The following is a 57,240-nucleotide window of genomic DNA, read 5'->3' on the forward strand; positions in this document are numbered from 1 at the left end:
TTCAGGCCGCCTGGCTGGCGGGCATCATCCGCAACCCGCACCGTGCCTGGAAACAACAGTTTATTGCCAGAAACCCCGTATTGTCGCGTGCTGAAAGTATTTTGCACTATATGCCGGAAAGTGCCCGCAAACAGCCTGGCACCCTGAATTTTCGTCCGCTGCCAGTCAAATAAATTACAATAGCGTCTTATTCATTTTCTATGGTGAGACGACTACTTTGTCTACGCTCAAACTCAATAAATCTCCCGCGGCCACAGAACAAAAACGAGAAAAGCCGGTGCGGCCACTTTCACCCGAGCTGCGTGACCGCAGCAAAGCGCCCCCTGTCAAAAAAGAACGTGCTGCAGCCGAGCCGCAAGCGCGCGACGCACAAGCGCAACCCGCACGCAAAGAAAAAGCCGTGCGTGATAAAAAGCCACGTGCATTTGATGGCAAACCCGAACAAAAAGAGAGACGCTCACCCACCGCCAACGATGGCCGTCGACAATACAACCGCGACCAGCCGCGTCCACGCATGGCAAAAACCGATGACCGCCACCCTCGCCCGTCAGCCCCTGCGCCCGCTGCCATTGACCAGCAGCCTCGCTTGTCCAAAGTCATGGCCGACCGCGGCTTGTGCTCACGTCGCGAAGCCGACGACTGGATCGTGAACGGTTGGGTCAAGGTCAATGGTGAAATCATTGAAACCTTGGGCACCCGCATTGACCCAGCGGCCGAGATTATTATCAGTGCCTATGCCAAAGAGCATCAGGCCGAAACCGTCACCATTCTGCTACACAAACCCGTGGGTTACGTTAGCGGCCAGGCTGAAGATGGCTATGAACCAGCAGTAGTACTGGTCAATCCAGACAATCAATGGCCCGAAGATAGCAGCGGTATCCACTTCAAGCGAGGCCATTTGCGTGGCTTGGCCCCCGCCGGGCGGCTGGATATTGATTCAACCGGACTGCTCGTACTCACACAAGATGGCCGCGTTGCGCGCAAGCTGATCGGGGATGACTCCAGCGTTGAAAAAGAATACTTGGTGCGGGTTGAAGGTCAGCTCAGTGCCAATGGCCTGGCTTTGTTGAATCATGGCCTGAGTCTGGATGGGGTACAGTTAAAACCTGCCAAAGTTTCCTGGCAAAATGAAGATCAACTGCGATTTGTGTTACGTGAGGGGCGTAAGCGCCAGATTCGACGCATGTGTGAACTGGTGGGATTGCACGTCGTCGGCTTAAAACGGATTCGCATAGGCAGTATCAACTTGGGTAAGTTACCGCCGGGACAATGGCGTTATTTGGGCGAGCATGAGCGTTTTTGATTGGTCTTTTCTGAATCGGTAAACAATCTACTTCTAAGATAGTTATTAAAGTAGATTGATTGGCTCTTGGGATCTGTCGTTCCGGCGTAGGGCGGATCCAGGCCGGGGTAATCGTTGCCTGGGTGCAATAAAAGAAGAACTATTTGGACAATTAACTAGGAGCAGCCCAGAATGGGATTATTCGATAGCATGGCTGGGGCCATGATGAACAAGGTCATGGGTGATAAAGGTCCATTGGCAAAACTGGCGATGGAGCTATTTCAACAATACGGTGGCTTATCTGGCATTTTGCAAACGCTGAAAAACGGCGGCTTGAGCGAGCAGGTTGATTCGTGGGTAGGCACAGGGGCGAATTTGAATGTGAGTGCTCAGCAAGTCGGGGCTGCCTTGGGTACTGCAGTATTGAGCGGGATCGCCGGTAAATTGAATATGACGACCGATGAGCTGAGTAGCAAAATTGCCGAACATTTACCCGAGGTGGTGAATCAATTAACGCCGAATGGTGTGGTGGAGAATAATCCGGCACTTATCATGTCGCGCTTGATGGGCATGCTGAAATAAAAAAAGCGAGCCGATGCTCGCTTTTTAGTGGGATCGGCCGGCTTAGCGTACGCAATATTGTGCGCGGTACGCTTCAATGGCCGGGAAATACTGCGCCAGCTTTTCGTTGCCTTGCAAATAGGCAAACAGGTCAGCCAGTTTGGCAATACTGACCACCGGCATCTGGTTGGTTTGTTCAACCTCCTGCACGGCAGACAACTCCCCTAGCCCCTTTTCCTGGCGATCCAGGGCGATGCTGACCGCGCAAGGCGTGGCTCCTGCTTTGCGGATGAGTTCAACAGACTCCCGGATAGAAGTGCCCGCAGAAATCACGTCATCAATAATCAGCACACGGCCGTTCAATGCAGCCCCGACCAACGTCCCGCCTTCGCCATGGTCCTTGGCTTCTTTGCGGTTATACGCATACGGATAATTATGGCCCAGACGTGCAAATGCAATACTGATCGCGGTCACCAGCGGAATGCCTTTATAAGCTGGCCCAAACAGCATGTCGAATTGCAAGCCAGACTGTAGAATGCTGTTTGCATAAAACTCACCCAGTTTGAGCATGCTCTCGCCGTCATCAAACAGGCCAGCATTAAAAAAATATGGGCTCAAGCGGCCGGCTTTGGTTTTAAATTCACCAAAGCGCAATACCTGTTTGTGGATGGAAAAAGCAATAAAATCGGCACTGAGTGTGTTGGCAGTCATTTTAAAAAAGCAGAAAGTATTTAAACAATGCGTATTATAACCTTGAACCTCAATGGCATACGGTCAGCCTGCAACAAAGGCTTTTTGCCCTGGCTGGCGAATAGTGGCGGCGAGATTGTGTGTTTACAGGAGCTCAAAGCCCAAGCCGGTGACATGCAGCCTGACATGCTGCAGCCGCCTGGTTACCACGGCTATTTTCACTATGCTGAGAAAAAGGGCTATAGCGGTGTGGGGATTTACAGCAAGCAGCCTGCAGACAAGGTGATTATTGGCTTGGGCCATGCCGAAATAGACGCTGAAGGGCGCTATCTGGAATGTCAGTACGGCAATCTAAGCGTGGTGTCTTTATACCTGCCGAGCGGCTCTAGCGGCGAAGAGCGGCAGCAATTCAAATTTGCCGTGATGGCAAAATTTTTGCCGCATCTGGAGCAGTTGATTGCCTGTGGCCGCGAGGTCGTAATTTGCGGCGACTGGAATATTGCCCATCAGGAAATCGACCTCAAAAACTGGAAAGGCAATAAAAAGAACTCCGGCTTTTTGCCAGAAGAGCGCGCCTGGATGGGGGATGTGTTGCAACGTGTCGGCTGGGTCGACACTTATCGGACGCTGTATCCGGACACCACCGATGCGTGCTACACCTGGTGGAGTAACCGTGGGCAGGCTTGGGCCAAGAATGTGGGTTGGCGCATTGATTACCAGCTGGCAACGCCAGCATTGGGTGCAAAAGTGACTGCGGCGAGTGTGTATAAGGCAGAGCGGTTTAGCGACCATGCGCCGTTGATTGTGGATTATGCGGATTGAGTAAGTAAGGTTGTTCTTTTTAGCTTGCTGGGATAGTGCGTTCTGTCATTCTGACGTAGGTCGGAATCCAAGTGCTCTAGTGAGTACTTTGTTAATATGATGCCGAATACATGAAGAGTTTGTTTCGCCTCTAGGCGAGTTACTTTCTGTTGCTTGCCCCACAGAAAGTAACCACAACTAACGCAGTGTTGCGGCGAAGGCTAACCTTTAGGTTAAGCCACGCAGTGGCGGCCGAAGCCAAAGAAGAGGGCACCCAGCCATCACGGCCTTTGGCTTCCTTGCGTTGTTGGCTACGGCCGCTACGCTTAACATTGCTGCGCAAGTTAGCCTACGCCGTAACAGACTGCTTCGCAGTCTTAGTTATCAACAAAGTAAGCGGTCACGAAACTCGCCCTGACAAGCCACACACTTCGTGGCTTGTTGCGGAACTCAAACAGCCGATGGCCGACATCCCCCACTTCGTCTCCGCTACTCAGCGTGATGGAATGGGATTCATCTCGCCAAACTCACACTATTGAAATTTGGACCGTTCAAAAACTCAAATTCTTTTCTTTTTAGCCCACAAACGGTGGCGCTCATGGGTTTTCGGGCCCCTATCTGCCGCGCCGAGTAGCGCAGCCAAAACAAGGAAGAAGGGAGCGACTGTTCGAGTCCCGCACCAGCTCACGTATTTTGTGAGCTGCCAGGTCGAGTTTCGTGACCGCTTGTTTTGGCGAGCAACGCAGGAATGAAGCGGAAGCTAGGGTGTCTTGTTCTTTGCCTTCTTTCTTATGGAAAAGCATAAGAAAGAATGGTCGCCTAAAGGCGAAATAGACCCTTCCAAAATCCCAAAGCGCACTCAAAAGTAAATCACAGCCTGTGCAAGCAAAGAAAAGTAACTCGTCAAGAGTCGAAAAGAAACATATTTGTCTGCGAGAAACCTATTTTTCCCGCCAAGGTGCTACCTTAAACAACAGCAACATCCCCGGGATTGCCAGCAAAGTGCACACATAAAAAAACTGCTGCCATCCCAGTGCCTCCACCATGCCACCAGTCAGAGCATTAAAAACCGAGCGCGGTACGGCGGAGAGGCTGGTAAACAAGGCGAGCTGGGTTGCGGTATAGGCTGGGTTGGTTTCGCGTGCCATGTAGGCCACATAAGCCGCTGTGCCCAAGCCAACGCCAAAGGCTTCAACGCCGATCACAATCGCAAGCATGCTGCGTTCTGGGGCACCGATCTCGGTAAAGGGGCCGCTGCCCGCGAGCCAGGCGAACCCCAGGATGGAGAGCGCCTGTACGACACCAAAGGTCCATAAACCGCGGTTAATGCCCAATTTCAGCATCCAGATGCCGCCAACGAAGGCACCGGCGATTTGCATGACCAGGCCGCTGCCTTTGGCAATGGCGCCGATATCGGTTTTGCTGAAGCCCATGTCAATATAAAACGGCGTCGCGAGTGCGGTGGCCATGCTGTCGCCCAGCTTATAAAGCAAGATAAATAGCAACACCCACAGCGCATGCTGCCAGCCGCTACGATGGATAAACTCCTTGAAAGGTTCAATCACGGAAGCGAGCAAGGTTTTGGGCGCGCTGGCCATCACGGGTTCTTGCGCCCACAGTGTAAAGCCGATACCGGGCAGCATAAAAAGGCCAACGACCAAAAATACCTGCGACCAGGCCAGATGGTCTGCCAGAATCAGGGCCAGCGAGCCAGGGACCAAGCCAGCAATCCGATAGGCGTTGACATACAGGCTGTTGCCCAAACCCAGCTCTTCATCGCTCAGTGTTTCGCGGCGGTAGGCATCAATGACGATATCCTGACTGGCCGAAAATAGCGCTACCAGTGTCGCTAGCAGGGCGACCATGCTGATTTCTTGCTGCGGCTGGAACATGCCCAGGCCCACAATACTGGCAAGCAGCGCGAATTGAGTGCCCAGTATCCAGCTACGGCGGCGGCCCAGCGCTTGTAACAAGCTATAGCGGTCCATCAAGGGTGACCACAAAAACTTCCAGGTATAGGGCAGTTGCATAAAGGCAAAGGCGGCGATGGTTTTGAGATTGAGGCCTTCGCTACGTAACCAGGCAGGCAACAGTTGCAGCAAAAGATACAGGGGGAGGCCAGAACTGAAGCCTAGGGCGAAACACATCAGCATGCGGCGTGTAAACAGGGTTTGCGAGATCGTCATGCCCGCATTGTAAACGCTTTTAAGGCTTGGCTAATTCGGCGGCAAAAAAAAGCCAACCCTTGCGGGTTGGCACACTCGGAGATCAATGGTAAAACGGTTGGAAACAGGACGTCAGTGGGCAAGTGAATCATCCATATTGCACAGGCCACTGACGCCTTATTTCGCAGGGGAACTACAAACTCAACACCCACTGGACGATGGTCTTGATATCTTCGTCCTTCACTTGTGGGCTGTTCGGTGGCATGGGCATTTCACCCCATACCCCGCTGCCACCAGCCTTCACCTTCTGGATCAGCTTGGCTTCAGCGGTTTTATCACCTTTGTATTTGGCGGCGACTTCTTTGTAAGCCGGGCCAACGACTTTTTTGTCGATGCCATGGCAAAGCAAGCAGCCGCTTTTTTGAGCCAAGGCCTCGGCGCCACTCCCTGCAATGGCAGAGGCTGTGGCAGCCAGCAAGGCCGTGGCGAGCAAGGTTTGGTTAAACAATTGCATGCGGTTTCCTCTCTTATAAGCTGAATACATTCATGGCGCCACCACCAGGTGCGGCGTTGTATTTAGTCAGTTCCTTGTAACCACCGGCAGCACCCAAGCCATCGGTATCATTGGTTAAGCCCAGGTTCATCGCCACGGCCGCCCAACCGCCAATGCCAGACAGTACGCCGACGTATTGTTTGCCTTTGTGACCGTAGGTGATCATGTTGCCGACCACGCCGGAACCTACTTGGAATTTCCACAGTTCTTTACCGGTTTTGGCATCCAGGGCTTTCACCCAACGGTCCAGCGTACCGTAGAAGACCAGATCAGACGCGGTGACCAGTGCGCCACCCCAAGCAGAGAATTTCTCCTTGTTGTACCACTGAGCTTTGCCTTTGAGGCCATCCCAAGCCATAAAGCCACCCATCACGCCGTCTGGACCGGCAAACATGGTCAATGTCGCCCCTACCCAAGGTTGACCGGCCACATATTTCGATTCAACTGGCTCATAGGTCATGCACACGTGGTTAAGCGGGACATAGAACGTTTTGGTTTTCGGTGAAAACGCGGACGGTTGTTCGTCTTTAACACCCAGTGCAGAAGGGCAAACGCCTTTTGCGTTGTAATCCTGGTGCGTAGAGTATTTTGGATCCTTGACCGGAATACCGGTTTTCAGATCAATCTTGGTTGCCCAGTTGACGAACGGGTGCATTTTTTCAGCGACCAGCAGCGTGCCGTTGGTGCGGTCAAAGGTATAGCCAAAACCGTTACGGTCAAAGTGGGTGGCCAATTGCTTGCCGTTTGCTTCCCACAACACGATTTCGTTCATGCCGTCATAATCCCACTCGTCGTGTGGCGTCATCTGGTAGCCCCAGCGTGCCAAGCCGGTATCGAGGTCACGGGCAAAAATCGTCATCGACCATTTGTTGTCGCCTGGACGTACGTCTGGGTTCCAGGTACCTGGGTTACCGCTACCGTAGTACATCAGGTTCAATTTTGGATCGTAAGAATACCAACCCCATGTTGGGCCGCCGCCATTTTGCCAGCCATCTTTCTGCTGTTGTGGTTTGAGCCAGGTGCGTACACCCAGGTTGGCTTCTGGAAATTTCAGTTGTGCTTTGTCCAGATTCTTGAAGGAACCACCCATTTTGTTACCGCCATTCACGTCTTCGTAGAGAGACAGTGCGCTGTAGTGTGGGTTTTCCTTGTTGAAGTCTGGTCCAATCATCACTTCGCTGTCTGGACCGGTGCTGTAGGCTTTCCAGATCAGGCTGCCATCTTTGATGTTGTAAGCACTGATATGGCAACGTACACCGAATTCACCGCCTGAACAGCCAGTGATTACTTTATCTTTAAACACGTGTGGAGCGTTGGTGTTGGCCGCGCCTGTTCTTGGGTCGTTGACAGTTACTTCCCAGACCTTGGCCCCTGTTTTTGCATCCAGAGCGACCAGTACGCCATTATTCTGTTGCAGCAGAATCTTGCCGTCACCGTAGCCCAAGCCTTTGTTCACGTTGTCGCAACACATGACGGATTGCACATCCGGGCTTTGTTTAGGGAAATAAGACCACAGAATTTTCTGGTCATCGTTCAGGTCCAGCGCATACACGTTGTTAGGGAATGCGGTGTGGATAAACATGGTATTGCCGATGACCAGCGGTGCACCTTCGTGACCGCGGTTCACACCAGTGGCAAACGACCAGGCCATTTTCAATTGTTTGACATTACCTTTGTTGATTTGTGACAAGCGGCTATAGCCCTGATTCGCGTAGTCTTTACGCTGCATGGCCCACTGATTGTCATCTTTCATTAAAGTGTCCAGTTCAGCATCTGCCCATACGCTGGTGCTGATGCTGCCTAACAGTAATGCGCTGATGGCAAGCTTGATACGTTGTTGCATAAATAACCTCCAAAATGGTTGCTTTGAAGCTGGATGAGTTGTGTTGACACGCCGTTAACAAATGCTTCTTTTGTGACGGCTTGATCACTCATTGCAATGCGTGTGCCAACCGCAATCATCTTTTGGAAATTTTTAAAAAATATATTAAAATCAGTAGGTTATAAAAGTATGATCAATGCTCGAGATTCTGTGCAAGATAGCCTGTACTGTTCACGACTGTGTCATACTGGTACAGTTGTTCAATCCGACGTGACAGGTGTTCAGTTTTCCATGCCCAACAAGTATTCCCCCTCCTCCACTCCCTTGCCGCAAGTTGGCTTGCGTGATGATCAGCGCGCCATTGCCGAAGCGATTGCCCGCTCGTGGCGGCGGTGTATGGTCAAAGGCGTGGATGAGCAAGCCCCTGCAGAAGACCAGATTATCACTGCCCAGGAATTGGCGCAGCGGCTGGAGAAAAACCGCCTGTTATTGGCGCAAGCCGAACCGGAAATGATCACCTTGAGTGAGCAAATTGCCCATACGCGTAGCCTGGTGATTTTGACCGATAACGAAGGGGTGATTTTGCGCACCATGGGTGAAGGCGTGGATGAAAATCAGATCCGCGCCTCGTTATTGCCTGGCGCGTCGTGGAGCGAAGAGCACCGGGGCACCAACGCCATTGGCACCGCGCTGGTAGAGCGCCTGGCCATCAGTGTGCAGGGGGCTGAGCACTTCATGGCCTATCATCATTCACTCAGTTGTTCCGCCGTGCCGATCTTTGCTGCCAATAACCATTTGGTTGCGACGCTGGACGTATCCAACGACCTTAATGCGCCGCAGCAGCACACGCTGGCCCTGGTCAAAATGGCGGCACAAATGGTCGAAAACCGGCTGTTTCATGCCACCGCAGAGGGTGAAATCGCCGTGCATTTTCATGTGCGGCCAGAATTTATTGGTACCTTGTGGGAAGGGGTGGCTTTGTTTGATGCGGCTGGCCAGCTACAGACGATCAACCGTAGTGGTCAGTTTCAGTTTGGTTTGCCGCTGGATCAGGATAGCCTGTCTGCGCGGCGCATTGCATTTGAAGATATTTTTGACGAGTCGTGGATCGCGTTCAAGCAACGCGGTTTAAATGCCGATGTCTTGTTTCCACTGCATCTGCGTAATGGCGCACGGTTATATGCCCGCGCCTCGGCGAGCCAGGCGCCTTCCGCTCCGAAAAAAATGCCGCCGCTGGCGCCGCGCGAGTCTGCCGCCAGTCTGGAGCTGCTGGACAGTGGCGACCCGCAATTCAAGCTGGCGATCACGCAAGTGAAGCAAGTGCTGGACAAAGACATCCCGTTGCTGATCCTCGGCGAGACCGGGGCCGGTAAAGAATTATTTTCACGCGCGATTCACGATGCCAGTGCGCGCCGCCACAAGCCGTTTATTGCCGTCAACTGTGCGGCCTTGCCAGAAGGGCTGATTGAAGCCGAACTGTTTGGCTATGAAGAAGGCGCCTATACAGGGGCCAAGCGTAAAGGCAATCTTGGCAAAATCCAGCAAGCGGATGGCGGCACCTTGTTTCTGGATGAGATTGGCGATATGCCATTGTCACTGCAAGCGCGCTTGTTGCGCGTCTTGCAAGAACGTAGCGTGACGCCGTTGGGCGGCAGCAAGTCTATCCCGGTCAACTTTATGCTGCTCAGCGCGACCAATCAGAAGTTGAAAGATAAAGTGGCTGCAGGCGAGTTCCGCAGTGATTTGTATTACCGCATCAATGGCCTCAGTGTGCAATTGCCTGCGCTGCGGGAGCGGCTGGATATGGCAAGGTTGATTCAGGTCATTCTGCAAATTGAACAGGCGCCGCAAGCCACCTTGAGTGAAGAGGTGGTGGCGCTGTTTAATGAGCATCCCTGGCCGGGCAATGTACGCCAGTTGCACAATGTGTTGCGCACGGCCGTGGCATTGGCGGATGGCGGCGTGATTGGCCGCCAGCATTTGATGCAGGACTTTCTGGATGAAATGCATGCGAAAAAAGCAGATGCTGAGCCGGCTGCGGTCGGCATGGCCGCGTTGCCAGCGGCCAGCCTGAAAGTGCAAAATGATGAAGCGATCCGGCAAGCCATGCTGCAACATGGCGGCAATATTTCAGCGGTGTCCCGTCAGCTGGGGTTAAGCAGAAATACGCTTTACCGGCGCTTAAAAGCGCTCAATCTTTCTTGAGATGGCTGGCTTGATGTTTTCAGGCTGCGCGTTTTAGGCGGTACATGACAAGGTTGCCCAGCAGGTTGTGCTGACTTCTCGAAGTCTAATGGTTAAAGTTTTCTGCAATGAATTGTTGGGCTTTATCTCAGCCCAACCTACGTGCTTTGTAGGAATGCAAGATCCGACCCCGTGGCCCGATTATCATTGTCAAGATTGGTTTTTAGCTGGAGATATTGGGTTTGCGTTAAGGTAGCCATTATTGCTCTCCTGAGTTTTTAGTTTGATTAAAAATCGCTTGTTCAACCTGCTTGATAACTTTCTGGTTCACTTCTCGCCAACGATAAAGATGTTTTCTGCGCATTTGATAGCTGATATAAAAACCCTGTTGCATGAAGTAATTAACATTACAGCCCACATCGGTTTTTAGTTCTGCGCCTCCTATGTAATAAGGCATTGCGCAACTCATCCAAACATCTTTACCACCATCTTTTGGAATAATGTAGCTAAAACCTGCCCCAGTGCTTGAATAGCGATGAGTATCTTCTGATTTAACTAACAATCCATCGCCCTCAGGTATGTCAACAATAATTGGGTTCGCTAATACTGCGTGTATCTCATAAGCATGAGCAAACCATTGCTCTTTGGACTCATCAAAAAAGTGAATGTCTATATTCAGATCATCATCGTTTTTCCACATCACCGCATCATCAAAGATTTTCACGCGTGACAAATTAATCCAAAATATGTCCAGAGCCCCTCGTTCATCAACTATTGGCGCAAACTCTCGACTAATCTGCATGTGAAGGACTTTATTGCAAGTTGTTCTGCTCTTATTTGCATCAAGATTCCACTTTGTACAAGCATCTACTTTTATAAAATGTGGACGCTCATAGCAATACCAGCTTATGTAAATCAGAAAAAGTAAAGCACCAATCAATATCACTTTACTTTGCCTAAAAATTTTAATTTTATTCACTTGGTTACCCTTATTTTTTCTTCTGTATTAGAGGTGGCACCGTTTATTTGGACAGAATGTTTAATGTTTTAAGTGGAATACCTTGCGATTCTGTTTAAGCTGCCTTGGGTGTTGCGGGCATAAGAGCGTTGGGGTCAGTCTTGCAATCATACATACCCCATCACTCTCAAACAAACTATGCCATTAATCGAATGGATGTAAGGCTAGCGCGAAGGTTGGTCTGAAGCATGCAATCAAAGGGTCAGACTCGATTGTTCTTAAACACTCTCACTCTAGGCGCGATTTTTGGCATTAATTCACGTACTGTTGTACGCATGTCGTATTCGGTTTGTAGGTTTAACTAGTAACGTGGCGCCATGTTAAAAAACAAGCCTAATCTTAAAGCTGTATACGCGCTAATTGGGCGGATACCGTTCACGATGTCGCTGATGCGGCTTGGCGGTACGTCAAGGCTACGGGGTCAGGTCTTGCAATCCTAGATACTTGTATTTATGAAAGCCTTTTGGGCTTTGCAGATTGTTTGCTCCTTAAATTTAGAGATAATCCACGATTTTAATAAATCTAAAGGCCTTGGAGCGCGGCCATGCGCTAAGTTTAAGCGCGTTTTAGCCTGTACATGGCCAGGTTGCCCAGCAAGTTAGGCAAGAAATGGATATCCTGGCCATCGGTAATCACTTTACGCTCAATGACTTGAATGTTGTGCTGATGGCAGAAGTGGTCAAAATCGTGGATGGTACATAAGTGCACGTTCGGCGTGTCGTACCATTGATAGGGCAGGCTTTTGGAGACGGGCATGTTGCCCAGCGTGATTTGCAGGCGGTTGCGCCAATAGCCAAAATTGGGGAAGGTGACGATGATTTCGCGCCCTACCCGCAGCATTTCATGCACGATGCTTTCAGTATTGTGCATGGCCTGCAAGGTTTGCGACAAAATGACTGTATCAAACGACTGGTCTTCAAAGCCGGACAGGCCTTCTTCGAGGTTCATTTGAATCACATCCACGCCATTTTTTAATGCCGCCAACCAATTGGCATCGTCTTTTTCAATGCCGTAGCCTGTAATGCCAAGCGTTTGATGCAAGTGCGTGAGCAGCGTGCCATCTGCGCAACCCAAATCCAGCACTTTGGCTTTCATTTGCACCCATTTTGTAATTAATGCAAAGTCTGGGCGAACATTGGTAATATTTACATTCGTCATACTTTGATTTGCTCCAGATAGGCGCGCATGATGGCATGGTAATGCGGATCAGGCATCAAGAAGGCATCATGCCCATGGGCCGAGGTGACCTCGGCATACTTCACGGGCAAGGCGTTATCCAGCAAGGCCTGGACGATCTCGCGCGAACGTGCAGGCGAAAAACGCCAGTCGGTGGTAAACGAGATGACGACAAACTTGGCTTTGGCGCGGCTGAGCGCCTTGCTCAAATTGCCTTCAAAATCCAGCGCTGGGTCAAAATAATCCAGCGCGCGTGTCATGCGTAAATAGGTGTTGGCATCAAATTCGCCGGCAAACTTGTCGCCTTGATAGCGCAAGTAAGACTCCATTTCAAACTCGACATCAAAGCTGTACTTCACATCGCCATGACGCAGTTTGCGGCCAAATTTTTCACCCATGGCATCGTCTGACAGATAGGTGATATGACCCAGCATGCGGGCAATGCGCAAGCCACGGCGAGGCACGGTGCCATGGTTGTAATAATCGCCGTCAAAAAACTCGGGGTCAGTGATAATCGCCTGGCGTGCCACTTCGTTAAACGCCATGTTCTGTGCGGTCAGGTTGGGTGCAGAGGCGATCACAAAAGCATGCCGCACACGCTCGGGATATACAATGTTCCAGTGCAGCGCTTGCATGCCCCCCAGACTGCCTCCAATCACCGCCGCCAGTTGGTCAATACCGAGGTAATCTAACAGTCGCGCTTGCGACTCTACCCAGTCTTCTACGGTCACGACCGGAAAACTAGCGCTATAAGGCTTGTCTGTCAGCGGATCCACGCTGGATGGGCCGCTACTGCCATGACAGCCGCCCAGGTTATTCAACCCGATCACAAAAAACTTGTTGGTATCCAGCGGTTTGCCCGGACCCACCAGGTTATCCCACCAGCCAGGATATTTATCTTCTGGCGTATAACGGCCAGCCACATGATGGTTGCCAGACAGGGCGTGGCAAATCAACACGGCATTGCTTTTGGCCGCGTTAAGTTCACCATAGGTTTCATAAGCAAGATGGTATTGTGGCAACACGGCGCCGCTTTTAAGCGTGAGCGGCCGGGTGAAATGCGCAACTTGCGCTTTAACGATACCAACAGAATTCGATTCAAACATGCCGCAATTATACTATGCGGCATGCCGAAACGGCGAGACCGGGCTGACCCGGTCAGGAGGAATGGGCGGAGGCAGAAAAGCAGCCTAGCAATGCCGGTAAATCTGCCACTGAAGCAATCATCGCATCCGGCTCCACGGCGGATAAGCGCGTATAGGTTTCGCGATATTTTCCAGTTTTGACCAGAATGCCATGCAAGCCCGCATCTTGTGCACCGCCAATATCCGCATCAATATCATCGCCTATCATTAGCACTTCCGAAGGTTTCAGCCGTAAGGCATCGATGGCCATATGAAAGAAATGCTGCGAAGGCTTGCCCATTAGCATGGCTTTGGTATTGCTGGCGTACTCCAGCCCGGTGACAAACGCGCCAATATCCATTTGCAAGCCAGTCTCGGTTTGCCAGAAGCGGTTTTTATGGATGGCAATTAACTGCGCGCCATTCACCAGGCAGGTAAACACTTCATTGAGTAGTTGGTAAGACCAGCGGTCGCCTATATCGCCGATCACCACATAATTGGCCGCGGTTTCCGATTGATCAAAACAGGCAAAATCTTTTTTCACATCGTCTGCCAGCAACAATTTACAGACCGGGTTCGGCTGCTTTTTGAGGTACTGGATGGTCGCTTGTGGTGCACTCATGATTTCTTCGGGCACTACATTGAAGCCCAACGCATTCAGCTTGGATTGCAAGGACGCTAAAGATAGCGTGCTAGTGTTGGTGACAAAGCGGACCGCAATGCCCGCTTCGCGCAGTTGTTTCACGGCCGCGATCGCGCCATTGATGACTTGATTGCCGATATACAACACGCCATCCAGGTCAAATAGCACGGCTTTAATATTAGGGATAGGCTGCATCACAACTCCTTAGATAAAGGTTTTGTTTTCAATCTAGCAAAAATCATACTGGTTTTGCTAGTGGCCATTTTCCTGACGTGACTCGGGGCTGATTACCCAGATCATGCATCGTTGCAATCTCTGCAAACCCTTGTGCTTTTAAGAGTGATTGCACGGCGTCCGCCTGGTTGTAACCGTGCTCCAGCATGAGCCATCCATTTTCAGTCAAATAGCCAGGCGCCTGGGCAATAATCTGCCGGATCGCTTGCAAACCATCTGCCCCTGAAGCCAGCGCCGATAAGGGTTCAAAACGCAAATCGCCTTGTTGCAGATGCGGGTCGTCCGCTTCGATATAGGGCGGATTACTCACGATTACATGGTAAGGTTTGGGAGCCAGTGCTGAAAACCAGTCGCTTAACACAAACTGCGTATTCTCAATGCCCAGCGCATAAGCGTTGTCTTTTGCGACGGCCAAGGCTGCTTCAGAGGCATCCACCGCAGTCACCTGGCAGTCTGGTCCATGTTTGGCCAGCGCGAGTGCGATAGCCCCGGTTCCTGTGCCCAGGTCCAACACTTCAAGCGGTTTGCCGCGCGCATGCTGGTTGATTTTTTCCAAGGCAGCCTCTACCAGAGTTTCAGTATCTGGTCGCGGGATTAAGGTGTCAGGCGTCACTCTGAGCGCGAGCCCGAAAAATTCCCGATAGCCCAAAATATGCGCGATGGGCTCCCCTTTTAGGCGGCGGTCAATTAAGACCTTAAAGTCCGCTTGTTTTTGCGTATCCAGCAAATCCAGTGCATGACCGAGTAGCCAGGCATGGTTCACCTTGAGCACCTCCATTAATAACATGCGGGCTTCTATGCTGGCTTCGTCAGCCAGGATGGTTTGCATCAATTGGATTTTTGCAGCATCCAGGCAGGCGCGGATGGTCGGTAGCATTTATTTTCCTCCTGCCGCCAGCCGGATAGCACGCGCATGCGCGTTGCCTTGCTTGGCAGGATGGCGCACCGCATGGCGGATCACCCATTTCAAGTCTTTATCCGCATTAGTCAGCCAGCGCTCACACACCTCAAATGCCAATGCTGGATGGTCTTTGGCGATATCGCCCAGATGATTGGCAACACTGCGGCGTACATACAGGCTGGGGTCATTTTTCAGGGCTTCCAGAATAGGCAGTGTTGGCCTGGGGTCTTTAATCAACTGGGGAATACGCGCGCCCCAAGGCAAGCGGGGACGACAGCCTTCAGAGCATAAGCGGCGCACATGCGGATCTGCGTCGTTTAGCCACAAGGTCAGTTGATTCAAGGTGCGCTCAAAATCATGCATCAGGAACGGACGGATCGAAAATTCGGCGGTAAAGCGGCGCGTCAATTCATATTGGGCACGCATGGCCGTGTCAAAAGGATCTTCGCCCGCGTTGTGTTGCGGATCACGCCCGTAGTCGGCAATGAAGCGTGTATGCGGCAAGTAAAAAAACACACTCAAGCCGAGACGTTCGGTGTGTACATTCGGCGGCGTTAGCGTGCTGAGCAGAATGTCGGTGGCTTCAGAAAACTTTGCGGGTAAGGTCGCTTTTAATGCCGCAGCAATATGCGCTGAGCGGTCCATAATCCCCAGTGCTGCAATGTTGGTGAGCGCCAAGCTTTTGAACGCGTGTCCATCAAAAGCCGAATGCACTAATCCGATATTATGTGCCAAGCAGTCGACGGCCTCAGTATCCAGCAAGAACTTGATTGGATTATCTTTCTGGATACTACGCGGCGCAACAGGGATGCGAAATGGGGTCATGTGCGGGGACGATTCAGTCACGGGCGCTCAACATATTGGGGCGCATCATCGTGAATCTCATGCCAGTCTGCTTTGGAGCCAACAAAGATATGGGCTGATACCTGAGTGGGGAGCGGCGTATCTAGGGTCCCGATTCGAAGTCGCAAGATATCGGGTGCACTCTCGCGGTAAGCCATGATGGGCGAGCCACAATGACTGCAAAATACACGACAAACCCCTGCTTCACTGCGGTAAGTTTTAAGTGCCGTCTCGCCCTGCGTGATGCTGAAGTTGGCCTTGGGCACAGGCGCAACTGCAATAAAGGCTGAGCCGGTCGCTTTGCGGCAACGTTGACAGTGGCAATATACCAGTTCTCCCAGTGCGCCTCTGACTTCATAGTGCACCGTTTCACACAGGCAACTGCCTCGATGGTGGAGATGAGTTTCTGTCACCATATTTTTCGATTAGGCGTCTTCGCCCAAACTCGCCAACAAATCCGCCTGATATTCAGTCGCCAGCGCATTAATCAACTCATCCATGTCGCCCTCGGTAATCGCATCAATTTTATACAGTGTCAGGTTGATGCGGTGGTCGGTAATGCGGCCTTGTGGGTAGTTGTAAGTGCGAATACGTTCTGAGCGGTCACCCGAACCAATCAGGTTGCGCCGCTCGGAGGCGATTTTGCTTTGTTGCTCATCGACTTGTTTGGCTTTAATGCGCGCGGCCAGCACTTGCATGGCTTGCGCCTTGTTGGCGTGCTGGCTGCGGCCGTCCTGGCATTCCACCACAATGCCGGTCGGTGCGTGCGTGATCCGTACGGCTGAGTCGGTTTTGTTGATGTGCTGACCACCCGCACCACTGGCGCGGAAAGTGTCGATGCGGATATCGGCCGGGTTGATTTCTACATCACCCACCTCTTCCACCTCGGGCAAAATCGCGACGGTACAGGCTGAAGTGTGAATCCGGCCTTGTGTTTCGGTATCGGGCACGCGCTGTACGCGGTGGCCGCCGGACTCAAATTTGAGTTTTGAATAAGCCCCGTAGCCGATAATTTTGGCAATAATTTCTTTGTAGCCGCCGACCTCGCCTTCGTTGGCAGAGACCACTTCTACCTTCCAGCCCTGGCGGTCGGCATAGCGCGAATACATGCGGAACAGGTCACCGGCGAATAGGCCGGATTCATCGCCACCGGTGCCGGCACGGATTTCGAGGAAAATATTTTTGTCGTCGTTGGGGTCTTTAGGCAGCAGCAGTTTTTGCAGGGTGAGGGCAACTTCTTCGAGGCGCTTTTTGCCAGTCTCGATTTCTTCCTGGGCAAACTCTTTCATCTCAGGGTCAGACACCATGGCATGTGCCTCTTTGATGTCGGACTCGGTTTGCGCGTAGACGTGATACTGCTCGACAATCGGGGTGATTTCCGTATGTTCCTGCATGATTTTACGGTAGTTATCCATATTGTCAGTCACGCCCTCGCTGCTGAGTAGGCGGTTCAGTTCTTCGAGACGCTCGCTTAGGTTGGCGAGCTTTTGCAACATGCTTGGTTTCATTGTGGGACCCTAAAATTCAAAGCGTCAGCGGAGGCCGATATCTTGAAAAGTTATTCTTTTAACTGAAAAAGTTGTTTGACCAGATGCTCCATGTGCGCATGGGCATCGCCTTCGGTGTTGTTGAGCGCGTGGCTGGGGCCATGCAAAAACTTGTTGGTCAGTGCATTGCTGAGATGTTCGAGTACTTTTTCGGGCGGCTCGCCTTTTTGCAGCAATTTGAGCGATTTTTCCACCTCAGCCTTGCGTAGGCTGTCTACCTGATCACGCAGGGCCTTGATGGTGGGCACCGCTTCGCGCTGCTTGAGCCATTGCATAAAATGTTCAACGCGTGCGTTGACGATCATTTCGGCATCTATCGCGGCTTCTTTGCGATTGCCCAGACCTTCGGAGACCACTTGCGCCAAATCATCTACGGTGTACAAAAATACGTCATCCAGTGCCGAAACTTCAGGTTCGATATCCCGCGGCACGGCCAGGTCTACCATAAACATCGGTCTGTGCTTACGCGCTTTAATGGCGCGTTCTACCATGCCCAAGCCAACAATGGGCAGCTGACTGGCGGTGCTGGTGATGACGATGTCGAATTCCTGAAAACGCTCTGGCAGGTCGTTGAGCAAAATAGCCTGTACATTGAGGCCCTGGCCGCGAATCTTGTCTGCCAGTTGTTCGCCGCGCTCCAGTGTACGGTTTGCCACGGTGATTTTTTTCGGTTTTTGCGCGGCAAAATGGTCGGCACAGAGCTCTATCATTTCGCCCGCGCCGATAAACAGCACGCGTTGCGCACTCAAGTCGCCAAAAATCCGTTGTGCCAGTTTGACCGCTGCGGCGGCCATTGAGATCGAGCTGCCGCCGATATCGGTGTTAGTGCGCACTTCTTTAGCCACTTCAAACGTGCGTTGAAACAGTTTGTGCAAGAGGGTGCCCAAGGTGCCTGCGTCCTGGGCAATTTTTACCGATTGCTTGAATTGGCCCAGAATCTGTGCCTCGCCCAACACCATACTATCCAGCCCGCTGGCCACGCGGAACGCATGTTTGACGGCCTCGTGGCTGCTCAAGGTGTAGGTGTAGGGCAGCAACTTGTCTGCCTCCAGGCGGTGATACGCTGCCAGCCAATCAATCACCACTTCTGGCCGGATGGATTGCACATAGATTTCGGTGCGGTTGCAGGTGGACAGGATCGCCACCTCTGCCACATTGTGTCGTGCCAGATCAGCCAGTGCTTGCGGCAAGGTTTCGTTGTTAAACGCAACGTTCTCGCGGATGGCAATGGGGGCGGTGGTGTGGTTGACACCAATGGTATACAGTTGCATGGCGCTATTTTACCTGCGGGACAGGGTCAAAAGTGAAACACGTGGGCGCTTGCAGGTGGTTCATGGCGAATTGGAGAGGCATCCATGTCAAAAGTGCCGACATTTTCTTATATTCGGCGGCGGCAAGCAAGAATCCTGTCAATTTGTCACAAAATGGCGTTAAAATATTGGTTTTGCTAACTTTTATTAGATTCAATTACGGAACATCAAGCGCATGGACAAAACTTTCCGCATTGCCCCCAGTATTCTGTCTGCCAACTTTGCCAAGTTGGGCCAGGAAATCGAAAACGTGATCAAATCCGGCACCGATATCGTGCACTTTGACGTGATGGACAACCATTACGTGCCTAACCTGACCATTGGTCCATTGGTATGTGACGCGATTCGTGACCTGTCACACAATGTTGGCGCACTCATCGACGTGCACCTGATGGTGAAACCTGTTGACCGTATCATCCCAGACTTTGCCAAAGCGGGTGCGGACATCATCACTTTCCATCCGGAAGCGTCTGACCATATTGACCGTAGCCTGGCCTTGATCCGTGATAGCGGCTGTAAGTCTGGCTTGGTATTTAACCCAGCGACACCATTGCATTACCTGGATTACGTGATGGATAAAGTGGACATGATTTTGCTGATGTCGGTGAACCCAGGCTTTGGTGGTCAAAAATTCATTCCTGCCACGCTGGACAAACTGAAACAAGCGCGTGCACGCATTGATGCCTACTACGAAAAAACCGGCCGTCAAATCTGGCTGGAAGTGGACGGTGGTGTGAACGCCAACAACATCGCAGACATCGCAAAAGCCGGTGCGGATACCTTTGTTGCAGGCAGCGCGATTTTTGGCTCACCTAAAGACACCGATCCTAACCGTTATGACACGGTTGTTGCGGCGATGCGTGCTTCTTTAGCCACTGTTTAATTTAAAAAAGCCTGTTGTGATGCGGTTTCAAGTGAAGTTGGTGATGTTCGACCTGGACGGCACCCTGCTGGATACCGCACCGCAAATTGCCGAAGCTGCCAACCGTATGTTGGTGGCTTTGGGCAAACCCATGTTGCCGCAAGCACAAATCGCCACTTATATTGGCGAAGGCGTGCAAAACCTGATCAAGCGCTGCCTCACAGGGAGCGTGCAGGTGGAGCCAGGGGCCGTTTTGTTTGCGCAGGCGCAGCCGCTGTATCATGATTTTTATACTGCCAACGCCACCCAAAGCCAGCCATTCGCAGGGGTTGTCCCTGCTTTGCAGCAGCTGAAGAAACAAGGCTATCGCCTGGCTTGTGTGACCAATAAACCCGAAAAATTCACCTTACCTTTGCTGCAACAAGCAGGTTTGGCTGATTTTTTTGAGGTCATTATTTCTGGCGACAGCTTGCCCAAAAAGAAACCTGACCCCTTGCCGTTGTTGCATATTTGCCAAAAGCTAGGTGTGCTGCCTGCTGAAGCGGTGCTGGTAGGGGACTCGGAGACGGATATTCAGGCCGCGCATGCTGCCGGATGCTTTGTCGTGACCGTGCCTTATGGGTATAATCAAGGCCGCGAAATTGATGTCGCGACGGTAGATGCTACCGTGCAGCAACTCACCGAGGTGGTGAACTTGCTGGAGTTACCTGCACTCCTAAAGCAGGGATCATAAAAAATAGACCTTAATTACCATGATGTTTTGTGCTCATCATTCTTCCAGTTGGCCAGTATTAAGCTGGCGTCGTTCGTGGCGGGGCTAGTCCTGCCCCACGCGCAGGTGCGCGCCATTTGCACCGACCTGCTGTGATTGTTTGCACGGCACTCTACGAATCAAACTGGAAAAAAGCATCATGTTAAGCACATTAAGCAAGACCGAATTCGACGCGCTGGCGGCGCAAGGCTACAACCGTATTCCGCTGGTGCTAGAAACCTTTGCCGATCTGGATACGCCTTTATCACTGTATCTCAAACTGGCCAATCAACCTTATTCCTATCTGCTTGAAAGCGTACAAGGCGGTGAGCGCTTTGGCCGCTATTCGATCATAGGCCTGCCTGCCACCACGCGAATTGTGGTGCGTGAGCAGCAATTGCACGTGATTCAGGATCATCAAGTCGTTGAATCGCATAGCGATCAAAATCCGCTGGACTTTATCAAGGCCTATCAGGCGCGCTTTAAAACGCCGCCTTACGATGGTTTGCCGCGCTTTACCGGTGGCCTGGCTGGCTATTTTGGCTATGAGACTATTCAATACATTGAAAAACGTCTGGGTAAGCAGAAAAAGCCAGATGTGATTGGTACGCCAGATATATTATTGATGGTGTCAGAAGAAATTGCCGTGGTGGATAACCTCTCCGGCAAACTGTATTTCATCGTGTATGCTGACCCGGCTAAAGCCAATGCCTATGAAACTGCATGCGCACGCATGCACACCTTGGTCGGGAAGTTACGGTGTAGCGTAGAGATTCCTGCTGCATTGCCGAGCGCTAAAACAGAGGCTATTTCTGAGTTTGGTGAAGACAACTTCAAAGCGGCAGTAAAAAAGGCACAGCAATATATTTTAGAAGGCGACATCATGCAGGTGGTATTGAGCCAGCGGATGTCGCAAGACTTTGACGCCTCGCCATTGAGCTTGTACCGCGCCTTGCGTAGCCTCAACCCATCTCCTTATATGTTCTATTACGATATGGATGATCACCATGTGGTCGGTGCCTCGCCAGAGATTCTGGTGCGTCTGGAAGAGACCACCGTGACATCACGGCCGATTGCCGGGACACGCCCACGCGGTAAAAACCGTGATCATGACCTGGCCCTCGAAGCCGAGCTGCTGGCTGACCCTAAAGAGCGTGCCGAGCATGTGCAGTTGATGGATCTGGGCCGCAATGATGTGGGTCGCGTCGCGCTCACGGGCACTGTGAAAGTCACCGACAACATGACGATAGAGCGTTATTCACACGTCATGCATATCGTCAGCAATGTTGAAGGTCAGCTCAAGCCAGGCTTGGATGCGATTGATGTGCTCAAAGCGACTTTCCCTGCCGGGACCGTGTCTGGTGCCCCTAAAGTGCGCGCCATGGAAATCATTGAAGAACTGGAGCCTTCCAAACGTGGCATTTATGCTGGCGCCGTCGGCTATTTAGGCTTTAATGGCGATATGGATGTGGCGATTGCGATCCGTACTGCCGTGATCAAAAACAAAAAACTCTATGTGCAGGCGGGCGCCGGCATTGTGGCCGACTCGGTGCCGCAAAGCGAATGGGAAGAAACCCAAAACAAGGCCAAAGCCGTGATCCGCGCCGCTGAGCTGGTGCAGGCAGGACTGGATAGCCAGGCAGCCAATGTTCAAACCCATGCAGGAAAAGGAGCCTGATATGTTGTTGATGATTGATAACTACGACTCTTTTACCTATAACCTCGTGCAGTATTTTGGCGAGCTGGGGCAAGATGTGCATGTGCACCGCAATGACGAAATCACGCTAGAACAGATCAAAGCGATGGCACCGGAAAAAATCGTGATTTCTCCTGGACCGTGCACACCAAACGAAGCCGGGATTTCCGTGCCTCTGATTCACGAGTTTGCCGGCAAGATTCCTTTGCTGGGCGTCTGTTTGGGTCACCAGAGCATAGGCCAGGCGTTTGGCGGCAACATCATTAAGGCCAAAACCCTGATGCACGGCAAAACCTCATTGATCCACCATACCAATACCGGTGTGTTCAGAAACCTGCCTAATCCCTATACCGCGACGCGTTACCATTCGCTGGTCATCGAGCGCGAAACTATTCCGGATTGCCTGGAGATTACGGCCTGGACCGAAGATGGCGAGATCATGGGCGTCAAGCATAAAACACTGGCCGTGGAAGGCGTACAGTTTCACCCCGAGTCTATCTTGACTGAATACGGGCATGAGCTGCTGGATAACTTCCTGAAAGGCTATTGATGGCCATCACACCTAAAATCGCCTTACAGCGCCTGATTGACCATACAGATTTCACGCATGAAGAAATGCTGGAAATCATGCAGCAGATCATGAGCGGCGAGTTTACCCAAATCCAGATTGCCGGCTTTTTGTCGGCCCTGCGCGTCAAGGGTGAAACCGTCACCGAAATCGCCGCTGCTGCACAGGTGATGCGCGACCTGTCCAGCAAGGTAGAAATTACCGATTCTACGCATTTAATTGACACCTGCGGCACTGGCGGTGCGCCCAACAAAGCCTTTAATGTGTCTACCGCATCCGCGTTTGTGGCGGCCGGGGCCGGCGCCAAAATCGCCAAGCATGGTGGCCGGGCCGCTTCGTCCAAGAGCGGTTCCGCCGATGTGCTGGAAGCCCTGGGCGTCAACATTGGCTTAACGGCTGAGCAAGTGGCGCGCTGCGTGAACGAGGCCGGAATCGGCTTTATGTTTGCGCCTAACCACCACGCGGCCATGAAATATGCTGCCCCGGTGCGCCGTGAGCTGGGCGTGCGCACCATGTTCAACCTGTTAGGCCCCATGACCAATCCGGCCGGCGCCAAGCGTCAGGTGATGGGGGTTTTTCACCGTGACCTGGTGCCTTTGCTGGCGCAAACCTTGCAAAAGCTCGGCAGCGAGCATGTCATGGTGGTGCACAGTGCGGATGAAATGGATGAAATTTCTTTTTCAGCAGATACTTATGTGGCCGAGCTCAAGCATGGCCAGGTGAGTCAATACACTTTAAACCCTACCCAGTTTGGCATGCCCGTACATGATGTAAACAGCATTCATGTGGAAAGTGCGCAGCATTCGAGTGACATTATCTTAGGCCTGCTCTCCGGCGAAACAGGTCCTGCCCGCGATATCGTCTTGCTCAATGCCGGGGCGGCGATTTATGTGTCTGGCCTGGCAAGCGATTTGCCATCAGGCATTGCGCAAGCCGCGCAATCGATTGATTCAGGCGCAGCGTTGCGTAAACTGCAGCAATTGAAGGCCTTGAGTCAGGCAGCATGAAACAAGGGGCGCTGATTGCAATATTCTGCTTGCTGGCCGCCTGCCAGCAAGCAGAGCAATCCAGTCCGCTGAATCAGCCACAGTCTGCGCTAGAGGTAAAATCGCAGGTGCAGTCTGTACACTTGCAACCGCTCTCGGCAGGACTCGTCACTGAAGAGAATGCGGCGCTTAAGCAGGCATTTGCCCAAAAGCAAAGTCATGTCTGGCTCGAAGGCAGCGGTACGGTGAAGAAGCTGTTGCCCGATGACACTCAAGGTGCCAGGCACCAGCGGTTTCTGGTGAGCGTGTCGCCAGAGCAAACATTATTATTTGCGCATAATATTGACCTCGCACCCAGGGTAGAAAACCTGAACATAGGGGATCAGATCAGTTTTAAAGGCGAATATATCTATAACCCCAAAGGCGGCATTATGCACTGGACGCATCATGACCCGCAGGGCCACCAGCATGGCTGGATCAAACATCAAAATCACACTTACGAATAAGGCATGCGAGCAGATTATGTCCGATATTTTAAATAAAATTTTAGCGACCAAACGTGAAGAAATCAGCAAAGCGCAAGCTAGCAAGTCATTGGATGCGATACGTGATGAAGCGCTGAGTCAGCCGGATTGCCGTGACTTTATAGGCAATATTGTTAAAAAGGTGGATGCAGATAAACCTGCCGTGATTGCTGAAATTAAAAAAGCCAGCCCGTCCAAAGGCATCATCCGTGCTGATTTTAATCCGGCCGCCATTGCTAAAAGCTATGAAAAAGGCGGCGCGGCCTGTTTATCGGTACTGACTGACGAGCAATATTTTCAGGGATCTGCTGCCTACCTTCAGCAAGCGCGCGCTGCCTGCAAATTGCCCGTGTTGCGCAAGGATTTCATGATAGATCCTTATCAGATTTACGAAGCCCGAGCCATGGGCGCTGACTGCGTGTTGCTCATCGTGGCAGCTCTCGAACTGTCACAAATGCAGGAACTGGAGCTGACGGCCCACAATCTGGGCATGGCGGTACTCGTCGAAGTCCATGACGCGGATGAGCTTGAACTCGCGCTGCAACTGGAAACGCCGCTACTGGGAATCAACAACCGCAATTTGCGCACGTTCGATGTCACCTTGCAAACCACGCTCGACCTGCTCGAGAACATGCCGGAAGACCGTTTTGTCGTCACAGAGTCTGGCATTTTCACACCAGAAGATGTGGCTTTGATGCGCAGCCATCATGTGAATGGCTTTTTGGTCGGCGAAGCATTTATGCGGCAAGAGGATCCAGGTGCAGAACTCGCCAGGGTCTTTGGTTAGGAGAAGTTTTAAACAGCGTGAGTGCAAAGGTATGCCCTGCATGAGCGTATCCAAATCAGGCGCAATGATTGAAAGCGCACGCAATTTGACCAGATGCTGTGGTCAAAAAAGGAATCGATATGAGTAATCAATTTTTAGCCATCCGTCCACGCCGTATGCGCAAAGACGAATTTTCACGTCGCTTGATGCGTGAAAACGTTCTCACCACCAATGACTTGATTTACCCGGTGTTTGTGCTTGAGGGTGAAGGCGCGATTGAAGAAGTTAAATCGATGCCTGGCGTACAGCGTCAAAGCCTGGATGTGCTGCTCAAGACCGCTGAAGAGTGCGTAAAACTAGGTATTCCCGCGCTGGCTTTATTTCCGGTGGTGCCACAACAATACAAAAGCCTGGATGCCAAAGAAGCTTATAACTCTGAAGGCCTGGTGCCACGGACTGTGCGAGCCCTGAAAAAGGCTTTCCCGGACTTGGGCGTGATCACTGACGTGGCTTTAGACCCGTACACCACTCACGGCCAGGATGGCCTGATCGACGATACCGGCTATGTCCTGAATGACGAAACTGTTGAAGTGCTGGTGAAGCAGGCGTTATGTCACGCAGAAGCGGGCGCCGATGTAGTTGCGCCCTCTGACATGATGGATGGCCGGATTGGCGCCATTCGTGATGCGCTTGAAGAGCAAGGCTACATCTACACGCGAATTCTTGCTTACTCTGCCAAATACGCCTCAGCGTTTTACGGTCCTTTCCGCGATGCGGTCGGTTCAGCGGCCAATCTGGGCAAAAGCAACAAATACAACTACCAGATGGACCCAGCCAATTCTGATGAAGCATTAAAAGAAGTCGCACTGGATTTGGAAGAAGGCGCGGATATGGTCATGGTTAAACCAGGTATGCCCTATCTGGATATCGTACGCCGTGTCAAAGACGAGTTTGGCGTACCGACTTATGCATATCATGTTAGCGGTGAATACGCCATGCTCAAAGCCGCTGCACAAAATGGCTGGCTGGATGAAAAAGCCTGTGTGCTGGAAGCGATGCTTGGTTTTAAACGTGCCGGGGCGGATGGCGTGCTAACTTATTATGCGATGGATATTGCACGCTGGTTAAAAGCATCATTATGAGTGCGATTTTTGCTCAAATTCTGACTATTGTTGGCGGCTTGTTTATCGCAGCGGCAACATTCTGGTTTACTAAGAAAAAAGAGCGAGAAGCTGAGTGGCGTAAAGAAAAACTAGCTTATTACAAAGCATTTGTGGATAGTTTGAGTGGAGTGGTTAATGGCGAACATACACACCAAAACCAGAAAGAGTTTTCGAAGGCGGTGAATAATTTAATGTTATTTGCTCCTCAATTGGTGCTTAATGAGCTCTATAAATTTGTTGAAGCCATTACATTAAATAAGAACTTACCGTTAGATGAACATGATAAATTGCTAAGTGATTTGCTTTATCAAGTCCGAAAAGATGTGGGAATTTACCCACCAGATGATGTCGACACATTTATCGTACATTTGCGCTCTTCCGGTAACCATCAGCAGTAGGTTTCGCTTACCGGCGAAATAAACCTTACATAATTGATGCAAGTATTCTTCTCGATGAAGTGCGCTTTACTAATCGCCGTTGCCGCAAACGAATAAAAAACTATAGAGATTGCTTATTTAGGCGCAAACGTAAACGCATCACTATAAAACTCTTCCTCTGGTAACCCTTGCTTTACAAAAGTTTCTTTCGCAATATCCACCATGCCAGGTGCGCCGCAAGCGTAGACTTCGAATCCACTTAAGTCTGCGTGATCCTCCAACACGGCTTGATGTACCAGACCACGGCGGCCTTGCCAGCCATCGTCGTCGTGACCGTCGGAAATGACGGGGATATACTGAATGTTAGGCATAAACTGTGTCCAGCGCTGGCAGAGGTCGTCCATATACAAATCATTGATCTGGCGAGCACCGCGGTATAGGTACACCGGACGTTGAATCTGATTGAAAATCATGTGTTCTATCATGCCTTTGACCGGTGCAAACCCTGTACCACCCGCCACCATGATGATGGGTTTTTGGTTTTGCTCTCGCAGGAAAAAACTGCCGAGAGGCGCTTCCATACGCAATATGGTTTTAAGCGGCATGTCATTGAACACTTGCTCGGTAAAATGCCCACCAGCAATTTTACGGATATGCAATTCAATAAACCCTTTTTCATGTGGCGCATTGGCGATGGAGAAAGCCCGGCGGCGGCCATCCTTGAGTAAAAATTCGATGTATTGTCCAGCCATAAAGGTCAGTTGTTCAGTGGCAGGTAATTGCAGGTGCAAGACCATTACATCGTCGCCGAGCTGCTGTTTGTGTTGAATGCGTACCGGCAAAATACGCGGTTTGATGCCTTGTACCATATCGATCTGGCGGCATTCAATGACCAGGTCTTCAAGGGGTCTGGCACAGCAAAACAAAGCCATGCCAGCTGCAAGCTCGGCATCGGTCAAGGCGTTGCCTTGGTAATCATCATGCATGACTTTGCCGGTAAGCACCTTGCCTTTGCAGGCGCCGCAAGCGCCATTACGGCAGCCATAGGGTAAGTTGATACCCGCTTCAATGGCGGCTTCGAGCACGGTTTGGCTGGGGCGGACATCAAAGGTATGGCCACTGTTTTCAATCAGGACACGGTTCATAAGACGATATTTTCCAAGCGTTAATCTTTGCGGGGGAGATGCACGACATTATCTACCGGTTTGCTGTCAGGGACTTCGGTAAATTCCCCCTCAATCACCTCGTCATTCGCGCTGTGACGGTAGCGTGCATGGGGTTGTTGATGCTGCCCGCTGACGGTTGGGTTGTTGGTTGGAATCAGTAACAGAATCACGGCAATGACATCGCTAATGACGCCCGGAATCAGGAGTAATACTCCGGCCAGCAAGTTTCTGGCAGTGGAAAAGATGGCGGCTACCGGGTTGCCACCGGCCGTCATTTGCTGAAACAAGCGTGACGCGATCAGGTCTTTTTCACCACGAATCAGCTTGAGGCCCAGATAGCCGATCATGATCAGGTAGACCAAGACCCACCAGCCATAGCGCTGGCTGAGTTCGATCAGGACCGCTATCTCCAGAAACGGAAAAGCCAGTAGAATAGCAAGGATGAGAAAACGCATGTCAGAATCCTGTCTGTGAGTCAGCGCGCGATGACGCCAAAAGAGGAAATTATAATCGTGTTTACGCATGTGCCGAACAAGGCATGTGCCGAGCATATCGCGCAGACGTTGCTTACAGACAAGTTGGCGGCATGCGTCAATATTTCAAGTCCGGTCACCTCTATTTATCGCTGGCAAGGGCAGATTGAGCAAGCGGAAGAAATTGCCCTGAGCATTAAAACCACGCGGCAGGGGTATGCCGCCTGTGCGGCCAGGCTTAGAATGCTGCATCCTTATGAACTTCCAGAGATTGTAGGCATCCATGTGAGCGAGGGTTTGCCGGAATATTTGGCATGGGTAGCGGCCGAGACAGGGATGCAGGAGTGAAGCGTTGATCAAAAATGGGTTTAAAGCAGCATGGGTGCTGGTCATGCTATGCGTGATGGTGTTGCCTGTGCACGCGGCGTCACAATTCTCAAAACTATTCACTGAAGATAGCAGCGAAGATTTTTTGCCTGTCGATCAGGCATTCAAGGTCGATGCGGCACTGACAGATGCCACGCATGCCCAGATCCGGTTTACTGTAGCACCAGGCCACTATTTATATAGAGACCGCATACAACTCTTACCAGCCAGCGACACGACACAGCTCAGCTTGCCAGCTGGTGAAACCAAGCATGATCCCAATTTTGGCGAACAGCAGGTGTTTCACCACGACACCGTGGCCGAGGTCACGTTTGCAGGGGCCACCCCTCAGGTGTTGCAGGTACGCTATCAAGGCTGTAGTGAAAAAGGCCTGTGTTATCCGCCACAAACCAAATCACTTGCATTGGACGCGGTTGCCTCGGCGGATAATATTCGCAGTGCACAGCCAGTCTACGCGGAGAGTGAGGACGAGTTTTCTGGCAAGCTTTTGGCCTCTGGCCACTGGTGGCAGATTGTGGCAGGCTTTTTTGGTGCAGGCCTGTTGCTGGCATTCACCCCTTGCGTGTTCCCGATGATTCCTATTTTGTCTGGGATTATTGTGGGCAAAAATGCCCATGTGTCGCGTGGCAAGGCGTTTACCTTGTCATTGGCATACACGCTGGGCATGTGCCTCACTTATACCCTGGCTGGTGTCGCCGCCGGGCTCTCTGGGCAACTCTTGAGCAGCGCGCTGCAAACGCCTGCCGCCCTGATCATCGGCGCCCTGATTTTTGTGGTGCTCTCATTCTCCATGTTCGGCTTTTACGAGCTCAAACTGCCGTCAGCGGTTGAAAATTACTTTTTTAACTGGAGCAGTCGTTTCAAGGGTGGCCATCTGGCCAGCGATTTCTTGATGGGGGCCATATCTGCCTTGATCATCAGCCCTTGTGTCGCCGCGCCGCTGGCGGGTGCGCTGCTTTATATCAGCCAGACGCATGATGTGGTGCTGGGCGCGGTGGCATTGTTTTCATTGTCGCTGGGCATGGGTGTACCGTTATTGCTGATTGGCGCATCAGCGGGTACGGTCTTGCCCAAGGCGGGCGAATGGATGAATGTCGTTCGTCGCTTGTTTGGGGTGTTGATGTTGGCTGTCTCGGTCTGGATCGTCAGCCCGTTGCTGCCTGTGTCAGCGCAACTGGTTTTATGGGCGGCCTTGTGTATTGTCCCGGCCATTTATCTGCGCGCAATAGACCCTTTGCCTGCGGATGCGGGGAGCACCGCGCATCTTTGCAAGGGATTTGCGGTCATGTTGCTGCTTTATGGCGCCGCGCTGCTGGTGGGTGCCTGGTCGGGCGCACGCTCACCGCTACAACCTTTGCAAGGGGTCATGTCTGCTTCGGCGACGGATGTGCAAGCACTGCCATTCAAACGCGTGCAAAGTGTACAAGCGCTCGAAAATGCGCTTGCGGCCGCGCAGGGCAAACCCGTGATGCTGGATTTTTACGCAGACTGGTGTGTCTCGTGCAAAGAATATGAGCAGTTTGTCTTTAGCCAGCCAGAAGTGCGGGCTGCGCTCAAAGATGTGGTGCTGTTGCAGGCAGATGTGACCGAAAACCGGGCGGAAGATGCCGCATTGCTCAAGCGCTTTGAATTGTTCGGGCCGCCAGGGATCGTGTTTTTTGATGCGCAGGGACGGCCGTTGCAACCTGTGATCAAAGGCTATCAGGACGCCACACAATTTCTTGACCGCTTGCGCAAATTGCCTTTAAGCGCCATGGAGAAGTCTGCACATGCATAATATTGCGCGTTTGGTCATGACGATATTACTGATCGTTGTTCTCGGTAGCGGATTCCGTTGGCTTTACCTTCACCGTGATCAATGGATGACTTCTGCCCCTACTCAAACGGCGATGATGGTGCCTGACGCGGTATGGAGCGTCGGTTTGCAGGATGCTGGTGGCAGGACGTATGGGCTTTCAAGCTTTAAAGGCAAGCCTGTCATCATGAATTTTTGGGCGACATGGTGTGAGCCGTGCCGTGAAGAAATGCCCGAAATCTCAGCGCTGGCGGCCGAACACCCCGAAATTGCAGTGTTAGGCCTGGCCATTGACGAGGCAGCCGCTGTGCATGAGTTCGCGGAGAGTACGCCCGTCAGTTATCCTTTGTTAATTGCCGAGAACGAAGGCATGCCTTTGGCCGAGCAACTGGGCAACACCAAAGGCGTATTACCTTACACCGTGGTGATTTCTGCCAACGGCCAAGTGACACACACCTTCTTCGGCAGAGTCAATCGCCAAATGCTGCAAAAAGCACTCAACTTACCTTAAATGCCTGCCCAGTTCTGTGCGCAAACAGGCCGCTTATGGCTTAGGTTTGTCGCCTGATTTGTACCAGTTGCTGCCGTTTTGGCGACTTTCCATTTGTTCCAAATTGCGAATTTTACTGGACAAAATGCAATAACTTCGGCAAACTTCGACGCCATGAAGGTTGTATTTTTCTCTTTGAGAGGCATCTGAAATGGGCGCCAAATCCATCCTGGTGATACATGGACCCAACTTGAATATGCTGGGGACACGTGAGCCACAGCACTACGGTAGCCAAACGCTTGCAGATATCAACCAGCATCTGCTGGAATTGGCGCGGGCCGATCAGGTACGTCTTGAATCCTTTCAGAGCAACTCTGAGGCGGAGATCATAGAGAAAATTCATGCATTGTCTGTGAACCGGGTGGATTACGTCATTATCAATCCTGCCGCCTTCACGCATACTTCTATTGCCATCAGGGATGCCCTTTCGGCAGTGAACATTCCATTCATTGAAGTGCATCTCTCCAATGTGCATGCCCGCGAGTCATTCCGGCATCATTCTTATTTCAGCGATCTGGCAACCGCCGTCATCTGCGGTTTGGGCGCAGAGGGATACTACGCCGCCTATCGCTACATCCAACAACGCTAATAACATTTAAAACATTTACATTCGAGGCTAATATGGATTTACGCAAACTCAAAAAACTGATTGATCTGGTCGAGGAATCGGGGATTTCCGAGCTGGAACTGACTGAGGGTGAAGAGAAGGTACGTATCAGTCGCGCCATGGCACCGGGTGCTGCACCAGTGACTCAATATGTCGCTGCGCCTGTTTCCGCGCCTGCAGCAGCACCCGCAGCCGCCGCTGCTCCCGCCGTTGCAGCGGCAGAAGTGCTAGAAGGCACGGTAGTTAAATCACCGATGGTCGGTACGTTCTATCGCGCGTCTTCTCCAGATGCAAAAGCGTTCGTCGATGTTGGTAGCACTGTCAATACAGGGGACACCCTGTGCATTATTGAAGCCATGAAGCTGCTCAACGAAATTGAGAGTGAATATGCGGGCACGATTAAAAAGATTTTCGTTGAAAACGGTCAGCCTGTGGAATACGGCGAGCCTCTGTTCCTGATTGGTTAATCGTGATGGTTGAAAAAGTACTGATTGCCCGTGGCGGCGACCAGCAGCCCTCTGCGGGTTTCGCAGCAACGAAGTTTAATTGTCTAGCGGCTATTGAGACGCGGAGTAAATAATGTTCGAGAAAATCCTGATTGCCAACCGCGGCGAAATTGCCTTGCGCGTGCAACGTGCTTGTCGTGAGTTGGGGATTAAAACGGTGGCTGTGCACTCTGAGGCTGACCGTGATGCCAAATATGTGAAGCTGGCCGATGAGTCTGTTTGTATTGGCCCAGCACCTTCTGCAAAAAGCTACCTGAATATTCCTGCCGTGATCAGTGCGGCTGAAGTAACGGATGCGCAAGCGATTCACCCCGGGTATGGCTTTTTATCCGAGAATGCCGACTTTGCCGAGCGGGTTGAACAAAGCGGTTTTGTCTTTATCGGCCCCCGCGCAGAGACCATTCGCCTGATGGGTGACAAGGTGTCTGCCAAGGACTCCATGAAAGCGGCGGGTGTGCCATGTGTGCCTGGCTCAGATGGTGCGCTGAATGATGATCCGGCTGAAATCATTAAAACGGCCAAACGCGTAGGCTACCCGGTGATTATTAAAGCAGCGGGTGGTGGCGGTGGTCGTGGCATGCGCGTGGTGCATACCGAAGCCGCCTTGCTCAATGCGGTCAATATGACCAAAGCCGAGGCACAGGCTGCCTTTGGCAACCCGATGGTTTACATGGAAAAATTCCTTGAAAACCCGCGCCATATCGAGATCCAGATTCTGGCTGACCAGCATGGCAACGCCGTGTTCTTGGGTGACCGCGATTGCTCCATGCAGCGCCGCCATCAAAAGATTATTGAAGAAGCACCCTCACCCTTGTTGCCAGAAAGGCTGCGCGACAAAATTGGTGAGCGTTGTGCCGAGGCCTGCCGTAAGATTGGTTACCGTGGCGCCGGCACCTTCGAGTTCCTGTATGAAAATGGCGAGTTCTACTTTATTGAGATGAACACCCGCTTGCAGGTGGAGCATACCGTCACTGAAATGATCACGGGTATCGACCTGGTTCAGCAGCAGATCTTCATCGCTGCCGGTGAGAAGCTGCCGTTCCGTCAGCGCGATATTGTGCTCAATGGCCATGCCATCGAATGCCGGATTAACGCCGAGGATCCTTATACCTTTGTGCCTTCACCAGGCTTTATCAATCGCTTTCATATGCCTGGCGGCCCTGGCGTACGCATGGATACGCATGTGTATGGCGGCTATACCGTGCCACCGCATTATGACTCGATGATAGGCAAGCTGATTACACATGGTGCGACACGCGAACAGGCGATTGCCAGAATGCGCGTGGCCTTGTCCGAGATGTATGTCGAAGGCATTAAAACCAATACTGCGTTGCATTCTGATCTGATGGCCGACTTGGCTTTCCAGCAGGGCGGCACCAGCATTCACTATCTGGAGCAGAAGCTGGGTATCAGCTCGAAATAATTTTGCATTGGCTGTTACTTAAAATTCAATCAACCGAGCCGCAGGCCGAGGCACTCAGCGATGTGCTGATGGAGCAGGGTGCGTTGTCCGTCAGCATTGAAGATGCGCACGCTGACACCTTGGCCGAGCAGGCAATTTTTGGCGAGCCGGGGGATCCCCCGCCCGGCATCTGGCAGCAAAACATTGTCACAGCCATGCTGGATGCTGAAGCCGATGTCCAGGGTTTACTGGCCCGTGTGCAAGCCGAGCTGCAACTGGACGGTCTCAAATATCAGTTAGAGCAGATCGAGGAGCAGGATTGGGTGCGGGCCACGCAAGCCCAGTTTGACCCTATCCGCGTGACCGATAGATTGTGGATCGTGCCTTCCTGGCATGAGGCGCCGAATGCGGAGGCGATCAATATTGTGCTGGATCCGGGCCTGGCATTTGGCACTGGCAGTCATCCGACCACGCATTTGTGTTTGAGCTGGTTGGCGCAATTACCTGAAACACTGTTGCGCAGTGCCAATGTCCTTGATTACGGATGTGGCTCAGGCATTTTGGCGATTGCCGCCAAAAAACTGGGCGCCAACACCGCCACAGGCGTTGATATTGACCCGCAGGCAGTGATTGCCAGTCGTGATAACGCGCTCAATAACCAGGTCGAGGCCATTTTTTATGACTCTGCCGAATACCTGCATGAGCCGTTTGATCTGGTCGTGGCTAATATTCTCTCCAGCGCCTTGATGGTGCTGGCCCCAGTGATTGCCAAATCTTGCAAAACTGGCGGTAAAGTTGCATTATCCGGCATATTGGAGAGCCAGCAGCAGATGTTGCTGGCGCATTATGCCGAGTGGTTTGAAATGGATGCCCCCATCCAGCAAGATGGATGGGTCTTGCTGACGGGAACCAGAAAATGTCCTTGATTACGGCCTGCCCGGCCTGCCAAACACAATTTGAAGTCACTGACGAGCAATTGCAGGCCTATGCTGGCAAGGTGCGCTGCGGTGAATGTGACCATGTGTTTGATGCGCGCTCGCATTTGCTGTCGTCATCTGCTGCCACTGCTGCAAGCGAGGCGGTAGATCCCCAGCCTGCCAGCGATGCCGCGATTTACTTTCAGGTCAGTGCCGAGGCCGCACAGGCGCATCCGGTGCCTGACGAGCCGTTTGAAGCAGTCATGCCGGAGCTGTCTATTCGGCCTGACGAGGCGATTGAGCCTGAAATCCCAGCTTTTCTGCGTGACGTTTCACTCGAGGATGAGCGCCCGCAATCCCGGGTGACGCCCGCCACCCCTTGGGCATATAGCCTGCTTTCTGTCCTGCTGCTGGTGACTTTTTTTCTGCAAACACTGTATTTCTCTCGCACCACGCTTGCCGCCAGTTACCCGCACACCAAACCATGGCTGCAAGCGCTATGTAAGCCACTGCATTGTGAAGTGGGCTTGCCTAGAGATATTGCGCAATTGACGATAGATGATGCGGATATTCAAGAGCACAAGACACGCGCCGGCGTGCTGGTGTTTTCCAGTGTGCTCATGAATCACGGTGAGGTGCGACAGGCCTATCCGATGATAGAGCTGACTTTGACCAATACGGCAGATGAGCCGGTATTGCGCAAAACGCTCAAGCCGGAAGACTATCTGCCCAAGACTGTCGATGCCAGCAATGGCCTGGCGGCCTTGCAAGAGCAGTCTGCCAAAGTGTTGTTAGGCGTAGACGAAAAACTGGTAACGGGTTTTCGCGTCGCCATCGCCTACTAGTTTTTGTTCATCTAAACCGGGTCAATCTGTTGTTGCGCAGCGCCCACGTCAGCCATCACTTTTCCTAATATTTCAATCGCTTCTTTGCGCACAAAACTTTTGCGCCAGGCCAGCGCAATACGTCGGCTAGGGGCAGGGCGGGTAAACGGGATCACGCGAATCAGCGCGTTCTGATAGCGCGCAGCAGTTGCCATGGCTGGCAGCACCGTGATACCCAAATTCGAAGCCACCATATTTCTGATTGTTTCCAGCGAATTGCCCTGTAACACTTCGCCTTTACGGCTGAGCTCTGGGCAAGCCTGGGTTACCTGATTGCTGAAGCAATGACCGGTGTTGAGCAATAACACTTTCTCCTGGCTCAATTCATCCGCCTCGACCGATGTGCGCTTGGCCCAGGCGTGACTCACGGGTACGACGACATTAAAGTCCTCGTCATACAGTGGCAAGGTTTCAATGCCCGGCACATCAAACGGTAAGGCGATTACAGCCGCATCGATGAGCCCGTTTTTCAGCTGCTGCTCCAGGGTCGCCGTGATGTTTTCCTCAACCTCCAGCGGCATCTGCGGCGCTACCTGGATGAGTGGCGGAATGATTTCGGGTAACAGATAAGGCCCGACCGAGTGAATCATGCCCAGCTTGAACAGGCCGTTGAGCGGATCGTTACCGTGTTTCGCCATCTCTTTGATCTTGGCTGCTTGCTCCAGCACGATATTGGCTTGTGCAATAATCTGCTCACCAATTTCGGTGGGGGTCACCTCGTTGCGGTTACGTTCAAACAGAGAGACACCCAGCTCTTCTTCCAGTTTTTTGATACCCAGACTGAGCGCCGGCTGGGTCACAAAACATTTTTCTGCTGCGCGCCTGAAGTTTCTCTCTTGCGCCACCGCCAATACAAACTTTAATTCAATCAAGGTCATTTGCTTGTCTCGCTGTTTTCACCATCACTAGTCTATATTCATTAATTTTATTAATCAATGGTATCAAAACATACAATTATGCAAATTAAATGGTGCGCTCTAGAATGCGATGCATGGATAACAACATAAGGAGACAAGATGTGGACTTGGCTTAATCAGGAATCAGCCGTGTGGCAGGAAGCGTTAGCCGCTTACGCGGCCAGTTTTTAACTCTATAGTTTATTTTATATCAAATTATTATCGTAACAATCAAGGCGTAGTATATTTGAGTCTTGATGAATTTTTTGCCGCACTCATCAATTAACAACAAGGAGCTAATACATGCAGAATCAAAACACGGGCGCCAAGTGCCCATTCGCGCATGGCGCAATCACGACAACCGCACAAACCAATACGAATTGGTGGCCGAACGCCCTCAATCTGGATATCTTGCATCAACATGACCGTAAAACCAATCCGCTTGGTGAGTCATTTGACTATAGACAGGAAGTATCCACGCTGGATGTAGATGCGCTTAAAAAGGACATGCATGCCTTGATGACGGACAGTCAGGCATGGTGGCCTGCAGATTGGGGTCATTATGGTGGCTTGATGATTCGCATGGCCTGGCACGCCGCCGGGACTTATCGCGTAGCAGATGGCCGTGGTGGCGCAGGTACAGGTAACCAGCGCTTTGCACCACTCAACAGCTGGCCTGATAACGTCAATCTAGATAAAGCGCGCCGCCTGCTGTGGCCGATCAAGAAAAAATATGGCAACAAGATCTCCTGGGCGGACCTGATTGTACTTGCGGGCACCATTGCCTATGAGTCCATGGGTCTCAAGACTTTCGGATTCGCTTTTGGCCGTGAGGATATCTGGCACCCGGAAAAAGATATCTATTGGGGCAATGAAAAAGAGTGGCTGGCAAAAACCGGTAGCGAAGGTAGCCGCTATTCTGGTCAGCGTGACCTCGAAAACCCGCTGGCTGCCGTGATGATGGGCTTGATTTATGTGAACCCGGAAGGCGTGGATGGCAACCCTGATCCACTGAAAACCGCGCAGGATATCCGCGTTACCTTTGCCCGCATGGCGATGAACGACGAGGAAACGGTTGCGCTGACGGCAGGTGGCCACACGGTGGGCAAAGCACACGGTAACGGTCAGGCCAGCAACCTTGGTGTCGACCCGGAAGCCGCCGACGTACATGAGCAAGGGATGGGTTGGAACAACCACACCAGCCGCGGGGTGGGCCGTGATACGGTGACCAGCGGCATTGAAGGTGCCTGGACTACACACCCGACCCAATGGGATAACGGTTACTTTGCCATGCTGTTTAACCATGACTGGGAACTTAAAAAGAGCCCGGCCGGTGCGTGGCAATGGGAGCCCGTGAACATCAAGGAAGAAGACAAGCCAGTCGATGTCGAGGATCCTAGCATTCGTTATAACCCCATCATGACAGATGCGGATATGGCCATGATCAAGGACCCGATTTACCGCAAAATCTCGGAGCGATTCCGTGACGACCAGGCGTATTTCTCTGAAGTGTTTGCCCGTGCCTGGTTCAAGCTGACACACCGTGACATGGGTCCCAAAGCCCGTTACATCGGCCCGGATGTGCCGCAAGAGGATCTGATTTGGCAAGATCCGGTGCCTGCAGGTTCAGCCATCAGCGAGACAGACATTGCTGCACTCAAAGCACACATTCTGGCGAGCGGCTTAAGCACCGCAGAACTGGTCGCGACCGCTTGGGATAGCGCACGTACTTTCCGTGCCTCAGACTACCGCGGGGGCGCAAATGGTGCACGTATTCGTCTGGCGCCGCAAAAAGACTGGGTAGGCAACGAGCCCGTCAGACTGCAAAAAGTGCTGACCGTGCTCGAAGGCATACAGCAGGGCTTTGGCAAACCTGTCAGCATCGCTGACCTGATTGTCCTCGGTGGTTCTGCTGCCGTTGAGCAAGCCGCCCAAGCCGCCGGAGTGAACATCACAGTACCGTTTGTTGCAGGCCGTGGTGATGCGACGGCAGAGCAGACAGACATTGAGTCTTTTGAGGTGCTGGAACCTGTGCATGATGGTTACCGCAACTGGCTCAAGGCCGACTACGTACCCTCGGCAGAAGAAATGCTGCTGGACCGTACCCAGCTGATGGGTCTGACTGCACCAGAAATGACCGTCCTTGTGGGTGGGATGCGTGTGCTGGATACCAATCACGGTGGGAGCAAGCACGGTGTATTTACCGATCAGCCTGGTGTGCTCAGCAATGACTTTTTTGTCAACCTGACCGATATGCGCTACACCTGGGTGCCTGCTGGCAACAACCTGTATGAAGTCCGTGAGCGCAACACAGGTGCAGTTAAATGGACGGCTACCCGTGTGGATCTGGTGTTTGGCTCCAACTCCATCCTGCGTTCTTATGCCGAGGTGTATGCACAAGATGATGCCAAGCAGAAGTTTGTGCACGACTTTGTCGCCGCCTGGAGCAAGGTCATGCATGCGGATCGTTTTGATCTTAAATAATTAAAAATTTCTGTGACTCTGTCGTCATGCCAAGCGCCTTGAGGGATCAAGGCGCTTTTTTATTGATGGATTAGTATGTATGCAGACATTGGTCATGATGCGTATCACTGACATTTGCCAGGCGTAAGCAACGTGCGCCCATGCATTTTCAATCGTGAAATTTCTATGGCCACGGCAAGTCTGCAAAACTGTCTGTTAGAATAACTGCATGGATATCTATTTGATGCTGAAGGCCGTGATCATGGGCCTGGTCGAAGGCGCGACCGAGTTTATTCCTGTGAGTAGTACAGGGCATCTGATCATTACCGGGGAGTGGCTGGACTTTCTCTCTAAAGATAAACGTGATGTGTTTGAGATCATCATTCAGCTGGGCGCGATTCTTGCGGTCTGTGTCGAATACCGGCAACGGCTCTGGCATACCGTACAGCGCATTCAAACGGATACCAACGCCCAGCACTTTGTGCGCAACCTCATCATTGCTTTTTTACCTGCCGCCTTAATTGGCCTGGCATTTCATCACCAAATTAAAGAATATTTATTTTCCTCCTTCACCGTTGGCATCGCACTGGTCGTGGGGGGGGTATTAATTTTGCTGATTGAAAAATTTGTGCCAGCAGGCAATACGCGTGATATCGACCAGATTTCAGCCAAGCAAGCCTTGCAGATTGGCTTTGCGCAATCGCTGGCATTGTTTCCGGGCATGTCACGTTCAGGCGCGACCATTCTGGGCGGCATGTTTTTTGGCCTGAGCCGTCAGACGGCGACTGAGTTTTCATTCTTTTTAGCCTTGCCCATCATGTTCGCAGCCACCGGGCTCGACCTCTATCAAGCCCGTGACTTACTGTCTGTGGACGATGCATTGATCTTTTTGATCGGTTTTGTGGTCTCATTTTTGTCAGCCTTGGTGGTGATTCGCGCCCTGATCCGATTTGTCGCCCAGCATTCGTTTGCCGTGTTTGCCTGGTACCGTATCGTGTTTGGCATTCTGGTGCTGGTTTTCTTTGCACATTAATTTGTTTTAAGGTGTATGCATGAACCGTGCGCTGTTTAAAAAGATAGCTTATGTGCTTGCCGCCATCCTGGCGGTGTTGCTGTTGCTGGTGGTTTATCTGGCTGCGACGTTTAATCCCAATGATTACAAGTCGACTATCATTCAACTGGTCAAAGACAAGAAACAGCGTACGCTAGACATCAAAGGTGACATCAAGCTGAGTTTCTGGCCAAAAATCGGCGCCGATTTAGGTGCAATCAGCTTGTCCGAGCATCAGTCAGAACAACAGTTTGCCGCGATTAAAAGCGCAAAAGTGGCATTGGCCGTGCTGCCCTTGCTCAAAAAAGAAATTGTCGTCGATACGGTCTATCTGGATGGCGCGCAGGTCAATGTCATCCAGCATGCTGATGGCAGCTTCAACTTTGATGATCTGCTGAGCAAAGAGGAAGAAGAGTCCCAGCAGATCAACTTTGATGTGCAAGGCATTAAAATCACCAATACTGAGGCCAGTTTTACGAATGAGAAAAGCGGTGCCAAGTATTCAGTTGATCAGCTAAACCTCACCACCGGCCAGGTGGCACTGAAAAAGCCGTTTGATATCGCCACCGATTTTCATCTGACGGCAAACCAGCCCGCCGTGGATGCCAAGGCGTTGATTAAAGCCAATGTCATGGCCGATCCGGAAGCCAAGCATTTTGTGATCAAGGGTCTGGATGCGCAGCTCAAAGGCGCCTTGCTAGATGGCCAGGCGGTGACGGTCACGGCGCAAGGGGGCATTGATGTGGATGCCGCTAACACTGCCCTGGATGTTTCTGATCTCAAGCTGGCGATGCAAGGTACTTTTAAAGGTGCCGAGCGCGCAGTCAGCCTGCAGGCGCCTGCGCTTGCCGTCAATCCGCAACTCATCAGCAGTGACAAGGTCACCTTGTCACTCAAGCAAAAAGATGCCAACGGCGATCTCGATCTGGCCGTGGTCTTGGCCGAATTAAAAGGCAACCAGCAAACCGTCGAAAGCAAAGGGTTGACCGCGGATGTTAGCCTGAATGCCGGTGCACGCAAGGTTGAAGGGCATTTTGCCTCGCCTGTGACCGCCAATCTGGCCGACTTGGTGTTTGAAGTGCCTGCGTTGGCAGGTAAATTTGATATTAAAGACCCCGCCTTGCCGAATGGAACCATGCAAGGGCAGTTCAAGTTGGCCCTCAACGCAAACGTGAAGCAAGAGCAAGTTAACACCACCTTTGATTTGAGCCTGGCGGAAACCAAGCTCAATGGCGATGTGCGCGTGGCAGGGTTTGCGACGCCGCATATCGGTTTTAAAGTGCACGCCGACACCTTGAACCTGAATGCGTTGCTGGGCAAGGCCAAACCTAAAAAAGAAACCGTTGCCAGCCCAAATACCAATCATGCGCAAGCAGACAAACCTGCCGATTTGAGCGCGTTAAAAACCTTATTCCTTGATGGCAGTATCAATATCGGCAAGATTTTATACAGCCCCTATACCCTGACTGGCTTGAACGTGGGCATTAAAGCTGATGGCCAGAAACTGGCCTTGCAGGGTCTGGATGTCAAATTGGACGACAGCCGTATCCAGGGCAATGTTGGCATTAGCCAGTTTAGCAAGCCGCTATATACCTTTGATCTCAACATCGACAAGCTGGATTTGAACCGTTATCTGCCTGCTGAAGCCAAGGCGGGCGAAGCGACGGCCAAGCCTGCCGAGAAAACCGCGCAAGCGGAGCAGCCGCTGGATTTGTCTGCCTTGAAGGCGCTCAATGCGCAGGGCAACATCCGCATTGGCTGGTTGAAATATGGCAAAACCGAAGCCAAAAACCTCAATATTGGACTGAAAGCGCAGGAGGGCTTGGCTAGCCTGAATCCACTCAATGCCGATGTCTATCAAGGCACGGTGCGCGGTGCCGTCAAGCTGGATGCACGTGCCACGCCTGCAGTCACCATACAGCAAAGCCTGCAAAACATCGCTGTCGGCCCGTTGTTAGTCGATACCATCAACAATGACATGCTATCTGGTAACGGCAATTTGAATGTGAACGTGACCGCGCAAGGAAATACGGTGACTGCACTAAAAAAGTCACTGGGCGGCTCGGTTGATTTACGCATGGCCGATGGCGCCGTTAAAGGGTTTGATCTGGCCGGGACTATCCGCGAGGCGAAAAGCAAGCTCAACTTGCTCAAGGGTCAATCCAGCGCAGACGCAGATAAAAGTAAAAAAACTGACTTTAGTGAGCTGACCGCCAGTTTTAATATCAAGAATGGCGTGGCTCACAATGATGATCTGGCCATGAAGGCACCGGTTTTTCGGTTGACTAAAGGCGAAAGCAAAGGCGATATTGATATAGGCAAAGAACAGATCAACTATCTCGCCAAGCCTACTTTGGTGAATTCGCTCAAGGGGCAGGGCGGTAAAGAGGCTGAGCAATTAGGCAGTCTTGGCATTCCGGTGAAGGTCACCGGTAGTTTTAGTGCGCCAAAATTCGGTGTTGATATGGCGGCTTTAGGTCAGGCACTGGCCAAATCGGTGGCTATGGACGCCTTGACTGAGAAAATCGGCGGAGACAAGGCCGAAGCTCTTAAAGGGTTGCTGAATGGAAAAACGCCGGGGAATAGCGGTAGCGAGGCTGCCAATCCTGAAGGTGGTAATAGCACTGAGCCTGCCAAGCCCGTGGACCAGCTCAAACAAAAAGCACTCAAAAAGCTGCTGAATTTTTAGGGCCAGCAGACAAGCTTTTAAGTGTGAGTGATTTTGCAGAAAAACTGATCGCCTGGCAGCAGGCGCATGGCCGCCATGATTTGCCATGGCAGCAGACGCGTGACCCTTACGCTATTTGGGTCTCAGAAATCATGTTGCAGCAAACGCAGGTGTCGGCGGTCATTGCTTATTATGATCGGTTCATGCAGCGCTTTCCTACCATTGCCAGCCTAGCCGAAGCCGAACAAGATGAAGTCATGCGCTATTGGAGCGGGCTTGGCTACTATTCACGCGCGCGCAACCTGCATCATGCCGCCCAAACCATTATGCGTGAGCATTGTGGTATTTTTCCAACAGATTTCGAGACCATCCAAACTTTAAAAGGTATCGGGCGCTCTACCGCCGCAGCGATCAGCGTGTTTGCATTTAACCAGCGGCAAACGATTCTTGATGGTAATGTGAAACGTGTATTGGCAAGGCTGTATGCTATTGAGGGTTGGCCAGGGTTACCAGAAGTAGAGAAGAAATTGTGGCAAATCGCCGAAAGTGTGTTGCCTAGCCAAGGCTTGCCCGCCTATGTGCAAGGGTTGATGGACTTTGGTGCGACCTTGTGTACGCGTAGCAAACCAAATTGTCATCGTTGCCCGATGCAGGCGAGTTGTCTGGCGTATCAGCAACAAATGGTCTATGTGCTGCCTGCCCCCAAGCCTCGTAAAGCCTTGCCAGAAAAACAGACCACGGTATTGATGATTTTAGATGCCGGGGAGATTTTGCTGGAGCGACGGCCGAACCATGGTATATGGGGCGGTTTGTGGAGTTTGCCTGAGTTGTCCCCCAGTGCGCTTGCCGTTCCCCATGTAAAAACTACCTTCGACATGGATGTGGAGCCACTGGAAACATTGCCCGTGCTCTGGCATACCTTTACACATTTCAAGCTTGAAATAACGCCACAGCCACTGCTATTGCAGGGGAAGCGACCGCCACCAGCGCCCAATCAGCAATGGCTCGCTTTGGCGGATGCTGTCGCCGCAGCGTTGCCAACGCCAGTACGCACGCTGATCAAAGGGCTTCAACAATTACACTTTTAAATGCGTAGGCCTGCAGCTTAGAGATTGGCTAGACGGAAAACATGGCTGGCCAATTCCCGCTGATTGTTTTTGAGGTGTTGTAACAAGGCGTGCCCTCTGTCAGGCTTAACCAACGCTTTTTGGTAAATCAGCGGCAATTCAAAAATCGCGATTTCACGCTCTACGATATTCAATGTCTGATGCTTGGAGCTTTCAAGCACATCAAGCAGTTTTTCATACACGTCATCTTGCACACGCGTATAAGGAAACAAAATCCAGAAGTCTGTCCCTTCCCGGCCTACCAGGTCAGATCTTCTAAAAGAGTTTTGCAGATCATGGGTTAACGATGAGAGTTGACGCAAGGCCTCAGGCGCGCCGTAGGCCTCACCCAAGCTATTGTCATCGCCATAAGCAATTTTAACCAGGGCAATATTGAAATCCTCAGAATGCCTGATCAGCACTTGGCATATCCAGTCCAAGGTCTCTACAAAGCGACTACATAACTGAATGTCCGAAATCATTCTCTTCCCCTGCGGATGCGCTTCACTTAAATAAAGGCGCATGTGTAAATTTAAATAAGCTGCAAATTGTTCCTATGCTAGCAGAAAGATATATTGATGTTGATGGGAAATCAGCTAAAAAACGGTAGCAATTCAAAAAAACACCCTAGTCCGGCAGGTGTTAGATTGTTGCAAATCTGCAACAACGTTAACTAGGACTAAGCAATTTGACGTATTCACTTGCGCCACCTAGGCCGCTTTTGCAAAAATTGCTCTGACCTTGCAGGAAATGCTTTAAGTGATTCCGCAGGAGTTATTAGAAAGAGCATTCAATGGCTCTTTACTGGAAAGCAATATCCTTACACAAGTTGTGAAAACAACATTTTTGGAGATTCGTATGAATACAAAATTGAACGTTGCAGTTGCAGCAGCTCTGTTCGCTGCCGCTACTGGCGCACAAGCTGGCATCACTATCCCAGCTGGTGACTGGACTCTGGACATCGGTGGCGTTGTTAACGCTTACTACACACACACTAGCTTCAGCGGTGATGATTCTGCTGCTGGTGAATATCAGAATGGCGATAGCGTAGCAAACATTACTACAGGTTTGCTGCCAAACTATCTGAGCGTTTCTGGTAAAACACGTCAGAACGATCTGGATGTTGGTTTCACAATCAGCATTAACCCAGGTGCTTCTACAACAGCTGCTGGTAAACAATCTTCCCAACAAGAAAACCGTCAAGCATTCTTGACATTCGGTGATGCTTCATGGGGTTCTATCAAGCTGGGTAAAGATCTGGGCATCTACGCTTCAGACGCTATCTTGAATGACCAAACACTGCTGGGCGTTGGCTCTGCTGCTGGTTCTTTGGCTGGCAATACAACTACTTTGGGTCGTATTGGTCGTGGTTACATGTATGCTGACTGGAAAGCACAAGTTGCTTACACATCACCAAACTGGAACGGTTTCCAATTTACTGCAGGTTTGACACAAGGCTGGAATGCTTTGGCAGGTACAGGTACCAACAGCGTTGGTTCAACTGACCGTGCTGGTTCACAAACTGCGTACGAAGGTAAAGCTTCTTACGAGTGGACAGGTGACGTAGCTGGTAAAGTTTGGGTTTCTGCAATCAGCCAAAAAGTTGACGGCTTAGGCACTGCTGCAGTTGCTGCAACTGTATCTAACGTTAACGGTGTTGTTACTGCTGTTCCAGCTGTTGCTGCACAAAACTTTGGTAACGAGCGCGCTTACGCATGGGACTTGGGTACAAGCCTGAAAATTGCTGATTTCGGCTTAGTTGGTTACTACGGTCAAGGTAAAGGTATCGGTCAGACAGTTCAATTCTTGAACGGTTTCGATCGTAACGGTAAACGTCGTGATTCCGATCAGTGGTATGTTCAAGGTTCTTACACTATTCCAGGTGTAGGTACTAAATTGGCTGCCTCTTACGGTGAGTCCACATTGGATGGCAACGGTGTTGATTCATTCAGCGACATCAAAGCTAATATGTGGGTAGTTGGTGCTTACCACCCATTGACAAAACACCTGAACTTGGTAGCAGAGTACTCTCAAGCTAAAGATGAAGTTAACAACCGCACAGCGGCTGACACTGACTTGAAAGCAAAAACCGTTTCTTTGGGTGCTATCCTGTTCTTCTAATTTAATTGCAGTTTAACTGCTTAAATTAGAGTCAGAAAAAACGGCAACTTCGGTTGCCGTTTTTTTATCTATAAACTTTGCTGATTAGACTTGTTGGTGAATTATGAATTTGTACCCTGTAACAATCGTTGAAAATTTCTACGAAGATCCGGATGCAGTGCGCACTTTTGCACTTAATCAGAAATATCAATTTCGACATCAGTTAAAGGATGTGCCATATGTATTTCCTGGCGCAAGAACCAAAGACTTATCTGTGATCAATAAGCCTTTATTTGAGAAGGTTAGCACTAAGATTATCTCCTTATTCCATAACTCTGAATATGAGCATATGCGTTGGGCCATTTCGACCAACTTCCAGAGTGTCAGCGAAGAATATGGGCGTGGTGTAATTCACACGGACGGGAATGCTGTTTTTGCAGCGGTGTTATATTTAAGTCCTGATGCGCCTTTGGATTCCGGGACTTCTTTATTTAGGCCCAATAAAAGCTTTGATCAGACTTTATACGAAAAAGCACTTAAGGTGAATGATAAGCGCTTTGCAGATGGTACTGTAAAGATGGATACCGCTTATCACAGTATGTTTGATGAGATTGTGAGAATCAATAACGTTTATAACACCTTGATACTCTATGAAGGCAGACATTTTCATGCCGCAAATAACTTTTTTGGGAAGACACTAAAAGACTCACGGCTGGCGCAAGTCTTTTTTGTTAGTAGTATTGATGCGCAAAGACACAGCTCATTCCCACTTTGGCGTAGTCAGCAAGTGCACATTTAGCAATTTTAATCATCAATGCCTAGCTCCTGAATTTTGCGTGTGAGCGTATTGCGCCCCATCCCTAGCTGATTGGCAGCTTCAATCCGGCGGCCATCGGTGTGGGCGAGGGCACGGGTGATCAGGATACGCTCAAACTCTTTGGTTTTGGCGTCAAGGATATTGGTTTCTCCGCGATTAAGCGCGTCGGTGACTTCTTGGGCTAGCGCTTCTTGCCAGGAGCCTCCGCTACTATGTTTACCAGTATCTTCTTTAAGCTCTGGGGGTAAGTCATTAACATCCACGTTTTGACCTGGCGCCATGACGGTGAGCCAGTGGCAGACGTTCTCAAGCTGGCGAACGTTACCGCTCCAGTTAACTGACATGAGATATTTAATGGCTGCTTGTGATAACTGTTTAGGTTCAACCCCTAATTGCTGTGCGCTGTGGGCGAGAAAATGTTTGGTCAGCAAGGGTATGTCTTCCCTGCGCTCACGCAAGGGCGGCAAGCGCAGACGAATGACGTTCAGGCGGTGAAACAAGTCTTCACGGAACAGACCTTGTTTGACGCGCTCTTCGAGGTCCTGGTGAGTGGCGGCAATCACGCGTACATTGACTTTGATTGGTTGATGTCCGCCCACGCGATAAAACTGGCCGTCGGACAAGACGCGCAACAATCTGGTTTGCAAGTCAGCAGGCATGTCACCAATTTCATCTAGAAACAAAGTGCCGTTATCTGCCTGTTCAAAGCGGCCACGTCTGGCTGCAGCGGCCCCAGTAAAAGCGCCGCGTTCATGACCAAACAATTCGGATTCTAATAAATCCTTGGGAATCGCTGCGGTGTTGATAGCGATAAAGGGTTTGTCAGCACGTGGGCTGTGTCTATGCAGTGCACTGGCGACCAGTTCTTTACCACTGCCGGATTCGCCGTTAATGAGCACGGTTGAGTGCGAGCGGCTGAGGCGGCCAATGGCACGGAAAACCTCTTGCATAGCGGGTGCCTGGCCGATAATTTCTGGCGAGGGGCCGGTGTCTTCTACGGCCTCGACAGATTGACGCATGCTTTCTTCAACGGCACGTTTGATAATTTCGATGGCTTGGTCTACATCAAACGGTTTGGCCAGATACTCAAACGCGCCACCCTGAAAGGCGGCGACAGCGCTTTCGAGGTCTGAGTAGGCGGTCATGATAATGACGGGAATCTCGGGAAAGCGCTGCTTTACCTCGGATAAAAAGTCCAGGCCCGAGCCATTCGGCATGCGGATGTCACTGACAATGACTTGGGGTTGTTCACGATTTAAAGCGTTGAGGGCTTCTGCCGGGGATGAAAATGTTTTGAAATCAAAGTCCGTGCGGGCCAGGGCTTTTTCAAACACCCAGCGGATGGATTTGTCGTCGTCTAGGATCCAGATTGGCTTCATAGCTGTTTCTCGTGAATTATTGTACTGATGATTTTAATTGCGTACTTTCAATGGGTAGCAATATATGGAATATGGTTTTACCCGGCTGTGAATCACAGTCGATCATGCCATGGTGTTGGGTGATAAAGGTTTGCGCCAGCGCAAGGCCCAAGCCTGTGCCGCCTTCGCGACCGGATACCAGCGGGTAGAAAATGCGTTCTTTGATGCCGGCAGGGATGCCTGGGCCGTTATCAATAATCTCTAAATGAATCCCGACACGGTAACGTTTTCTGGCTAGCGTAATTTGGCGCTCAGCACGCGTGCGGAAAGTAATGCTCGCACCTTCGGTCTGGTGCTGCTGCATCGCTTGTGCCGCATTACGCGCAATATTGAGCACGGCTTGGATCAGTTTTTCGCGATCGCCAATGAGCTCCGGCAAGCTGGTATCGTAGTCGCGGATCACGCGGATATGGTTAGGCGATTCTGCCAGTAACAGACTGCGTACGCGCTCCAGCACTTCATGAATGTTGGTGGGCTCATATTTTGGCACGCGGTGTGGTGCCAGCAGTCTGTCCATGAGGCTATGTAGTCTGTCAGCCTCTTTGATAATCACCTGGGTATATTCTTTTAGGCTGGGTTGCGGCAACTCAAATTCAAGCAATTGTGCCGCACCACGCAAGCCGCCTAGCGGGTTGCGGATCTCATGCGCCAGATTCCTGAGTAATTCAGAGTTGGCTTGCTGCTGTATCAGCATGCGCTCTTCACGCGCAATACGCAATTGCTGATCCATTTGCACAAACTCCAGAATCAGCATGTCTTCCGGCGTTTGATTGAACGCGGCTGAAATAGGGGTGGCTGTGCAGGTCACGGCCGTTGTATGGCCGCGTTGGGTGGTCAGTGCAAACTCATGCTCACGATATGGGCTCTGTGTTTCTATGGCGTTAGTCACGGCCATTTGCAAAATTTCGCAATTCACAAACACGTCATGGATATGCGCCCCTTGAATCTGGTTGGCACTAAATGCAAACAGAATCTCGGCGCTGGAGTTTGCGTAAGTAACTTCTAGTTGGTTATTAAGCAAAATGACTGCCGTGGCAATATGCTCTAAACCACTAAAGCCGTTGGGAGATTTCTGTACCATGTCCTGAGCTTGTTAAAAAGAGTGAATCACGCCCTGTTTTAAAGCAAAACCCAAGCCAATTCTTACAAGAAACGTAAAAATGATTGAGCAAGCCCCCAAAATGGTGCATTTAAAGGTTGAGTTCTTTATTTAACAGCTCGATATTGCGCTCATGTGCCTGAATTTCGGCCTCAATCACTCGCAGTTTTTCTTCATACTTGGCGACATTCCTAAACGTTTTTCCATTGGCACCTCTATAGACTTCTGGCGTGTTCTGGGCTTCTTCATATAACAGGCGAGCATTCTCAAGTGCTTGTTTTTCTTGAGAAAGCTCGTTCATTAATAGCTCTCGCCGCTTTTGGTCGCGTTGATTTTGTGTCTGATTATCGACTTTGGGAAAATCGGCCGGAGAGGGTGTTCTGACATTGGCTTTTTTCTCCCTGGCAGGGGGTGGAGGCTCTGTGGTTCTGGGCCCACTAATAATGAGCTCTGCCTTGCTTTTGCCTTCGGGTTTGATATTGGTATAGGTGGTGACGCCGTTACTGTCGGTATATTTGTAAATATCTGCCCAGCTTGGGTTGCACATGAGCGCGAAGGTGCAAATGTAAAAAAGTCTTTTCATGGCAATAGTTTAGAGCAGATCGTTGAGGGTATCAACGTCTGCTCGCCTAAAAACGTTGACGGAACAGCGCGCACATAAAAAAACAGGGCAGCCTGGGCTGCCCTGTTTTAGTGCGTGCTCTTGTGATTAGCAAGAGTAGTACAGACCAAATTCCACTGGGTGTGGTGTTTGGCGCAGTTTAGTGACTTCTTCCATTTTCAATGCAATGTATGCATCAATCCAGTCGTCTGAGAAAACGCCGCCGCGTGTTAAGAACTCGCGGTCTTTATCCAGATACTCCAATGCTTGTTCCAAAGATGAACATACCGTTGGGATCAATGCATCTTCTTCTGGTGGCAGATGGTACAAGTCTTTAGTCGCTGGTTCACCTGGGTGAATCTTGTTCTGAACGCCATCCAGACCAGCCATCAACAGGGCTGAGAAAGCCAAGTATGGGTTAGCAATCGGGTCTGGGAAGCGCGCTTCAACACGACGGGCTTTATCAGAATGCACGAACGGAATACGAATCGCAGCAGAACGGTTTTTAGCGGAGTAAGCCAGTTTGACTGGTGCTTCGTAATGCGGTACCAAGCGCTTGTAGGAGTTAGTACCTGGGTTGGTAATCGCATTCAGTGCGCGCGCATGCTTGATGATGCCGCCGATGTAGTACAGAGCGAAGTCGCTCAGGCCTGCATAGCCGTTACCTGCAAACAGGTTTTTACCATCTTTCCATACGGATTGGTGAACGTGCATACCGGAGCCGTTGTCACCAAACATTGGTTTTGGCATAAATGTGGCTGTTTTACCGTAAGCATGGGCTGTGTTAGTCACTACGTATTTCAGGATTTGCGTCCAGTCAGCACGTTGTACCAAGGTCGCAAACTTAGTACCGATTTCACATTGACCTGCTGTTGCCACTTCGTGGTGGTGCACTTCAACAGGCACGCCCAGTTCTTCTAAGGTCATGACCATGGCAGAACGGATGTCGTGCAATGAATCGACAGGAGGCACTGGGAAGTAGCCGCCTTTAACGCCTGGACGGTGACCAGTGTTGCCACCCTCGAATTTTTCACCTGAGGACCAAGCGGCCTCTTCTGAGTTGATTTTCACAAAGCTACCACCCATGGTGGCATCCCATTGTACGCTGTCAAAAATGAAGAACTCTGGCTCTGGACCAAAGTAAGCAGTGTCGCCCAGGCCGCTGGATTTCAGGTAAGCTTCAGCGCGTTTTGCCAGGGAGCGTGGGTCACGGTCATAGCCTTTACCATCAGTAGGGTCTACTACGTCGCAGGTCAGAACCAAGGTTGGTTCGTCAAAAAATGGATCGATGAATGCGGTGCTTGCATCAGGCATCAATTGCATGTCAGAGGCTTGAATGCCTTTCCAGCCAGCAATGGAAGAACCATCAAAGGCGTGACCTTCGGTAAATTTATCTTCGTCGAAGGCAGACACTGGCACGGTCACGTGCTGCTCTTTACCTCTGGTGTCGGTAAAACGGAAATCAACAAATTTGATGTCGTTTTCCGCAACCAGTTTCATTACGTTTGCAACGGACATTACATTCTCCTCAGTGATCAAGATCTAAAATGATTCAACTTGCGCACGCAAAAAAGGGACATGTTGCGGATGTCCCGGAACGTGAGCAAATATAAAAACACAAACTAGCAAAACAAATAGATATGTGGAATTTTTGGTTTACGAATTCCATTGAATCTTAGGATGTAATAGTAGCAGGAAGCATGCCACCCAAAAACAGGCATTTTGCATGGATATGGGATATCTGACATAAAAAAGCAAAATCAATGGGCACTAATTAGGTGCACTGCAACAAATTGAGCACAAAAATGGTGCTAAATGTGTTTGCATGGCTTTCACAGGTATACTCGCGGTTTAACTAAGTGATTGAAAGAGTGAAGGTGTCATTTGGAGAGTGTTGAAAAAATCTTGCAACAAGCCGCTCAGCGCGCAGAAGAAAATGGCTTGACTTACGCGGGAGCCGTCACGCCGCAGGAGGCGTATGCGCTGATTAGCCAAGATCAAAATGCGGTGTTGGTGGATGTGCGCTCACGTGCCGAGTTGGAGTTGGTTGGGCGCGTGCCCATGGCGGCCCATCTGGAATGGGCGTTTTATCCAGGCATGATTGCCAATCCTGAGTTTGCCGATCAGCTACAGGCGCTGGTTGATCCTGCGCGCACCGTTGTATTTATGTGCCGCACGGGTGGCCGCAGCCATAATGCTGCCTTGCTGGCGCAAAAACTCGGATATCCCAACGCTTACAATATGCTCGAAGGCTTTGAAGGCGAAGCGAATGAGGCCAAGCAAAGAACCCTGATCAATGGCTGGAAACATGCAGGCTTGCCCTGGTCCAACTAGGTGATCTTGCTATGTCGGTTGAAAAATACGCAGTCATTGGCCACCCGATAGCACATAGCAAATCGCCGTTGATTCACCAGGCATTTGCGCTGCAATTTGGCAAGACGATTGTTTACGAAAAGGTGTTGGCACCTCTGGATGGCTTTGCGTCCACGGTGCACCAATTGCAGCAACAAGGGTATGTGGGTGCAAATGTCACGGTACCATTCAAATTTGAAGCCTATGACTTAAGCCAGACTTTATCTGAACGCGCGCAGGCGGCTGGGGCAGTGAACACCCTCAGTTTTGGCCAAACGCAAATTCAGGGCGACAATACCGATGGCTGTGGGCTGGTCAATGACATTCTCAAACATCACCAGACGGCCCTGGCCGCAAAAAAAATCTTGTTGCTGGGCGCAGGCGGCGCTGCGCAAGGCGTGATGCTGCCGTTGATTGCACAAGGCCCGGCGCAATTGACCATTGCTAACCGCACACAGGACAAGGCGCAAGCCATGCTGGATAAGTTTGCGGACGCGGGGGGGCAATGTGGCGTCTTGCTGGCCGTGACCACGTTTGCAGCACTCACCGAGACCTATGATGTGGTCATTAATGCCACTTCTGCGGGATTGTGTGAGACACCGTTACAGCTTCCATCGCATGTCTTTGGCACGCATACCCTGGCTTACGACATGATGTACGGCCGGGAGACGCCGTTTATGCAGCAGGCGCGTACCGCAGGCGCACAGGTGGCAGATGGCTTGGGTATGCTCATCGAGCAGGCGGCAGAAGCGTTTTTTATCTGGCATGGATTGCGTCCTGACACGGCCCCAGTGATTCAGACATTCCGCTAATCTTCATTTCTGTCATGAAACAAAGCATCAAGCTGTTTTTCGTCCTGTTTTTGCTCTGGGTACTGTTGTATCAGGTCTGGATACTCGCCCATATTTTGTGGTGGGTAGATCACAATCCGGACGCCACTGCCTTCATGCAGGCGCGGCTGGAAGTGATGCAAGAAAGCCATCCCGAAGCCACCATACAGCAGCAGTGGGTGCCTTACGCCAAGATCAGCAACCATTTAAAACGCGCAGTGATTGCGGCGGAAGATAGCAAATTCGTTGACCATGAAGGCTTTGACTGGGTCGGGATCGAAACCGCTTTTGAGAAAAACCTCAAGAAGGGAAAAATCGTCGCTGGCGGCTCCACCATTAGCCAGCAACTGGCCAAGAATTTGTTTTTATCCGGGCATCGCACGCCCTGGCGCAAAGCACAAGAAGCGGTGATTACCTTTATGCTGGAAAAGCTCATGACCAAGCGCAGGATTCTGGAAATCTACCTGAACGTGATTGAGTGGGGCGAGGGCGTGTTCGGGGCGCAAGCGGCGGCCAAGCATTACTTTCACGCTTCGGCCGCCAGTCTGGCACCCGCCCAAGCGGCGCGCTTGGCAGCCATGATTCCTAACCCGCGTTTTTATGATCTGCACCGCAGTACCCGCTATTTAAATCGCCACACTGCTACCATTCAGGCGCGCATGCGATTGGTCAAAATACCCTGATTTTACGGGCCTGATTTAGGCATGAACGTGAAACACGCCTGCATACAATGTTTGCTATCAATGGATTTGATACATCATTTCCATCGGCGGTGTATGCAGATGCACCGTCAGGCAGGTTGCATGTTGACCTTAGCCTTTGACAGCGAGATGTTTTACAAGGGTGTGAGGTAACGGCCAGGTAACTGGCCGTATTTTTTTGAACGCATCCACGCTTGCCTCACCAAACTTCAGTAGGTGGCCGGTATTAACTGGACCCGATATCAAACATGGCGTCCAGATCCTGTTTTCGGTACGTGCGCAGTGACAGCATGGTTTCGGTTCTCACAATGCCGCTGATGGCAGCCAGTTGATGGGTCACCAGTGCAGAGAGCGCCTCGGGCCCGGTGACTTGTATGACGGCCACCAGGTCATATTGACCACTCACTGAATAGACTTCTGTCACTTGCGCTAATGATGCCAGGGTTTCCGCCACCGTGGCCATTTGTTGGCGCTCAGCGTTCACCAGCATAATACACGTCATCATAAGACACTCCTTTTCAAGGCCTCCGCCTGTGAGCGGCGGAGGCTAAGCCCTTCAAACGGTTTTGGTCTGTACCGGCATCTTCTGTGCAGCATGAGGCTGATGGCGTTGCAGCAGGGCCTTGTGCAAATACTGAAAATCCGCTGGATCAATCGGTAAAAACCACTGCTTGAAGCGGGTCGCGACGCCCAGCGGCAGGCGCATGTCCGATAACAGCTCGTCAATATGATGCAGTGAGAACGGAATGATATTGGTGCCTTTGGAGTGTTTGCCTTCTGTACGCGCTTCCATCCATGCCAGACGTTCCTTGATTGTGCTGCGTTGTGCTTCTGCGGTCGGCAACTTCATCTTTCCACCAATCCAGTCGGCCAGCCAGTAAGCGCCTACTTCGGCATTGAGTTGGCTAAAGAATGAAGAGTTATAACCATTAAACGCCAGACCTGGCATGCCAACAGGTGCCATCGACCGGTACAGCACAAAATTACCTTCTGCATCGGTCACATGTTTCATCACGTCATCGTTCAAAAAAGGCACACGCTGATGCCAGCCTGTCCCGCAAATCACAATGTCGGCTGGCAAACGGCGGCCATCGGTTAAATGTGCATAACGCACGCCATGCTCAATGCTAAAGCCTGTGATGCTGTTTTGTTTGGCAACGTCAATATGACCCGCTTCCACGCTTTCAAAGAAACCTTCGGTGACCAGGCTGACGGTACTGCGCGCAATCGATTCTAGTGGCTGGTCAGGCTTGAGGCCCAGTTTTTCGAGGCGGCATTGGCGGTTGATGACCCACTGCACCTGATTCAACATGCTGTTACGGATTGGTTTGCCGATGCCGTGCAAAAAGCGCTCTATACCTTTAAGCCGGATATATTTAAACAAGCCTTCGCCCATGCGCGTCAAAAACAGGTATTTGTAATTGAGTACATTCATGAGTCGTTTGGGCACTTTCCAGATCAAATGTCTGGCCACCACCGTGGTGCTCGCCGCTTGCTGGCAAACCGCTTGTGCCACATCGGTAGAAGATTTGCCGTAGCCCACAATCAGCACATGTTTGCCTTTGGCATCTGCAAGCTCCTTGAACTCGCTGGTGTGGCAAATACGGCCACCTGCGGCGGTAAATTCGGCTGCACCCGGATAGTCCGGGATCATGGGCTGCGAAAAAATTCCGTTACAGACAATTAAAAAATCAAAATGTCGCGTTTCCTCTGCTTTGCCTTCGGTCTTGACGGTGAGTTGCCAGCCTTGACCAACCGGTGTAGCCAATTTCACTTCGGTATTCAAGCTGATCAGGTGTGCAAAATTGAACTGCTTGGTATAGGCATCCAGATAGTGCTGCACCTGCTCGCCACTCGGCCACTCAGGGTAATGCTTGGGATAGGGGAAATCTGAAAAGGCATAGGTGGACTTCACATTTTGTGTGGTCAGGCTAGGGTAGCGTCTGGAGGCGCTCCACACCCCGCCGACGTCAGCCTCCTTCTCAAACACCGTGACCTGGTGACCAAATGCAGTCAGCACTTTTGCTGTACTCAAACCGGCAAACCCGGCACCCACAATCGCAATATTCATACGGTTTCCTTTGCGCTTAAAAAAATCATACAGGGCCTATCCCTGTATCGTCGGCTGCAGTATTGAGCGAGCAAAGTTTGCCGACTATCCAGAAACTGCCTGCACTATCCGCGTTCGGCAACAACCTGCATGCGCACTGCATTTGGCTGCGCAATGCGGATAGTGGCTGCACGGAGCGGATAGCCCCGCCGTCTGCGCTGCGAGAAAGTAGCAACCACAACGAAGGTGATCACTTGCCTTCCCACCCTTCAACCGAGCAAGCGAGACGAAAAATGGGACAAATGATAGAAATCAGCGCGCAATTCCCGGCCTTTAAAGGCTATCTGGCCCTGCCAGCCACCGGCAGCGGGCCGGGCCTGGTGTTGTGCCAGGAAATTTTTGGCGTGAATGCCAATATGCAGGCCATTGCCGACCTGTATGCCGAAGAGGGTTATATGGTGCTGGTGCCAGATTTGTACTGGCGCCTGCAGCCTGGTATTACCCTGACCGATGCAGCCGAGGATATGCCGGCCGCGTTGGGCTATTACCAGCGGTTTGATGAAGCTACCGGCATGCAGGATGTCCAATTGGCCATCAGCTGTTTGCGTGGCATGGCAGGGGCCAGTGGCAAGGTGGGTGTGCTGGGCTATTGCCTGGGCGGCAAGCTGGCTTATCTGGCGGCCAGTCAGACCGATGCCGATGTGGCGGTGGGTTACTACGGGGTAGGTATAGAGCAGGCCTTGCCACAGATGGCTGCGCTACGTTGCCCGTTAACCCTGCATATTGCTGAGAAAGATGCCTTCTGCCCACCTGCGGCCCAAGCCGAGATTCTGGCTGCAGCCAGCACACAGCCGCTGGCGAAGACCTATGTGTATGCCGGTGTAGATCATGCGTTTGCCCGCCTGGGTGGTGCGCATTACCACGCCCCCTCGGCACAAATGGCATATAGCCGCACCCTGGGCGCCTTGCGTAAAGCCATGGGGCCGGATTATGACCTGAGTGCGATTGCAGATCAGCACTTTGCGCTCGAATTTGCCACCCGCGATGCCGATGCCACCATGACCACCATGGTCGCCCAGCCGTATGTGAATCATGTGCCCACCATGACGGGCGGGGTTGGCTACATCATGCTGCGTCGCTTTTATCAGCATCACTTTATTCACAATAACCCGGCAGACATGCAAATGACGCCAATTTCACGCGTGGTCGGTGCAGACCGCATGGTGGATGAGTTTGTGCTCAGTTTTACGCACGACTGCGAGATTGACTGGTTGCTGCCGAATGTACCGCCGACCGGGCGCCGGATTGAAATCCCCATGCTGGTGGTGGTGACTTTCCGTGGTGACAAGCTGTTTAACGAACATATTTACTGGGATCAGGCCAGCGTGCTGGTGCAAGCGGGACTGCTGGATCCCGCCCTGATTCCAGCCATCTGCGGGGTCGAGCAAGCACGCAAACTGCTGGACCCCAACCTTCCTTCCAACACGCTGATGGCCAACTGGGCACTCAGTACCAATGCATGAGGTGTGCCATGAAAGGGATCGCAAACAAAGTCGTCATCGTCACCGGTAGCGCCACGCTGATCGGTGCGGCCGTGGTCGAAGCCTTCCACGCCGCGGGCGCAAAAGTGGTGGCGGTGGATATTGATGCACGTGGGGCGGTGGTGGCTGCTGGCATCAGCCCGGACATTCTGTTTTTACAAACAGACATTACCGATGATGCCGCCTTGCAACAGCTGGTGGCGACCACGCAACACACCTTTGGCGGTGTAGATTTTCTGGTCAACCTGGCCTGTAGCTATGTGGACAACGGCTTTGCTGCCAGCCGCGAGGATTGGTTGCTCAGTTACAACGT

At 51.4% G+C, this 57,240-nt stretch carries 56 protein-coding genes (2 of these 56 running past the window's edge); 33 read left to right on the plus strand and 23 right to left on the minus strand.

The window, feature by feature from the left end; translation table 11 throughout:
* From ACT53D_RS11135 to ACT53D_RS11145, 3 genes are all read left to right on the plus strand, one after another.
* A protein-coding gene (locus ACT53D_RS11135) for a biosynthetic peptidoglycan transglycosylase (RefSeq protein ID WP_476156204.1) crosses the window boundary here: on the plus strand, positions 1-173 show its final stretch. The gene continues 1,111 nt to the left of window position 1, outside the view; only the last 173 of its 1,284 coding nucleotides appear in the window; its start codon lies off the left edge, out of view; it ends in the stop codon at positions 171-173.
* Between the two features lie 44 nt (positions 174-217).
* On the plus strand, positions 218-1,303 hold the full coding sequence (locus tag ACT53D_RS11140; protein ID WP_476156206.1) for a pseudouridine synthase: 1,086 nt from the start codon (positions 218-220) through the stop codon (positions 1,301-1,303).
* 171 nt (positions 1,304-1,474) lie between these two features.
* Positions 1,475-1,864 carry a YidB family protein gene (locus ACT53D_RS11145; protein ID WP_476156208.1) on the plus strand — a complete coding sequence of 130 codons (390 nt, stop codon included), beginning with the start codon at positions 1,475-1,477 and terminating at the stop codon, positions 1,862-1,864.
* A 42-nt stretch (positions 1,865-1,906) separates the two neighbouring features.
* Here the strand turns inward: ACT53D_RS11145 and pyrE are convergent, their stop codons facing one another.
* The gene (gene pyrE, locus ACT53D_RS11150; protein ID WP_194749695.1) at positions 1,907-2,554 is read right to left on the minus strand and encodes an orotate phosphoribosyltransferase; all 648 of its coding nucleotides are present in this window, start codon (positions 2,552-2,554) and stop codon (positions 1,907-1,909) included.
* Positions 2,555-2,581: 27 nt separating this feature from the next.
* Here pyrE and ACT53D_RS11155 point away from each other — a divergent pair, with 27 nt between their 5' ends.
* Entirely contained in the window at positions 2,582-3,355 is a 774-nt protein-coding gene (locus tag ACT53D_RS11155) for an exodeoxyribonuclease III (protein WP_476156210.1), read from the plus strand.
* Positions 3,356-4,275: 920 nt separating this feature from the next.
* Here ACT53D_RS11155 and ACT53D_RS11160 read toward each other — a convergent pair.
* From ACT53D_RS11160 to ACT53D_RS11170, 3 genes are all read right to left on the minus strand, one after another.
* Entirely contained in the window at positions 4,276-5,520 is a 1,245-nt protein-coding gene (locus tag ACT53D_RS11160) for an AmpG family muropeptide MFS transporter (protein ID WP_476156212.1), read from the minus strand.
* A gap of 172 nt (positions 5,521-5,692) precedes the next feature.
* Positions 5,693-6,013, minus strand: coding sequence for a c-type cytochrome (locus ACT53D_RS11165; protein WP_194749612.1), 321 nt, complete (start codon positions 6,011-6,013; stop codon positions 5,693-5,695).
* A gap of 13 nt (positions 6,014-6,026) precedes the next feature.
* Positions 6,027-7,895 (minus strand): methanol/ethanol family PQQ-dependent dehydrogenase, encoded by a 1,869-nt coding sequence (locus ACT53D_RS11170; protein WP_194749611.1) that lies wholly within the window; start codon positions 7,893-7,895, stop codon positions 6,027-6,029.
* Between the two features lie 270 nt (positions 7,896-8,165).
* On the opposite strand from ACT53D_RS11170, the gene ACT53D_RS11175 reads away from it, so the two are divergent.
* A complete protein-coding gene (locus tag ACT53D_RS11175; RefSeq protein WP_476156281.1) occupies positions 8,166-10,079 on the plus strand; it encodes a sigma-54-dependent Fis family transcriptional regulator in 1,914 nt (637 codons plus the stop codon).
* A gap of 238 nt (positions 10,080-10,317) precedes the next feature.
* On the opposite strand, the gene ACT53D_RS11180 is transcribed toward ACT53D_RS11175, so the two are convergent.
* From ACT53D_RS11180 to hemA, 9 genes are all read right to left on the minus strand, one after another.
* Positions 10,318-11,037, minus strand: coding sequence for a hypothetical protein (locus ACT53D_RS11180; RefSeq protein ID WP_476156214.1), 720 nt, complete (start codon positions 11,035-11,037; stop codon positions 10,318-10,320).
* A gap of 594 nt (positions 11,038-11,631) precedes the next feature.
* Positions 11,632-12,234, minus strand: coding sequence for a methionine biosynthesis protein MetW (gene metW / locus ACT53D_RS11185; protein WP_476156216.1), 603 nt, complete (start codon positions 12,232-12,234; stop codon positions 11,632-11,634).
* Positions 12,231-13,358: a homoserine O-succinyltransferase MetX gene (gene metX, locus ACT53D_RS11190; protein WP_194749609.1), complete on the minus strand. Its 1,128-nt coding sequence runs from the start codon at positions 13,356-13,358 to the stop codon at positions 12,231-12,233. Before metX ends, metW begins: the two co-directional genes overlap by 4 nt.
* 52 nt (positions 13,359-13,410) lie before the next feature.
* The gene (locus ACT53D_RS11195; RefSeq protein ID WP_194749608.1) at positions 13,411-14,214 is read right to left on the minus strand and encodes a TIGR01458 family HAD-type hydrolase; all 804 of its coding nucleotides are present in this window, start codon (positions 14,212-14,214) and stop codon (positions 13,411-13,413) included.
* Positions 14,215-14,257: 43 nt separating this feature from the next.
* Entirely contained in the window at positions 14,258-15,130 is an 873-nt protein-coding gene (gene prmC / locus ACT53D_RS11200) for a peptide chain release factor N(5)-glutamine methyltransferase (RefSeq protein WP_476156218.1), read from the minus strand.
* Positions 15,131-15,979 carry a DNA alkylation repair protein gene (locus ACT53D_RS11205; protein WP_476156220.1) on the minus strand — a complete coding sequence of 283 codons (849 nt, stop codon included), beginning with the start codon at positions 15,977-15,979 and terminating at the stop codon, positions 15,131-15,133.
* Positions 15,980-15,996: 17 nt separating this feature from the next.
* A complete protein-coding gene (locus ACT53D_RS11210) occupies positions 15,997-16,413 on the minus strand; it encodes a GFA family protein (protein ID WP_476156222.1) in 417 nt (138 codons plus the stop codon).
* A gap of 9 nt (positions 16,414-16,422) precedes the next feature.
* On the minus strand, positions 16,423-17,505 hold the full coding sequence (gene prfA / locus ACT53D_RS11215) for a peptide chain release factor 1 (protein ID WP_476156224.1): 1,083 nt from the start codon (positions 17,503-17,505) through the stop codon (positions 16,423-16,425).
* 50 nt (positions 17,506-17,555) lie between these two features.
* Entirely contained in the window at positions 17,556-18,815 is a 1,260-nt protein-coding gene (gene hemA, locus ACT53D_RS11220) for a glutamyl-tRNA reductase (protein WP_194749603.1), read from the minus strand.
* A 214-nt stretch (positions 18,816-19,029) separates the two neighbouring features.
* On the opposite strand from hemA, the gene rpe reads away from it, so the two are divergent.
* From rpe to ACT53D_RS11265, 9 genes are all read left to right on the plus strand, one after another.
* Positions 19,030-19,737, plus strand: coding sequence for a ribulose-phosphate 3-epimerase (gene rpe, locus ACT53D_RS11225; RefSeq protein ID WP_379073866.1), 708 nt, complete (start codon positions 19,030-19,032; stop codon positions 19,735-19,737).
* Positions 19,738-19,756: 19 nt separating this feature from the next.
* Positions 19,757-20,449 (plus strand): phosphoglycolate phosphatase, encoded by a 693-nt coding sequence (locus ACT53D_RS11230; protein ID WP_476156227.1) that lies wholly within the window; start codon positions 19,757-19,759, stop codon positions 20,447-20,449.
* A gap of 178 nt (positions 20,450-20,627) precedes the next feature.
* Positions 20,628-22,145, plus strand: a complete 1,518-nt coding sequence (gene trpE / locus ACT53D_RS11235) for an anthranilate synthase component I (protein WP_476156229.1) — start codon at positions 20,628-20,630, stop codon at positions 22,143-22,145.
* A 1-nt stretch (position 22,146) separates the two neighbouring features.
* Entirely contained in the window at positions 22,147-22,713 is a 567-nt protein-coding gene (locus ACT53D_RS11240; protein WP_026295541.1) for an aminodeoxychorismate/anthranilate synthase component II, read from the plus strand.
* Positions 22,713-23,738, plus strand: a complete 1,026-nt coding sequence (gene trpD / locus ACT53D_RS11245) for an anthranilate phosphoribosyltransferase (protein ID WP_476144747.1) — start codon at positions 22,713-22,715, stop codon at positions 23,736-23,738. Before ACT53D_RS11240 ends, trpD begins: the two co-directional genes overlap by 1 nt.
* Positions 23,735-24,223 (plus strand): DUF3465 domain-containing protein, encoded by a 489-nt coding sequence (locus ACT53D_RS11250; RefSeq protein WP_476156231.1) that lies wholly within the window; start codon positions 23,735-23,737, stop codon positions 24,221-24,223. Before trpD ends, ACT53D_RS11250 begins: the two co-directional genes overlap by 4 nt.
* Positions 24,224-24,239: 16 nt before the next feature.
* Positions 24,240-25,028, plus strand: a complete 789-nt coding sequence (gene trpC / locus ACT53D_RS11255) for an indole-3-glycerol phosphate synthase TrpC (RefSeq protein WP_338655838.1) — start codon at positions 24,240-24,242, stop codon at positions 25,026-25,028.
* Between the two features lie 119 nt (positions 25,029-25,147).
* Complete coding sequence (gene hemB, locus ACT53D_RS11260) at positions 25,148-26,149, plus strand: porphobilinogen synthase (RefSeq protein WP_476156233.1); 1,002 nt, start codon at positions 25,148-25,150, stop codon at positions 26,147-26,149.
* Positions 26,146-26,568: a hypothetical protein gene (locus ACT53D_RS11265; protein ID WP_476156235.1), complete on the plus strand. Its 423-nt coding sequence runs from the start codon at positions 26,146-26,148 to the stop codon at positions 26,566-26,568. The genes hemB and ACT53D_RS11265 overlap by 4 nt, the downstream gene beginning before the upstream one ends.
* Positions 26,569-26,681: 113 nt before the next feature.
* Here ACT53D_RS11265 and ACT53D_RS11270 read toward each other — a convergent pair whose 3' ends face one another.
* Both ACT53D_RS11270 and ACT53D_RS11275 read right to left on the minus strand, forming a co-directional pair.
* On the minus strand, positions 26,682-27,692 hold the full coding sequence (locus ACT53D_RS11270; protein ID WP_476156237.1) for a CDP-6-deoxy-delta-3,4-glucoseen reductase: 1,011 nt from the start codon (positions 27,690-27,692) through the stop codon (positions 26,682-26,684).
* A gap of 20 nt (positions 27,693-27,712) precedes the next feature.
* Complete coding sequence (locus ACT53D_RS11275; protein ID WP_379073856.1) at positions 27,713-28,168, minus strand: FxsA family protein; 456 nt, start codon at positions 28,166-28,168, stop codon at positions 27,713-27,715.
* 57 nt (positions 28,169-28,225) lie between these two features.
* Here ACT53D_RS11275 and cutA point away from each other — a divergent pair, with 57 nt between their 5' ends.
* From cutA to ACT53D_RS11315, 8 genes are all read left to right on the plus strand, one after another.
* Positions 28,226-28,534, plus strand: a complete 309-nt coding sequence (gene cutA / locus ACT53D_RS11280) for a divalent-cation tolerance protein CutA (protein ID WP_409934465.1) — start codon at positions 28,226-28,228, stop codon at positions 28,532-28,534.
* 43 nt (positions 28,535-28,577) lie between these two features.
* Positions 28,578-30,350 (plus strand): protein-disulfide reductase DsbD, encoded by a 1,773-nt coding sequence (gene dsbD, locus ACT53D_RS11285; RefSeq protein ID WP_476156283.1) that lies wholly within the window; start codon positions 28,578-28,580, stop codon positions 30,348-30,350.
* Positions 30,343-30,879: a TlpA family protein disulfide reductase gene (locus ACT53D_RS11290; protein WP_476156239.1), complete on the plus strand. Its 537-nt coding sequence runs from the start codon at positions 30,343-30,345 to the stop codon at positions 30,877-30,879. Before dsbD ends, ACT53D_RS11290 begins: the two co-directional genes overlap by 8 nt.
* A 190-nt stretch (positions 30,880-31,069) precedes the next feature.
* The gene (aroQ, locus tag ACT53D_RS11295; protein ID WP_275357328.1) at positions 31,070-31,507 is read left to right on the plus strand and encodes a type II 3-dehydroquinate dehydratase; all 438 of its coding nucleotides are present in this window, start codon (positions 31,070-31,072) and stop codon (positions 31,505-31,507) included.
* Between the two features lie 32 nt (positions 31,508-31,539).
* On the plus strand, positions 31,540-31,992 hold the full coding sequence (gene accB / locus ACT53D_RS11300) for an acetyl-CoA carboxylase biotin carboxyl carrier protein (protein WP_194749587.1): 453 nt from the start codon (positions 31,540-31,542) through the stop codon (positions 31,990-31,992).
* Positions 31,993-32,104: 112 nt separating this feature from the next.
* Entirely contained in the window at positions 32,105-33,454 is a 1,350-nt protein-coding gene (accC, locus tag ACT53D_RS11305) for an acetyl-CoA carboxylase biotin carboxylase subunit (protein ID WP_194749586.1), read from the plus strand.
* A gap of 2 nt (positions 33,455-33,456) precedes the next feature.
* Complete coding sequence (gene prmA / locus ACT53D_RS11310; RefSeq protein ID WP_194749585.1) at positions 33,457-34,359, plus strand: 50S ribosomal protein L11 methyltransferase; 903 nt, start codon at positions 33,457-33,459, stop codon at positions 34,357-34,359.
* The gene (locus ACT53D_RS11315; RefSeq protein WP_313984421.1) at positions 34,350-35,195 is read left to right on the plus strand and encodes a DUF3426 domain-containing protein; all 846 of its coding nucleotides are present in this window, start codon (positions 34,350-34,352) and stop codon (positions 35,193-35,195) included. The genes prmA and ACT53D_RS11315 overlap by 10 nt, the downstream gene beginning before the upstream one ends.
* A gap of 11 nt (positions 35,196-35,206) precedes the next feature.
* Here ACT53D_RS11315 and ACT53D_RS11320 read toward each other — a convergent pair whose 3' ends face one another.
* Positions 35,207-36,112 carry a hydrogen peroxide-inducible genes activator gene (locus ACT53D_RS11320; RefSeq protein ID WP_476156242.1) on the minus strand — a complete coding sequence of 302 codons (906 nt, stop codon included), beginning with the start codon at positions 36,110-36,112 and terminating at the stop codon, positions 35,207-35,209.
* A 321-nt stretch (positions 36,113-36,433) separates the two neighbouring features.
* Here ACT53D_RS11320 and katG point away from each other — a divergent pair, with 321 nt between their 5' ends.
* The 4 genes from katG (at position 36,434) to mutY (ending at position 43,400) form a co-directional block, all read left to right on the plus strand.
* Positions 36,434-38,614: a catalase/peroxidase HPI gene (katG, locus tag ACT53D_RS11325; protein ID WP_476156244.1), complete on the plus strand. Its 2,181-nt coding sequence runs from the start codon at positions 36,434-36,436 to the stop codon at positions 38,612-38,614.
* Positions 38,615-38,822: 208 nt separating this feature from the next.
* Entirely contained in the window at positions 38,823-39,626 is an 804-nt protein-coding gene (locus ACT53D_RS11330) for an undecaprenyl-diphosphate phosphatase (RefSeq protein WP_194749581.1), read from the plus strand.
* 19 nt (positions 39,627-39,645) lie between these two features.
* Positions 39,646-42,333, plus strand: a complete 2,688-nt coding sequence (locus ACT53D_RS11335) for an AsmA family protein (RefSeq protein ID WP_476156246.1) — start codon at positions 39,646-39,648, stop codon at positions 42,331-42,333.
* Positions 42,334-42,356: 23 nt separating this feature from the next.
* Entirely contained in the window at positions 42,357-43,400 is a 1,044-nt protein-coding gene (gene mutY, locus ACT53D_RS11340; RefSeq protein WP_476156248.1) for an A/G-specific adenine glycosylase, read from the plus strand.
* A gap of 17 nt (positions 43,401-43,417) precedes the next feature.
* On the opposite strand, the gene ACT53D_RS11345 is transcribed toward mutY, so the two are convergent.
* Positions 43,418-43,900, minus strand: a complete 483-nt coding sequence (locus tag ACT53D_RS11345) for a hypothetical protein (protein WP_194749578.1) — start codon at positions 43,898-43,900, stop codon at positions 43,418-43,420.
* A 376-nt stretch (positions 43,901-44,276) separates the two neighbouring features.
* Between ACT53D_RS11345 and ACT53D_RS11350 the strand changes: the two genes are divergently transcribed.
* Together ACT53D_RS11350 and ACT53D_RS11355 are read left to right on the plus strand one after the other, a co-directional pair.
* Positions 44,277-45,539 (plus strand): porin, encoded by a 1,263-nt coding sequence (locus ACT53D_RS11350; protein ID WP_194749618.1) that lies wholly within the window; start codon positions 44,277-44,279, stop codon positions 45,537-45,539.
* A gap of 103 nt (positions 45,540-45,642) precedes the next feature.
* The gene (locus ACT53D_RS11355) at positions 45,643-46,317 is read left to right on the plus strand and encodes a DUF6445 family protein (RefSeq protein ID WP_379073839.1); all 675 of its coding nucleotides are present in this window, start codon (positions 45,643-45,645) and stop codon (positions 46,315-46,317) included.
* A gap of 5 nt (positions 46,318-46,322) precedes the next feature.
* On the opposite strand, the gene ntrC is transcribed toward ACT53D_RS11355, so the two are convergent.
* The 4 genes from ntrC to glnA all read right to left on the minus strand — a co-directional run bounded on the left by ntrC (position 46,323) and on the right by glnA (position 50,971).
* Positions 46,323-47,714 carry a nitrogen regulation protein NR(I) gene (ntrC, locus tag ACT53D_RS11360; RefSeq protein WP_194749576.1) on the minus strand — a complete coding sequence of 464 codons (1,392 nt, stop codon included), beginning with the start codon at positions 47,712-47,714 and terminating at the stop codon, positions 46,323-46,325.
* Between the two features lie 16 nt (positions 47,715-47,730).
* Entirely contained in the window at positions 47,731-48,834 is a 1,104-nt protein-coding gene (gene glnL / locus ACT53D_RS11365) for a nitrogen regulation protein NR(II) (protein WP_194749575.1), read from the minus strand.
* A 109-nt stretch (positions 48,835-48,943) separates the two neighbouring features.
* Positions 48,944-49,435, minus strand: coding sequence for a DUF4124 domain-containing protein (locus tag ACT53D_RS11370; RefSeq protein ID WP_476156251.1), 492 nt, complete (start codon positions 49,433-49,435; stop codon positions 48,944-48,946).
* Between the two features lie 126 nt (positions 49,436-49,561).
* Positions 49,562-50,971, minus strand: coding sequence for a type I glutamate--ammonia ligase (gene glnA / locus ACT53D_RS11375; RefSeq protein WP_194749573.1), 1,410 nt, complete (start codon positions 50,969-50,971; stop codon positions 49,562-49,564).
* Between the two features lie 366 nt (positions 50,972-51,337).
* Between glnA and ACT53D_RS11380 the strand changes: the two genes are divergently transcribed.
* The 3 genes from ACT53D_RS11380 to mtgA are packed head-to-tail and all read left to right on the plus strand — an operon-like array spanning position 51,338 to position 53,318.
* Positions 51,338-51,787 carry a rhodanese-like domain-containing protein gene (locus ACT53D_RS11380; protein WP_476156253.1) on the plus strand — a complete coding sequence of 150 codons (450 nt, stop codon included), beginning with the start codon at positions 51,338-51,340 and terminating at the stop codon, positions 51,785-51,787.
* An 11-nt stretch (positions 51,788-51,798) separates the two neighbouring features.
* Complete coding sequence (gene aroE, locus ACT53D_RS11385; protein ID WP_476156255.1) at positions 51,799-52,617, plus strand: shikimate dehydrogenase; 819 nt, start codon at positions 51,799-51,801, stop codon at positions 52,615-52,617.
* A 14-nt stretch (positions 52,618-52,631) separates the two neighbouring features.
* Complete coding sequence (mtgA, locus tag ACT53D_RS11390; protein WP_476156257.1) at positions 52,632-53,318, plus strand: monofunctional biosynthetic peptidoglycan transglycosylase; 687 nt, start codon at positions 52,632-52,634, stop codon at positions 53,316-53,318.
* 244 nt (positions 53,319-53,562) lie between these two features.
* On the opposite strand, the gene ACT53D_RS11395 is transcribed toward mtgA, so the two are convergent.
* Positions 53,563-53,841, minus strand: coding sequence for an Lrp/AsnC family transcriptional regulator (locus ACT53D_RS11395; protein ID WP_476144887.1), 279 nt, complete (start codon positions 53,839-53,841; stop codon positions 53,563-53,565).
* Positions 53,842-53,892: 51 nt separating this feature from the next.
* Complete coding sequence (locus ACT53D_RS11400; protein ID WP_476156259.1) at positions 53,893-55,407, minus strand: flavin-containing monooxygenase; 1,515 nt, start codon at positions 55,405-55,407, stop codon at positions 53,893-53,895.
* 62 nt (positions 55,408-55,469) lie between these two features.
* On the opposite strand from ACT53D_RS11400, the gene ACT53D_RS11405 reads away from it, so the two are divergent.
* Positions 55,470-56,909 carry a dienelactone hydrolase family protein gene (locus ACT53D_RS11405; RefSeq protein ID WP_476156261.1) on the plus strand — a complete coding sequence of 480 codons (1,440 nt, stop codon included), beginning with the start codon at positions 55,470-55,472 and terminating at the stop codon, positions 56,907-56,909.
* Between the two features lie 8 nt (positions 56,910-56,917).
* Positions 56,918-57,240, plus strand: the 5' end (the start) of a protein-coding gene (locus ACT53D_RS11410) for an SDR family oxidoreductase (protein ID WP_476156263.1). Its footprint extends 463 nt past the window's final position; 323 of the gene's 786 nt are visible here — the first part of the coding sequence; the start codon lies at positions 56,918-56,920; the stop codon falls past the right edge of the window.

The sequence above is a fragment of the Methylophilus sp. DMC16 genome (assembly GCF_056314045.1).

What these genes read in the sequence shown, in the direction of transcription:
- ACT53D_RS11145 (WP_476156208.1), top strand. Translation starts at nt 1,475, where the DNA reads ATGGGATTATTCGATAGCATGGCTGGGGCCATGATGAACAAGGTCATG.
- pyrE (WP_194749695.1), bottom strand. Translation starts at nt 2,554, where the DNA reads ATGACTGCCAACACACTCAGTGCCGATTTTATTGCTTTTTCCATCCAC.
- ACT53D_RS11155 (WP_476156210.1), top strand. Translation starts at nt 2,582, where the DNA reads ATGCGTATTATAACCTTGAACCTCAATGGCATACGGTCAGCCTGCAAC.
- ACT53D_RS11160 (WP_476156212.1), bottom strand. Translation starts at nt 5,520, where the DNA reads ATGACGATCTCGCAAACCCTGTTTACACGCCGCATGCTGATGTGTTTC.
- ACT53D_RS11165 (WP_194749612.1), bottom strand. Translation starts at nt 6,013, where the DNA reads ATGCAATTGTTTAACCAAACCTTGCTCGCCACGGCCTTGCTGGCTGCC.
- ACT53D_RS11170 (WP_194749611.1), bottom strand. Translation starts at nt 7,895, where the DNA reads ATGCAACAACGTATCAAGCTTGCCATCAGCGCATTACTGTTAGGCAGC.
- ACT53D_RS11175 (WP_476156281.1), top strand. Translation starts at nt 8,166, where the DNA reads ATGCCCAACAAGTATTCCCCCTCCTCCACTCCCTTGCCGCAAGTTGGC.
- metW (WP_476156216.1), bottom strand. Translation starts at nt 12,234, where the DNA reads ATGACGAATGTAAATATTACCAATGTTCGCCCAGACTTTGCATTAATT.
- metX (WP_194749609.1), bottom strand. Translation starts at nt 13,358, where the DNA reads ATGTTTGAATCGAATTCTGTTGGTATCGTTAAAGCGCAAGTTGCGCAT.
- ACT53D_RS11195 (WP_194749608.1), bottom strand. Translation starts at nt 14,214, where the DNA reads ATGCAGCCTATCCCTAATATTAAAGCCGTGCTATTTGACCTGGATGGC.
- prmC (WP_476156218.1), bottom strand. Translation starts at nt 15,130, where the DNA reads ATGCTACCGACCATCCGCGCCTGCCTGGATGCTGCAAAAATCCAATTG.
- ACT53D_RS11205 (WP_476156220.1), bottom strand. Translation starts at nt 15,979, where the DNA reads ATGACCCCATTTCGCATCCCTGTTGCGCCGCGTAGTATCCAGAAAGAT.
- ACT53D_RS11210 (WP_476156222.1), bottom strand. Translation starts at nt 16,413, where the DNA reads ATGGTGACAGAAACTCATCTCCACCATCGAGGCAGTTGCCTGTGTGAA.
- prfA (WP_476156224.1), bottom strand. Translation starts at nt 17,505, where the DNA reads ATGAAACCAAGCATGTTGCAAAAGCTCGCCAACCTAAGCGAGCGTCTC.
- hemA (WP_194749603.1), bottom strand. Translation starts at nt 18,815, where the DNA reads ATGCAACTGTATACCATTGGTGTCAACCACACCACCGCCCCCATTGCC.
- rpe (WP_379073866.1), top strand. Translation starts at nt 19,030, where the DNA reads ATGGACAAAACTTTCCGCATTGCCCCCAGTATTCTGTCTGCCAACTTT.
- ACT53D_RS11230 (WP_476156227.1), top strand. Translation starts at nt 19,757, where the DNA reads ATGCGGTTTCAAGTGAAGTTGGTGATGTTCGACCTGGACGGCACCCTG.
- trpE (WP_476156229.1), top strand. Translation starts at nt 20,628, where the DNA reads ATGTTAAGCACATTAAGCAAGACCGAATTCGACGCGCTGGCGGCGCAA.
- ACT53D_RS11240 (WP_026295541.1), top strand. Translation starts at nt 22,147, where the DNA reads ATGTTGTTGATGATTGATAACTACGACTCTTTTACCTATAACCTCGTG.
- trpD (WP_476144747.1), top strand. Translation starts at nt 22,713, where the DNA reads ATGGCCATCACACCTAAAATCGCCTTACAGCGCCTGATTGACCATACA.
- ACT53D_RS11250 (WP_476156231.1), top strand. Translation starts at nt 23,735, where the DNA reads ATGAAACAAGGGGCGCTGATTGCAATATTCTGCTTGCTGGCCGCCTGC.
- trpC (WP_338655838.1), top strand. Translation starts at nt 24,240, where the DNA reads ATGTCCGATATTTTAAATAAAATTTTAGCGACCAAACGTGAAGAAATC.
- hemB (WP_476156233.1), top strand. Translation starts at nt 25,148, where the DNA reads ATGAGTAATCAATTTTTAGCCATCCGTCCACGCCGTATGCGCAAAGAC.
- ACT53D_RS11265 (WP_476156235.1), top strand. Translation starts at nt 26,146, where the DNA reads ATGAGTGCGATTTTTGCTCAAATTCTGACTATTGTTGGCGGCTTGTTT.
- ACT53D_RS11270 (WP_476156237.1), bottom strand. Translation starts at nt 27,692, where the DNA reads ATGAACCGTGTCCTGATTGAAAACAGTGGCCATACCTTTGATGTCCGC.
- ACT53D_RS11275 (WP_379073856.1), bottom strand. Translation starts at nt 28,168, where the DNA reads ATGCGTTTTCTCATCCTTGCTATTCTACTGGCTTTTCCGTTTCTGGAG.
- dsbD (WP_476156283.1), top strand. Translation starts at nt 28,578, where the DNA reads ATGCTATGCGTGATGGTGTTGCCTGTGCACGCGGCGTCACAATTCTCA.
- ACT53D_RS11290 (WP_476156239.1), top strand. Translation starts at nt 30,343, where the DNA reads ATGCATAATATTGCGCGTTTGGTCATGACGATATTACTGATCGTTGTT.
- aroQ (WP_275357328.1), top strand. Translation starts at nt 31,070, where the DNA reads ATGGGCGCCAAATCCATCCTGGTGATACATGGACCCAACTTGAATATG.
- accB (WP_194749587.1), top strand. Translation starts at nt 31,540, where the DNA reads ATGGATTTACGCAAACTCAAAAAACTGATTGATCTGGTCGAGGAATCG.
- accC (WP_194749586.1), top strand. Translation starts at nt 32,105, where the DNA reads ATGTTCGAGAAAATCCTGATTGCCAACCGCGGCGAAATTGCCTTGCGC.
- ACT53D_RS11315 (WP_313984421.1), top strand. Translation starts at nt 34,350, where the DNA reads ATGTCCTTGATTACGGCCTGCCCGGCCTGCCAAACACAATTTGAAGTC.
- ACT53D_RS11320 (WP_476156242.1), bottom strand. Translation starts at nt 36,112, where the DNA reads ATGACCTTGATTGAATTAAAGTTTGTATTGGCGGTGGCGCAAGAGAGA.
- katG (WP_476156244.1), top strand. Translation starts at nt 36,434, where the DNA reads ATGCAGAATCAAAACACGGGCGCCAAGTGCCCATTCGCGCATGGCGCA.
- ACT53D_RS11330 (WP_194749581.1), top strand. Translation starts at nt 38,823, where the DNA reads ATGGATATCTATTTGATGCTGAAGGCCGTGATCATGGGCCTGGTCGAA.
- ACT53D_RS11335 (WP_476156246.1), top strand. Translation starts at nt 39,646, where the DNA reads ATGAACCGTGCGCTGTTTAAAAAGATAGCTTATGTGCTTGCCGCCATC.
- ACT53D_RS11345 (WP_194749578.1), bottom strand. Translation starts at nt 43,900, where the DNA reads ATGATTTCGGACATTCAGTTATGTAGTCGCTTTGTAGAGACCTTGGAC.
- ACT53D_RS11350 (WP_194749618.1), top strand. Translation starts at nt 44,277, where the DNA reads ATGAATACAAAATTGAACGTTGCAGTTGCAGCAGCTCTGTTCGCTGCC.
- ACT53D_RS11355 (WP_379073839.1), top strand. Translation starts at nt 45,643, where the DNA reads ATGAATTTGTACCCTGTAACAATCGTTGAAAATTTCTACGAAGATCCG.
- ntrC (WP_194749576.1), bottom strand. Translation starts at nt 47,714, where the DNA reads ATGAAGCCAATCTGGATCCTAGACGACGACAAATCCATCCGCTGGGTG.
- glnL (WP_194749575.1), bottom strand. Translation starts at nt 48,834, where the DNA reads ATGGTACAGAAATCTCCCAACGGCTTTAGTGGTTTAGAGCATATTGCC.
- ACT53D_RS11370 (WP_476156251.1), bottom strand. Translation starts at nt 49,435, where the DNA reads ATGAAAAGACTTTTTTACATTTGCACCTTCGCGCTCATGTGCAACCCA.
- glnA (WP_194749573.1), bottom strand. Translation starts at nt 50,971, where the DNA reads ATGTCCGTTGCAAACGTAATGAAACTGGTTGCGGAAAACGACATCAAA.
- aroE (WP_476156255.1), top strand. Translation starts at nt 51,799, where the DNA reads ATGTCGGTTGAAAAATACGCAGTCATTGGCCACCCGATAGCACATAGC.
- mtgA (WP_476156257.1), top strand. Translation starts at nt 52,632, where the DNA reads ATGAAACAAAGCATCAAGCTGTTTTTCGTCCTGTTTTTGCTCTGGGTA.
- ACT53D_RS11395 (WP_476144887.1), bottom strand. Translation starts at nt 53,841, where the DNA reads ATGATGACGTGTATTATGCTGGTGAACGCTGAGCGCCAACAAATGGCC.
- ACT53D_RS11400 (WP_476156259.1), bottom strand. Translation starts at nt 55,407, where the DNA reads ATGAATATTGCGATTGTGGGTGCCGGGTTTGCCGGTTTGAGTACAGCA.